At 46.1% G+C, this 46807-nt stretch carries 36 protein-coding genes and 1 pseudogene; 5 read left to right on the top strand and 32 right to left on the bottom strand.

Translation table 11 applies throughout. The annotated features are described in order from the left end of the window. The 11 genes from yabQ to HMPREF0240_RS16815 all read right to left on the bottom strand — a co-directional run. Positions 1-286: spore cortex biosynthesis protein YabQ (yabQ, locus tag HMPREF0240_RS24060; protein WP_085959571.1), on the bottom strand; the 286-nt coding region annotated here is incomplete at its 3' end. 8 nt (positions 287-294) lie between these two features. Next, complete coding sequence (gene yabP, locus HMPREF0240_RS16860) at positions 295-579, bottom strand: sporulation protein YabP (protein WP_009004623.1); 285 nt, start codon at positions 577-579, stop codon at positions 295-297. Positions 580-735: 156 nt separating this feature from the next. Next, positions 736-975, bottom strand: coding sequence for an RNA-binding S4 domain-containing protein (locus HMPREF0240_RS16855; RefSeq protein ID WP_009004622.1), 240 nt, complete (start codon positions 973-975; stop codon positions 736-738). Positions 976-1132: 157 nt separating this feature from the next. Continuing rightward, complete coding sequence (locus HMPREF0240_RS16850; protein WP_009004621.1) at positions 1133-1408, bottom strand: HU family DNA-binding protein; 276 nt, start codon at positions 1406-1408, stop codon at positions 1133-1135. A gap of 229 nt (positions 1409-1637) precedes the next feature. Beyond that, entirely contained in the window at positions 1638-3368 is a 1731-nt protein-coding gene (locus tag HMPREF0240_RS16845; protein ID WP_009004620.1) for a phospho-sugar mutase, read from the bottom strand. Positions 3369-3416: 48 nt separating this feature from the next. After that, entirely contained in the window at positions 3417-4427 is a 1011-nt protein-coding gene (locus HMPREF0240_RS16840) for a CotS family spore coat protein (protein ID WP_009004619.1), read from the bottom strand. A gap of 63 nt (positions 4428-4490) precedes the next feature. Beyond that, positions 4491-5825 carry an HD domain-containing protein gene (locus HMPREF0240_RS16835; protein WP_009004618.1) on the bottom strand — a complete coding sequence of 445 codons (1335 nt, stop codon included), beginning with the start codon at positions 5823-5825 and terminating at the stop codon, positions 4491-4493. A gap of 45 nt (positions 5826-5870) precedes the next feature. Beyond that, positions 5871-7544, bottom strand: a complete 1674-nt coding sequence (locus tag HMPREF0240_RS16830) for an ATP-binding protein (RefSeq protein ID WP_009004617.1) — start codon at positions 7542-7544, stop codon at positions 5871-5873. Positions 7545-7574: 30 nt separating this feature from the next. Beyond that, positions 7575-8627: a metallophosphoesterase gene (locus tag HMPREF0240_RS16825; protein ID WP_009004616.1), complete on the bottom strand. Its 1053-nt coding sequence runs from the start codon at positions 8625-8627 to the stop codon at positions 7575-7577. A gap of 234 nt (positions 8628-8861) precedes the next feature. After that, complete coding sequence (asnS, locus tag HMPREF0240_RS16820) at positions 8862-10253, bottom strand: asparagine--tRNA ligase (protein ID WP_009004615.1); 1392 nt, start codon at positions 10251-10253, stop codon at positions 8862-8864. Positions 10254-10306: 53 nt separating this feature from the next. Then, positions 10307-11284, bottom strand: coding sequence for a Gfo/Idh/MocA family oxidoreductase (locus HMPREF0240_RS16815; RefSeq protein WP_009004614.1), 978 nt, complete (start codon positions 11282-11284; stop codon positions 10307-10309). A gap of 441 nt (positions 11285-11725) precedes the next feature. Between HMPREF0240_RS16815 and HMPREF0240_RS16810 the strand changes: the two genes are divergently transcribed. Continuing rightward, a complete protein-coding gene (locus tag HMPREF0240_RS16810) occupies positions 11726-12223 on the top strand; it encodes a QueT transporter family protein (RefSeq protein ID WP_009004613.1) in 498 nt (165 codons plus the stop codon). A 162-nt stretch (positions 12224-12385) separates the two neighbouring features. Here the strand turns inward: HMPREF0240_RS16810 and HMPREF0240_RS16805 are convergent, their stop codons facing one another. The 5 genes from HMPREF0240_RS16805 to HMPREF0240_RS16785 form a co-directional block, all read right to left on the bottom strand. Further along, positions 12386-14821 (bottom strand): C39 family peptidase, encoded by a 2436-nt coding sequence (locus tag HMPREF0240_RS16805; protein ID WP_009004612.1) that lies wholly within the window; start codon positions 14819-14821, stop codon positions 12386-12388. A gap of 45 nt (positions 14822-14866) precedes the next feature. Then, entirely contained in the window at positions 14867-16018 is a 1152-nt protein-coding gene (locus HMPREF0240_RS16800) for an SAM-dependent methyltransferase (protein WP_009004611.1), read from the bottom strand. Positions 16019-16236: 218 nt separating this feature from the next. Beyond that, positions 16237-18825, bottom strand: coding sequence for a HAMP domain-containing sensor histidine kinase (locus HMPREF0240_RS16795; protein ID WP_009004610.1), 2589 nt, complete (start codon positions 18823-18825; stop codon positions 16237-16239). Between the two features lie 11 nt (positions 18826-18836). Next, positions 18837-19532 carry a response regulator transcription factor gene (locus HMPREF0240_RS16790; RefSeq protein ID WP_009004609.1) on the bottom strand — a complete coding sequence of 232 codons (696 nt, stop codon included), beginning with the start codon at positions 19530-19532 and terminating at the stop codon, positions 18837-18839. 166 nt (positions 19533-19698) lie between these two features. Next, positions 19699-20565 carry a sigma-70 family RNA polymerase sigma factor gene (locus tag HMPREF0240_RS16785; protein WP_009004608.1) on the bottom strand — a complete coding sequence of 289 codons (867 nt, stop codon included), beginning with the start codon at positions 20563-20565 and terminating at the stop codon, positions 19699-19701. Between the two features lie 403 nt (positions 20566-20968). On the opposite strand from HMPREF0240_RS16785, the gene HMPREF0240_RS16780 reads away from it, so the two are divergent. After that, on the top strand, positions 20969-21388 hold the full coding sequence (locus HMPREF0240_RS16780) for a helix-turn-helix transcriptional regulator (protein ID WP_009004607.1): 420 nt from the start codon (positions 20969-20971) through the stop codon (positions 21386-21388). Positions 21389-21475: 87 nt separating this feature from the next. After that, positions 21476-22447: a LysM peptidoglycan-binding domain-containing protein gene (locus HMPREF0240_RS16775; RefSeq protein WP_009004606.1), complete on the top strand. Its 972-nt coding sequence runs from the start codon at positions 21476-21478 to the stop codon at positions 22445-22447. Positions 22448-22726: 279 nt separating this feature from the next. Here HMPREF0240_RS16775 and HMPREF0240_RS16770 read toward each other — a convergent pair whose 3' ends face one another. The 5 genes from HMPREF0240_RS16770 to HMPREF0240_RS16750 all read right to left on the bottom strand — a co-directional run bounded on the left by HMPREF0240_RS16770 (position 22727) and on the right by HMPREF0240_RS16750 (position 28801). After that, positions 22727-23365, bottom strand: a complete 639-nt coding sequence (locus HMPREF0240_RS16770) for an SGNH/GDSL hydrolase family protein (RefSeq protein WP_009004605.1) — start codon at positions 23363-23365, stop codon at positions 22727-22729. Positions 23366-23442: 77 nt separating this feature from the next. Next, positions 23443-25557: an alpha-amylase family protein gene (locus HMPREF0240_RS16765; protein WP_009004604.1), complete on the bottom strand. Its 2115-nt coding sequence runs from the start codon at positions 25555-25557 to the stop codon at positions 23443-23445. Between the two features lie 85 nt (positions 25558-25642). Continuing rightward, positions 25643-26461 carry a carbohydrate ABC transporter permease gene (locus tag HMPREF0240_RS16760; RefSeq protein WP_050794564.1) on the bottom strand — a complete coding sequence of 273 codons (819 nt, stop codon included), beginning with the start codon at positions 26459-26461 and terminating at the stop codon, positions 25643-25645. An 18-nt stretch (positions 26462-26479) separates the two neighbouring features. Next, the gene (locus HMPREF0240_RS16755) at positions 26480-27370 is read right to left on the bottom strand and encodes a sugar ABC transporter permease (protein ID WP_009004602.1); all 891 of its coding nucleotides are present in this window, start codon (positions 27368-27370) and stop codon (positions 26480-26482) included. 84 nt (positions 27371-27454) lie between these two features. Further along, positions 27455-28801: an extracellular solute-binding protein gene (locus tag HMPREF0240_RS16750; RefSeq protein WP_009004601.1), complete on the bottom strand. Its 1347-nt coding sequence runs from the start codon at positions 28799-28801 to the stop codon at positions 27455-27457. Between the two features lie 229 nt (positions 28802-29030). Between HMPREF0240_RS16750 and HMPREF0240_RS16745 the strand changes: the two genes are divergently transcribed. Both HMPREF0240_RS16745 and HMPREF0240_RS16740 read left to right on the top strand, forming a co-directional pair. Continuing rightward, entirely contained in the window at positions 29031-30749 is a 1719-nt protein-coding gene (locus HMPREF0240_RS16745; RefSeq protein ID WP_050794563.1) for a sensor histidine kinase, read from the top strand. Further along, entirely contained in the window at positions 30746-32266 is a 1521-nt protein-coding gene (locus HMPREF0240_RS16740; RefSeq protein ID WP_009004599.1) for a response regulator, read from the top strand. Before HMPREF0240_RS16745 ends, HMPREF0240_RS16740 begins: the two co-directional genes overlap by 4 nt. Before the next feature lie 446 nt (positions 32267-32712). Here HMPREF0240_RS16740 and HMPREF0240_RS16735 read toward each other — a convergent pair whose 3' ends face one another. From HMPREF0240_RS16735 to HMPREF0240_RS24860, 11 genes and pseudogenes are all read right to left on the bottom strand, one after another. Further along, positions 32713-34122, bottom strand: a complete 1410-nt coding sequence (locus HMPREF0240_RS16735; protein WP_035313911.1) for a glutamate decarboxylase — start codon at positions 34120-34122, stop codon at positions 32713-32715. Positions 34123-35254: 1132 nt separating this feature from the next. Beyond that, on the bottom strand, positions 35255-35401 hold the full coding sequence (locus HMPREF0240_RS16730) for a hypothetical protein (RefSeq protein WP_207636768.1): 147 nt from the start codon (positions 35399-35401) through the stop codon (positions 35255-35257). A gap of 242 nt (positions 35402-35643) precedes the next feature. Beyond that, positions 35644-36570 carry an alpha/beta hydrolase gene (locus HMPREF0240_RS16725; protein WP_009004596.1) on the bottom strand — a complete coding sequence of 309 codons (927 nt, stop codon included), beginning with the start codon at positions 36568-36570 and terminating at the stop codon, positions 35644-35646. Positions 36571-36578: 8 nt separating this feature from the next. Further along, entirely contained in the window at positions 36579-37958 is a 1380-nt protein-coding gene (locus tag HMPREF0240_RS16720) for a citrate/2-methylcitrate synthase (RefSeq protein WP_009004595.1), read from the bottom strand. A gap of 183 nt (positions 37959-38141) precedes the next feature. Further along, on the bottom strand, positions 38142-39026 hold the full coding sequence (rsmA, locus tag HMPREF0240_RS16715) for a 16S rRNA (adenine(1518)-N(6)/adenine(1519)-N(6))-dimethyltransferase RsmA (protein WP_035313910.1): 885 nt from the start codon (positions 39024-39026) through the stop codon (positions 38142-38144). A gap of 143 nt (positions 39027-39169) precedes the next feature. Beyond that, on the bottom strand, positions 39170-39979 hold the full coding sequence (locus tag HMPREF0240_RS16710; RefSeq protein WP_009004593.1) for an alpha/beta hydrolase: 810 nt from the start codon (positions 39977-39979) through the stop codon (positions 39170-39172). Between the two features lie 69 nt (positions 39980-40048). After that, a complete protein-coding gene (locus HMPREF0240_RS16705) occupies positions 40049-40813 on the bottom strand; it encodes a TatD family hydrolase (protein WP_009004592.1) in 765 nt (254 codons plus the stop codon). An 87-nt stretch (positions 40814-40900) separates the two neighbouring features. Then, positions 40901-43012 (bottom strand): beta-propeller domain-containing protein, encoded by a 2112-nt coding sequence (locus tag HMPREF0240_RS16700; RefSeq protein ID WP_242833351.1) that lies wholly within the window; start codon positions 43010-43012, stop codon positions 40901-40903. 14 nt (positions 43013-43026) lie between these two features. After that, complete coding sequence (locus HMPREF0240_RS16695; protein WP_035313909.1) at positions 43027-43539, bottom strand: RNA polymerase sigma factor; 513 nt, start codon at positions 43537-43539, stop codon at positions 43027-43029. Positions 43540-44035: 496 nt separating this feature from the next. Continuing rightward, entirely contained in the window at positions 44036-46303 is a 2268-nt protein-coding gene (locus HMPREF0240_RS16690) for a hydratase (protein ID WP_035313908.1), read from the bottom strand. A 309-nt stretch (positions 46304-46612) separates the two neighbouring features. After that, positions 46613-46807: pseudogene (locus tag HMPREF0240_RS24860) on the bottom strand (group II intron reverse transcriptase/maturase); the annotation flags it as partial.

Raw genomic sequence — 46807 nt, 5'->3', positions numbered from 1 at the left:
ANATTTTTTTCGAAATTGAGAGTATGAAATTCGCCAGTAAAATCCCACATACCACACCTAGTATGAAGAACCATCTGATACTACCATATGTTGTTTTATACATCTGCCGGAACAAATACGCGCTCACTCCGAGCCAATAAAGTAAATCTTCCAGATTTACAATCACAATATGGTGCGGTATCAGGCGCCTCAGCAGCCTGAGTATCTGGTAACTGAAGAGTATCACAATCCCGGACAGCCCCGCGTATAGAAATATAATCGCTTCTTTTCCAATTCCCAGCATCATAGGCGTGCCTACTTAAACAGCTTTGCAAAGAAATTTTCATTCTGCCGGCCGGCCTGATTCGCACTGGAGTATGCGATACTGTCAATATTGCCTGACAGATCTACTTCTCCCTTTTCTACACTGAGCCGGTTCACATGCAGATCGGTTCCCTTAACCATCAGCATGCCCTGTTCCGTCTCCAGCAGGATTTCATTTAAATCAAAAGAAAGAACATCCAGGACTCCGGTGACCATACTTGTCTTTCTGTTATTTACAACGAGTTTATGCGCCTTGGGCATTTGCCGCTCTTCCATACACTTTCCCCCTTCAACTTTGCTTTTCTATATATATGAAGGGTTGTATCAAAATATGTATCCCCGCCGGATATCACTGTATATTGATTATTGTTATTATCATATAACTTTTACGCATATCTACGGCGGCGGTCCTGTTCGGCATCGGTTTCCTGATTACAGATACCGGAAAAGTTCTTTCGCCTCTTCCTTTTTGGTCGTATCCTGCAGGTCCAGAACTTCTGCCTTTACGGTTTTGGTGCCGAACTGTATCTCTATAATGTCCCCCGGTTTTACATGCAGCGATGCTTTTGCCACAGTCCCGTTTACAAGCACCCGTCCTGCATCACAGGCTTCGTTTGCCACAGTCCGGCGTTTGATCAGCCTGGACACTTTTAAAAACTTATCTAAACGCATTTTCTTTTCCTTTCTCACTTATGAATATCTTTTAAACAACTCCGATTAATTTCCATTCTGTTTTGTACAGTTTATTATTCAAAGAGAAAAGAAAGCACTTACAATGCGGACATCATAAGTGCTCTCTGTATCTTTATCTCTTATTGATTCATTCCAATTAAGCGTTAACTTCGTCCTTTAAAGCTTTGCCAGCTTTGAACTTAGGAGCTTTGCAAGCTGCAATTTTCATTGTCTTGCCTGTCTGAGGATTTCTTCCTTCTCTTGCTGCTCTTTCACTTACTTCAAATGTACCAAATCCAACTAACTGTACTTTATCGCCTTTTTTCAACTGATCAGATACCACATCGATAAATGCTTTCAATGCTTTTTCAGAGTCTTTCTTGGAAATTTCTGCCTTTTCTGCAATAGCTGCTACTAATTCTGTTTTGTTCATGGATAAATTCCTCCTCTTTATTGTACTAGAATATAATATTCTAACAGTTTAACAAAGGCGCTCATGTACTGGCGTTCACATGATTAGCCCTTATGTACTGTTATAACTGTTTCCCATATTTTTGTCAAGGATTTTTCCGGCATTCCCGCGTTTTTTGGCACTTTTTTAGGGTTTTTTAAGATTTCTGAGGCGGGGTTTCTTACTGGAAATTCCTGCCTGACACGATATGTTACATTATCTCGTCAATCATTGCAAGAACTTCTTTACCCATTTTTTCTGATGCAGCATCTGCATCCTCGAGAGACGTCCCTTTTATGCCATAATAGAACTTCACTTTCGGTTCTGTTCCGGACGGCCTTACGCACAGCCATGCATCATCTGTCAGATCATAATAGAGCACATTGGAACTCGGTAATGCGGTTCCTGTGATTTCGCCTGTCTCCATGTCCTTAATGGTGTCTGCCTTGTAATCTCTTGCTTTGAGCACTTTGTAACCCGCGATCTCTGTGGGAGGATTCTTGCGCAGTGTCTCCAGGATCTCCTGTATCTTCGCCAGGCCTTCGATCCCTTTGAGTGTGATGGACTGGATATCGTCTTTATAATATCCGTAACGGTCGTACATCTCAATCATGGCATCCCACAGGTTCATGCCCTTGGTTTTGTAATACGCCGCTGCTTCACAGAGAGCCATTGTAGCCACGATCGCGTCCTTGTCCCTTGCATAGGTGCCGATCAGACAGCCATAGCTTTCTTCGAATCCGAATAAATACTCTCCCTTACCGCTTGTCTCAAATCCGAGGATCTGCTGTCCGATAAATTTGAAACCGGTCAGGACTTCGATCAGGCCTGCGTTGTAATACTTTGCAATTGCGTCTGCCATGTTGGAGGTAACAATCGTCTTGATCAGATACCCGTCGTCCGGCAGGCCTTTTAACTCTTTGCGCTGTCCGATCTCATAATCGGCAAGCAGGCAACCTGACATGTTTCCCGTCAGTGTGTGATACTCTCCGTTCTTGTCCTTTACACGCACACCAAGCCTGTCCGCATCCGGATCAGTAGCCAGCACGATATCTGCATCAATCTCTTTGGCCAGCTTCAGTCCCAGGTCAAATGCTTCTGCAGCCTCCGGGTTCGGATAGGATACGGTTGGGAATTCGCCGTCCGGCAGTTCCTGTTCTTTTACAACATATACATTCTCAAATCCAAGCTCTTTTAAAATACGGCGTGCCGGAATGTTTCCGGTTCCGTGCAGCGGGCTGTATACAATCTTAATATCCTTGCCGGCCGCATCGATGGCATCCTGGTGCAGTACCTGTTTTTTCAGTTCTGCAATATATGCATCATCAATCTCTGCGCCAATGACTTCGTAAAGCCCTGCAGCTTTCGCCTCTTCCAGGGTCATCGTCTTCATTGTGGTATAGTCTTCAACAGCCTTTACCTCGTCCATGATTCCTTTATCATGAGGCGGTGTAATCTGTGCGCCATCTTCCCAGTATACCTTGTATCCGTTGTATTCCGGCGGGTTATGGCTTGCTGTAATATTAATTCCTGCAGCGCATCCCAGCTCCCTCACTGCAAAAGACAGCTCAGGGGTCGGGCGCAGGGATTCAAATACATAGGACTTGATTCCGTTGGCTGCAAGGCAAAGCGCTGCTTCATCTGCAAACTCCGGTGACATGCGGCGGGAATCATAAGCTACCGCCACGCCCTTTGCACCGTTTCCACTCTTATTAATATAATTTGCCAGTCCCTGTGTTGCTTTTCTGACTGTATAAATATTCATACGGTTGATGCCTGCGCCGATGATCCCGCGCAGACCAGCCGTACCAAATTCAAGGTCTGTGTAAAAACGTTCCTTTATCTCGTTCTCATCTTCCCTGATGCTCTCCAGCTCTGCCTTTGTATCTGCATCAAAATATGGGTTTGACAACCACTCTTCGTATCTCTGTTTGTAATCCATACTGGTACCTCCTGCCTTAATAGTATGTCCCTATTATACAACAGGCCCCTATAAAATGAAAGCAAATATATTTTCTAAAAATCGCAGTTTTTCTTCCGTCTGCGTGATTGCCGTCTGTAGTTTTTCCACATTTTTTTCAGGAATCCATGCCTTATTCGAGTGATAATAGGTATTTGCAGTCTTCCAGAATTTTTCCGGGTATGCAAGGCACAGTGCAATATACTCCAGTTCCCTCGGATCCAGCTCCCGGACGCTTTGATAGGCATCCAGCATAGACTGGCCCAGGCTTTCATGCCACCGGTGCTTTTCCATTACTTTCCGCAGAAAATAATACAGATCCTGTGCCTGCACGTCGATCCTGAAATGCTCAAAATTTGTCGTTGCTAGCGCGTTTGAAGTAAGCAGAACATTATGGTAATTGTAATCTCCGTGCACAAGCCGGTGGTTTTCTATACTTTCTTTGTACAGACTGTCATACCTGGATTTTTCCAGACGGCCGGCAACCTGCTCTGCCAGACTATACATTCTGTCAAAATACTCCAGAAACAGAAACTCAAATGCACCTTTTGAAACTTTATTGCGTATAAATGCGCGTACTTTTTTTAATTCCCGGTTATGGCGCATAAATTCTTCCTGCAGATGCCTTCCCGTAGGAGGCCGTATGACGGCCTCCTCTTCTGCAGCACACACGTCCTGCCACTGCATTCGGCAGTGCAGATCTGCCAGGTTCCTGGATGCCTGCAGGATCTCAAATTCTTTTTTTACATCGCATTCCCTTCCGGAAAACCATTTTTTCAGCATATACCTGGTGCCGTCCCGGGATACGCTGATCAGCTGGCCTTCTTTATTATAAACCGGGATATCTACATTCGGATATCCGGCCTTCTCCAGGCTGCACAAAACGGTGTACAGCAAAGGGGCACGCCTGTCTGAAACATCCGCTTCCTTCAACAGCATCGTGCCCTCTTTCGTGTCGCAAAAAAACGCACCCCTTATTTTGCGGGTGCCTCTTACTTCTATATCATATTGTTCCAAGACTTCTAATTCATACTCTCTCATGGCTGCCCCCTGATTCTACGATTCTGACTCTTTCTAATGTATGAAAGGGACAGCCCGAGTATGCTATATGCCTGATTTTTCTTTCACATAATTACATAATTTTTCTTTCTCATTCATCTCTGGTTCGTCCAGAACCAGCTCCAGCAGCTCATTCAGCATATCCCCCATCTGTCTTCCGGGCTGCATGCCCAGCTTCATCAGATCTCTTCCGCTGACCGCCAGCTGTCTGAGAGTCACACAGTGGTCATTGATGAGGGTCTCCTGATAGAGCTCCCGCATTGCCACGATATTTTCAATCTTTGCCCGCCGCCTGTAGGGGCTCTGTGCCTTCACGTCCGCCATGCGCACTGCCAGATAATAAGGAAACAGCTCCACCCCGATCCGGTTCATCGCCCGCCGTACATTCTGCGGGGTTGCCTCAATCCGGTAATCATGATAACAAACAAGCCTTGTCACCTTTTTCACCGTATCATTGTCGAACTTGAGCCTTCTCAGCACACTGCGCGCGATTTCTTCGCTGACCAGCGCATGCCCTTTAAAGTGATCCACGCCCTTTTCATCGGTGGTCTTCATCGATGGTTTTCCCATATCATGGAACAGCATTGTCAGACGGAGAATTTTATCCTTCTTCACATTTTTCAGAGCATGAAGCGTGTGACCCGCCACGTCATACTTATGATGGCGCGTATTCTGCTCCACGCCTACCATGGCATCCCATTCCGGCAGAATGATTTTTGTGATTCCCAGCTCATATGCGTCCTGGATCAGATCCGGATGATCGGACATCAGCAGCTTAACCAGTTCCACCTGTATCCGCTCCGCACTGATATTCTTAAGGGTAGGTGCGAGTTCGCGCACCGCCTGCGCCGTATTCTTCTCAATCGGAAATGCCAGCTGCGCAGAGAATCTGACCGCCCGCAGAATCCGCAGCGCATCCTCCGAAAACCGCTCCGCGGGGTCGCCCACGCACCGGATCAGATGGTGGTTCAGATCCTTCATCCCCCCGAACACATCCACAAGACGCACCTCATCATTATAAGCCATTGCATTAATCGTAAAGTCCCTGCGCCGCAGATCCTCTTCCAGGCTGGTAGTAAACGTCACATCCTTCGGATGCCGGCTGTCCTCATAAAGCCCGTCGACCCGATAGGTAGTCACTTCGAATCCTTCCCTGCCAATCATAACAGTCAAAGTACCATGTTCAATCCCCGTATCAACCGTCCGCCTAAAAAGCCGCTTAATCTCCTCAGGCCTAGCAGAGGTCGTAATATCCCAATCCTCCGGCTTCCGGCAGAGAATAGAATCACGCACACAGCCGCCCACCGCAAACGCCTCATAGCCATGCAGCTGCAGATTGTTGATAATCATAATCACTTTTCTCGGCAACTCTATCTTCATGTATATCTTCCTTTCAGAGGGGTCAGACCCCTTTGCACTCCATTTTCAGAATAGTTTTACAATTTCCGGTTCACGCTTTTGACAAGTAAATATTATAACTTGTCTTTGCTGTTCACTCAACCATTTTATAGTAGATTTTAATCTTTTTTCGTCATAGCATGCAAATGCATCATCAAAAATCACAGGAAGCGGCTCTTCATAGAGCATATCCACTGCTGCCATGCGAAGTGCAAAGTAAACCTGTTCTATTGTCCCACGCGACACCCGCTCTACGGGTATCCGCCGCCCATCTTCCAACAGGGTCATATTCAGGTTTTCATCTGCCAGAAGTTTTGTATACCGTCCCCCTGTTATACGTTCTAATATCTGTGAGGCTTTCTGATTTAATATACTGCCGAAACCCTGCACCATATTCCGGGAAGCAGCAATCATTTTTTCTTCTGCAAGCAGAAGGGCGGCATTTGCAGCCTGCAGGTTTTTGATTTTTTTATCAGGCATCTCAAGCTCTGCCAGCTGTTCCTGCAGGTTCTGGAACCTTACCTGCTTCTCTTTCCACTCCGCTTTAATCCTATGATTTTCCCACTCCAGTCTCTGCCGGTATGTCTCTGTCTCATTTTTGCGGGCATTCTCCAGTTGTGCCTTTTCCCGCTTTTCTGCATCACGGTCACGGGCTGCATCACCTTTTCCCCCGTTGGCCCCCTGCAATCTGGTCTGCCGCCTGCACTTCCCATACTTTACTGCTCCAACGGCAAGAAGCAGCAGCCCTGCTGCTAAAATAACCCAGGCCAGAACTGAGATCGCACCCCCACCTGCAAATGTCTCACCACCGGGTGCAAACACACTCCAGAGCCGTCCTGCTGCTCCGGCCGCTATTCCCAGGCCGCCCATAGCCATCAGGCTTCTGCCCTGGCCGGCCTCTGCATCGGAACTTTCCGCTCTGTCTTCCCTCTGCTGATTCTTCACTGAATCATCCATCACGGCCTCTTCGTTCAAATCCGCTTCTGCCATCACATAGTCATCGCTTTCCCGCGGTAAACTCTGCAGTTTCTTTTGATTGTCTTCAAGTTCTCTCTGCAGTTTCTCAGCATCTGCCGAAACATACTGGCATTCCTGCCGGACCGCATCTTTTTTTATTCCCTGCTTTTCCCGCAGAGATTTCATCTCCTGTTCCACAGCTCTTCTACGCAAGCGCAAAGTTTCCAGAGCCTTTCCAAGATCAACTGTACTGCGCCCAGTCTCATAATAATTTGCGGCATAGTTTTTCAGTTCCTCGGCCAGCCCCTGCCCTAGCTTTGCTGTGAGTTGTCCTATTGCAGCGGTATTTTCAAATGACTCTGCTGTCATTTGGCCCAGAAGCATATTCAGATCTCCGTCTTCCACGGACAGCTCTTCCCCGTCATCCTCACAGATCAGGTACGCGCTTTTAGAATATCTGTCAAATTTCCGTTCCAGGAAAAAGTTTTTTCCCGCGATAGAAAACCGCATCGAACCGGCATAATAATTGGGATTAACCCAGGGTTCATATCTGCTGAACTCATCATTTAGTGCCGCCCGGCCTCTGCCTCTTTCCAGGCCAAAAAGCATTGCCCTGATAAATGCATAGACCGTAGATTTGCCATATTCATTTTCTCCATAAAAAACATGGATCCCGTCCTTTATATAAAAACGTTTGTCTGAGAACTTTCCAAAATTCTCTAAGTACAACTCTTTGATTTCCATACTCTTCAACTTTCTCCGGCAGCTTCCGGTTTATGACAGGCCATTCTCCAGAAGAGCCTGCACTCCCGCCTGGAGTGCCTGATACTCCATACTGCCTTCCTCACATCCCAGAAATTCTTCTATATATTTTCCCAGCAGATTATCCTGGTTCTCCTCATACAGTGCCTGATAATCAAATGCGGGGCAAGTCTCATCCTCAATCTCAATAATATTCCCGTAATCATCCATATATTCTGTTTCAAATTCTACATCCGGATCCCGCTGCCCCCGCAGTATAAATTTATAAATATTCTGGGTACCTCTCTTCTCCACGGTTTCACGGATATAGTCCTTCACGCTCCCATTCGTCATATGCTCATTCACCCGGAGCGCCAGATGAATATATTCTCTGGATGCACAGGGAATAAATTCCACATGGACTCCCTGCTCTGTAATCTCTCCGCGGACAAATCCATGCTGTCCTGTATCGTTCTTATCCACCGGCTCCAATGCGCCGGCAAATAAGGCGAAATCTTTTATCATTGCCTGGGGTTTGTGGATATGTCCCAGCGCAATATAGTCAAATCCCAGGGCTTCCAGGATCTCCCTTCTGAGAGGAACATGCTTCTCATCGCCGCCGTGTGCAAGGAGAATTTCATGATCCGCCAGCCCCTGTGCCCTCACATTACAGCGTTCTTCCCGAATCTCTCTCGCATGATAACTGAATCCATACACCGCCAGGTCGAGCTCCGGCATCCGTACATAGCCCATCTTATCTCCCAACAGAGGATAGACATTATCACTCCACTGAAAAGTCCGGTAATAAGAGCCTTTTCTGATATAGTCATGATTTCCGGCAATAAATACCACCTTGGTGTGGGATAGTGTAGAAAACAGGTAGTTTACTTCCTTTAGTTCCCGCAGAAGCGGCTGCCTGTGGAACAGATCCCCTGCAATAAGCAGTATATCCGTCTTTTCTTCCTCACACAGTGTTACCACCCGTGAAAATGCATCCCACAATTCACGGGGACGCCCTCCACTGTACGCAGTCCCTGCATCAGGCTGCGCCCCCAGATGTATGTCAGCAATATGGATAAACTTCATGGGCACCTCCGTTTTTAAAATTCCTTCTACGGCCAAATAATTACAGTTAAAAAGGCAATTGAGGACGTAACAATGACCAGTCTGTTACGTCCTCAAGCCAAATACCCCGTAGCCGACTGCCTGGTACGTCATAATTGCAGCACAGCGGGATACGGGGTATGGGTCCCCTCCGGCGGTTCCCGGATATACATGCAGGCATGTACACCCGGATGGCTGCCATCGCGGGAATATCATCTACAGTTCGCAGTTATTTACAGTTCTCGGGAACGGAACAACATCGCGGATATTGGACATTCCTGTAAGATACATGACACATCTCTCGAAACCAAGCCCGAATCCTGCATGTCTGGTAGAACCATATCTTCTCAGATCCAGATAGAATTTGTAATCTTCTTCCCCCAGATTCATCTCCTTCATCCTCTGCACCAGCTTGTCATAGTCATCTTCCCTCTGGCTGCCTCCGATGATTTCACCGATTCCCGGCACCAGACAGTCAACTGCTGCCACGGTTTTTCCATCCTCATTGAGCTTCATATAGAATGCCTTGATCTCTTTTGGATAATCTGTAACAAAAACCGGACGCTTGTACACCTCTTCGGTCAGATAGCGTTCGTGTTCTGTCTGCAGGTCCGTACCCCATGTCACTTTATACTCAAACTTGTCATTATTCTTCTCAAGCAGCTCTACAGCCTCTGTATATGTTACCCTCGCAAAATCTGAATTCTCCACATTCTTCAGTCTGTCCATCAGGCCCTTGTCCACAAAGGAATTGAAGAAGTTCATTTCCTCCGGTGCATTTTCCAGAACATAAGAAATCACATATTTCAGCATAGCCTCGGCCAGATCCATATTATCATCAAGGTCTGCAAATGCAATCTCCGGCTCGATCATCCAGAATTCAGCTGCATGCCTTGTGGTGTTGGAATTCTCTGCGCGGAAGGTAGGCCCGAATGTGTAAATGCTTCTGAAAGCCTGCGCAAATGTCTCGCCATTCAGCTGTCCACTTACAGTCAGGTTTGTCTCTTTTCCAAAGAAATCCTGGCTGTAGTCTATCGTTCCGTCCGGATTCTTCGGCACATTATCCATATCCAGAGTAGTCACTCTGAACATCTCGCCGGCTCCCTCGCAGTCACTTCCCGTGATCAGCGGTGTATGCACATAAACAAATCCTCTGTCCTGGAAGAACTGGTGAATTGCAAATGCAATCATAGAGCGCACTCTGAACACCGCCTGAAATGTATTCGTCCGTGGACGAAGATGAGAAATCGTTCTGAGATATTCGAAACTATGACGTTTCTTCTGCAGTGGATAGTCCGGTGCTGATGTCCCCTCGATAGTCACTTCATCTGCCTGAATCTCAAATGGCTGCTTTGCCTGTGGTGTGGCAACCAAAGTACCTGTAACTATAATTGCCGCTCCTACATTCTGTTTGGAGACCTCTTCGAAATTCTCCATGCTGTCATGGTACACGATCTGCAGCGGCTCAAAATAGGAGCCGTCATTCACCACGATAAAACCAAAAGTTTTTGAATCACGAATACTGCGGATCCATCCACCCACAGTCACTTTCTTGTCCAGATATTCCTCTTTGTTCTTAAATAATTCCCGAATTGTAACTAGATCCATACCAAATACTCCTTATTCCATCAAATTTTTCCTTTTATTGCACATTAGCACTATTATAACACTGAATCCGCCTGAAATACAATCCCGTTCTGTCTTCTGGCCTCATCCACTACACGCAGTGTATCCATTGAGTACTTTTGATAAGAATGCTGACTGCATTTTTCTCCTGCAAGCCGCACAAATTCCCTGACCTCAAATACCATATTATTAGATACAGGTGTGTACGGAATCGGCTCCCGTCTTCCGTCTCTGTACACGATTTCCATCGACTGCGGCATGGAGATACCGTATATTAGAAGACTTCCCTCTTCTCCCTGGAATATTCCGGGATTCACAGAATCCGTTATCTTTGAATAAACAGCTTCCGCCATCATATCATCATACTGCATCAGGACAATACCGCTCCCCTCAAAACTATTTTCTAATTTCGTGGAAAACGCTTTTATTTCTTGTGGCATTCCAAGCATTCTGACAAGTGTGTGAATGCAGTATACCCCGATATCCATAATGGCCGCATTGGACAGGTCCGGATTAAATGCATTCAGAACCTCCCCCTGCCTGAACTTATCATAGCGGGAAGAATACTGGCAGTATTCCACCGTCACCCTACGCAGCTTTCCTATTTTCGGAAGCTGTTCTTTTATCAGATCAAATGCCGGATCAAAGTCCGGACGCATGGCTTCCAGAAGAACAACCCCATTTTCCTCTGCACAGTCAAACATTGCAGCTGCTTCTCTCTCATTTACAGCCATAATCTTTTCGCAAAGAACATGCTTCTTGTGCTTCAGCGCCTCAAGAGACTGCCCGCAGTGTGCATAAGTTGGTGTTGCAATATACACTGCATCGATCTCAGATTCCAGAAACTCTGCATAATCTGTATAAACATTGGGGATGCCGTGCTTCCCGGCAAATGCCTCTCCTGTCTCCTGCTTCCTGGAATATACTGCAGAGATCTCCACCTCCGGGACCCCGTGCGCCGCTTCGATCAGCCTGTCACTGATAAAATTGCTTCCTACAATTCCTAATTTCATACTGCTGCCTCCTAATTTTTCTGACTCCGGCCGCACTTCTGCGCTGTGCCGGAGCTATATGTTTAAGCACAATATTATTTATTTTTGCTTTTACATGTATTTCCAATGAGATTGTAGCAAATATGCGTGATATTATCAATCATTGCTGTATTAAATTATAATCAAAAGATCAAAGTTAAAAGGTATTCCGCCGGATCTCCGGATGAAGATGTACGGGAAATTAACGGAAGCCCCCATAATAGTTCACCCAAAAACGCTGCATTTCTATACCGCTGCATATTCCAATCCTGGACAAATATTGGACATTCCTTGATTTTTCCCTCCCCCCATGTTATACTACTAATCGTTCCAAAGCCCTGAAAAATAAGGTCTTATGGGCTGATTCAAACCGAGTGTTCGAGACCTTCCACTCGTAAAACAAAACTAAAGGAGAATTTAATAATGAAAGATTCACAGAGCAAAAAAGTGCTGTTCATAGCACAGGCAGCGATGATCGCTGCGATCTATGTGGTGCTGACCATTGTGTTTGCGCCGTTCAGTTACGGTGAGGTGCAGGTACGTATTTCCGAGGCCCTGACAATTCTTCCGGTATTCACCCCGGCCGCGATTCCGGGTTTATTTATCGGATGCCTGATCAGCAATATATTTGGAGGATGTATTCTGCCCGACATTATTTTTGGCAGTCTTGCCACTTTAATCGGCGCTGTTTTTACATGGCAGCTTCGAGGTAAAAGCAGATTCCTCGCTCCCCTGCCTCCGATTATTGCGAATGTGCTGATCGTGCCTTTTGTCCTGCGTTACGGATACCAGGTGCCGCTCCCGATTCCTTTTATGATGCTGACCGTAGGCATCGGTGAAGTGATATCCTGCGGAGTCCTTGGAATGATCGTGTATACTGCATTGAATAAGTATCGGAACACAATTTTCAGAACAGCGTAATATAAAATCTGATATTTTTCAAGATCAACGAAGAACCATCTTCACGGAAACTATTTCCAGAAGATGGTTCTTTTTATTTCCGATGTTAAATTGCGCCCGGAGCATCCTGTAATACATGTCCTTGCAGACAGTTCTGCGGTCAGGCCGCATATGATAGTATCCTTACTTCACATAGCCGATAAAAGTATTTCCACTTCCCGCCGTCATTGCCTCCATATCATTTACACTGACGGTATACTCCTCACCGCTGTCCGGATCAATATACGTGACATCCGTCGTACTGTATCCGGTTAAAAGTATGGCATGGCTGGAATCTGTCATTGCTATGACGGGCAGGCCTTTGTTAATGACATAGAGCACCTGGCTCAAAGTACAGCCCGTAAGATTCACCCGTTTTGCGTTATACTGCTTCATCTGTTCCTCACACGCCTCAAAAGAGGACTGGTCATCTGCCCGTTTAAATGCCTGTGCATCTGTGTAATATACCAGATCCCGGTTGCCCTTCTCCCAGATATAGGACTGCTCCGAAGAAATCACCACGCCCGATACCTGTTCTGCCTTTTGAATCGCATAAGCCGCTTTGTCATAGATTTCAATCAGATCACCCATTCCGTAGACATAATATTTGTCCGATTTTACTTTTCCGTCAAATGCGATTGTGACTGCCTTTTCCAGCATAACCTGCTTCGGCCTCAGAATCTTTGGAGACTGGTCCTCAATTCCATCCGCATATGTCAGCCTCATCTGCTTTTGTTTCAGGTCTGTTGAATAGGACTCCAGTGTAATATTGCTTTCTTTTCTTACCTCGTTGTTGCTGATATAATCCTGATTGGTTCCCGTATAAGTATCCCCCGATTTTGTGACGCGGTTCAATGTCACCAGATTTTCTTCAATAAATATATCGGATATATACGTTTCCTCCACGGAATATGTTTTCACAACTTTATTTTTACTGTCCCGGATCTCCAGTTCGTACATCGGGAGCAGCTCTTCACCGGCAACTGTCCTGCCTTTATCCGCGGGACGCTGACGCCCGTATACGAAGTCGCTGGCCACAAACCCGAGCGGGCGGATTGTTTCACCGTCCTTTGCTTCAACAGTCGTTTCTTTCCCGCTTTTCAGATTGAGTACTCTGATCTCGGTTGCTTTTTCCAGTGAACCATTTGTCTGATATGCCAGCAGATGTCCGTCATCGGAAGCCGTATACTGCCCTTCCTGCAGATTTTCGGCAAGAACCTCCTGCTTGTTTTTCTCCAGATCTACCTGATACAGTTTACCTCCGGCAAGCACGAAGAGCATCTGTCTCTCATGGCTGTAGTACACCATTTTCCCAAGCTCGTCCTCCGCTATGGCAAATGATTTGTTGCTCGGAATAAATGCCTTTTCCTCTACTGCATTTTTGTCAATGTCGAAGTAATATACATCAACACCGACTTCCCCCTCATGCTCTCCGCGGTTCATATATCCATAGACAGCAAATGCCGTACTTCCATTGTCCTCCACACTGATGATCCGCACTTCATGCTGATCATACCGGCTTCGCACGTCATGCCCTTCTTTATTTGCAAAGCTGAATACAAGTGAGAGTTCATCTGCTGCCTGATTGTAAGTCCACAAATCCCGTTCCTGTACAAACGAAACGATTGTACCGTTTTTGTTCGTCTCATACGGCACATTAGAGGAGGTAATACCAAGCAGGATTCCATTTTCGTTTAACACTTTTTTATTCCCATTAAATACCTGGTTCATGCTCCTGTTGTAGTCCAGAAGATATAATTCATCTCCGCTGTATCTTACACGGAAAAACTCTTTAATATTGTAGGTCTCAACTTCCTCGTCATCTCCCACGCATGTCACCTGATACTTCGCCAGAAGAGAGGTATAGACGCTGTTGCTCTCCTTGATGCTCCATTCCACATCGCTTGAAATCTCAGGAGCCAGGTTTCCCCATGTCATCTGTGAACTGCTGGAATGAATCGTAACTGTCTGAAAGGTTGTATTATCCCCTTCTTCGTTGGGCTCCAGATATTCCCCCAGCTCGGATGCATTTTTCTTATCAAATGTCTTCGTATGAATGTCTTCTGCAAAGTTCAGACACTCACCGACTGCAAGGTCATCGGGGCGCTCAATTCTCGTATAGAAATAAACATCTTTCTTATCAACCTTTAATATTACTTTCAGAACCGCCTCAGATACATCTTCTGCCAGAGCACCATTCAGATCCAGCTGGATTGTGGTATCAGACAGATCCTTAACCTCGCCCTTCTTATAAATATCCGCTCCATCCAGAGAGTATACCTCATAGTGGATCTCCTGTATTTCGTTTCCATCCGCATCCACAGTCATCTGAAGTGTACCGTTTTCCTCCATCGGGGTGATCGTATCCCGCATGGCAGTGATGTCCATCTCATCTACATGCCCGGCCAGCGCATTTACATTTTTCCCCTGCACCGTAAATGAAATTCTCGGCAGAGTGGGCTGGCTCAGGTCAACCGTCAAATCAGCCGTTCCTCTGTTTGTCAGCAGACTGCTCACAATAATTGCGATAAGAAACACGCCTGCCAGAATGCCTGCTTTTATCAACCTCTTTTTTTTCATTTGTCTGTCCCCTTTATTTGAAAAACATTATCCCAACTCCCATGATCATTCCTCATCCGGATGCAATAGCTTTCCAAGCATCGGATTCACCTGAAGAAACGCCTTGCAGTCTTCAATTTCCTGTCTTGCATCCGAACTGCGTTTCTCTGTTTTTACTGCACGCAGCAGAATATTTTTTGGCGTGTGCTCCATGTCAATAAACTCTAAAACCTGAGTATCATACCCCGAAGCTTCCAGATACTTTGCCCTCATCCCATCGGTCACCAGCGCTGCAAACCGTTCCTTTAAAAGTCCGTATTCCATAATCGGCGCCAGTGTCTTATTTACCATCTGTCCATTCAGCTCATGCTGACAGCACGGAACCGAAAGTATCACTTTTGCATTCCACCCGATTGCTTTGGCCAGTGCATAATCCGTAGCCGTATCACAGGCGTGAAGCGTTACCACCATGTCTACAGACTGAACGCCTTCATAATCTGCAATATCCCCCTCCAGAAACTGCAGTTTATCATAGCCATACTTCACAGCCAGCTGATTACAGTGCTCAATCACATCCTTCTTCAGGTCAAGGCCAATAATCCGAATATCATACTGCTGTATTTCATGCAGATAATGATACATCGCAAATGTCAGATAAGACTTTCCGCAGCCAAAATCCAGAATGGTAAGCTCGCGCTCCTTATCAAGCTGAGGAAGAATATCCTCAATAAATTCCAGAAAACGGTTAATCTGCCGGAACTTATCAAAGCGCGCCCTGACCACCTTACCGTCTCCGGTCATAACGCCCAGATCCTGAAGATAAGGTACCACAGTCCCCTCCTTCAGGATATACTTTTTACTGCGGTTATGCGACAGTTCTGCCGCCATCACTTCCCCGGGCTGCCGCTTCTTCTGAATCGTCATCTTTCCCTTTTTACTCACAAGAACCGTATAATTCATTGTTCTCGTCGTCATCTGCAGCTGTCTGAAGGTTAACAGATATTCCCCGATCCGCCTGACCGCATCCTCCGCATCCAGATTCTCATGAAATGCCTGTGTCGCAGTAAAAGCTTCAAACTGAAAACAAAGGCCGCCCTTCTTTTCAACCGGCCTCACCTTAATCTTCAGCACCCCGTCCTTCGTACGGGGATTACTGATAATCCCCTGAATAAAATCTATATTTAAAACATCATCCAGTAATTCCTGTAAAGATTCCATAAATCACCTCTTGAATCATCCATCACGTTTTCATTCCTAATTGTAAAGCAAAACACCGGATGGTGCAAGAAACACTTCCTGATTGGGTACACTTTATAATATCAGTATCTTCAAAATACCAAAACATATGAGAAAAAATGAGAATATTCTGAAAAAGGAACGCAAAGGGGTCAGACCCCTTTGCAGAAGGGTCTGACCCCTTTGAACACTTCCCCATTTTACTTCACACGAGGAAACTCTATCGTTACTTTAAACAAATCCCCATCCAGATATAGTCTGAAATCACCTTCCTGCATAGCTGTCAGGCTCTTTGCTATTGACAGGCCCAGTCCGCTGCCTTCTGTACTTCTGGATATATCTCCTCTGATGAATCGTTCCGTCAGTTCGTCCGCCGAAATATTCAATGGCTGTTCGGAAATGTTCTTCAGTGAAAAGCTTACATTCTCCTCCGTCACCCACAGGTCCGCATATACCCGCGTTCCCGGCATGGCGTATTTGGCGGCATTGTTGTATATATTCTCCAGTACCCGCCACATCCGTCTTCCGTCAACGTGGATCATTGCCGGACCGTCCGGCAGGTTCTGGACCATTTCCAGATTCTTAGCACCAAACTTTTCTGCAAATTCTCCGGCGGTCTGGTTAATCATCTCTACCAGGTTCACGTCCATAAACTCCAGAACGATATTTCCGCTGCTGACTTTGGAAGCCTCAACAACATCTTCGGTCAGAGTTTTCAGGCGCTGCGCCTTAGCCTCCAAAATGTCCAGATATCCCTGGATCTTCGGGTCATTAAAATTCTCACGCTTTAACAGATCTACGTAATTGATAATAGATGTCAGCGGTGTCTTAATATCATGTGAAACATTTGTTATCAGGTCTGTTTTCAGGCGTTCGCTCTTCATGCCCTCTTCCACCGCCCGCTGCAGTCCGTTGCCGATATTATTAACCATCTCGGCCATCTTCAGGTCTCCACCGCGCAAATGTTCCAGCGGGATCTGATAGTCTACATTACCTGAGGCAATCTCTTTAATTCCTCTTTTTATCCGGCTCTTGGAAATTGCGCCTCTAACTACCAGATAGACCGCCGCTGCTTCCACCAGAAGCATGAGTATAAAGACTCCGGAACTGCCCCTGACTCCAAGTGCCAGCCAGTGAACCACTACGAATATACCCAGCGAAAATACGGCCCTGAATGTTACATTGCGGTTCATCCAGAATTCTTTCAAAAACAGGCAAACACTCCGCAGCAGACTGTTCTTCCAGACCGTACCCGCTTTAATCCTTCGCACCAGGCTCAGGTAACCAAACAGGAAGCAGGCCGTGGTGAATGCAGCAATGATTCCCATTATTATTAAATCAGCTACTCCTAAATAGCTGCCATAACCGCTGTAAGCGATATCCGAATACATTCCTCCAGAGTATAATTCTTTCGTATATGTCGGCACATTGGAGATACTGCCGATTCCTCCCCAGGCACTGGTGAAGAAAATAAAAGGTATCAGCCACAGCAGAATGACAAATGCTCCGCCCAGTTCTGTCTTCCACCTGTCAAATGAATTCAGGTGCACTGTTTCGTCATTCCCGCTGCGCCCCGCTATCAAGGTCATCCAGATCAGAATTGCCAAAAACAATATGGAACAGATTGTACTTCCAATTGCCGCCATCCTCATATAAGGGGCATACGTATTATAGTCTTGTTCGTCCGCATAAAACAAATCCTGTATCGGAAAGTTCGTATCAACGGCCGCCGCAAATATGCAGTCGGCCTTCTGGCTGTAGTTGTAAGACTTGACCATAGAACGCCATTCACTGGCTGAGATATCCATATTCGTCTCAAATTCTGCAAGCTTGGGCCTTACAATAAGATACTTATTACTACTGCCGGCTTTCATCTGTTCCAGGTTTTCTTTTACAGAATTATAGTCCTTAAGATGACTGTTATTTGTATATACTTTTTTCGTGCTTTCATCTACAAACATATACGTAAAATTGGTATTTCCCTCTTCCCACGTATCTCCTGAATAAAGATAACGATCCACCTGAGAAGAAAGAGATCCCAGAATATTCTGCAGGTAACCGTATACTCTGGAGAGTTTTCCGTTGAGTTCCGGCGATTTGTTTACCACTTCCAGGATATTGGCGGCCCCGGCGGGCGTATACTTTTCCCGTAATGCCTCACTGAATGTCCAGCAGTCCGTATACTCTGTATCTCCATCTGCACTCTTGATGGCCATGCTGTTATAATAACCGGATGTAAAATATCCGTTTTCCAGCTGCTGCATAAAATCTTCCGAAGTCATTCCCTCGACTTCCATCCGTAATTTGTTGTCCTCAACTAAAGACTTAAACTCGGACATATAATAGTAATGATACGTTCCGTCGGGCTTCTCACAGACTACCACCTCATTGTCCCCGTAGTTCGCTCCTTCCTCCACGTACTCACTGCTCCAGTTGATAAGGTCTTCCAGCGTATAAGCCAGACCGCTTTCATTTTCCCCGTCAATCACCCCGTTCTTGGCCAGATTCATAACGTCAACCAGCTTTTCGGGATTATATTTACCATCCGTCTCAAAGTTATTCTTCATAGCAATGCCTTCCATGACATCCCATGTGGCACTGGATACTAAATTCTTAAAGCTCGTGGATTCTGCATATGGCCTGCTTGCAGACTTCAGGAAATTTCCACTCCCCCGGCTGCCTGTGAAAGCCAACATGATCACCATGCCAAGAACAGCTGCAACTACCGTAAGATGGGCAAGCAGCAGCAGAATCCCCTTCGTCACCGGCTTTTTATACCAGTTCTTCATAGCGCTCCTTCCTAGAGTTTTTCTATCTTATACCCCACTCCCCAGACCACTTTCAGGTATCTGGGTTCCTTCGGGTTGATCTCAATCTTCTCCCGAATATGCCGGATATGCACCGCAACCGTGTTGTCCGCACCGATTGCGTCCTCATTCCAGATTGATTCATAAATCTGGTCTATAGAAAAAACTCTCCCCTGATTTTTCATTAATAATAATAAAATGTTATACTCGATAGGTGTCAGCTTCACAACCTCTCCGTCCACGGTAACTTCTTTCAGATCATCATTAATAGCAAGGCCGCCAACCTCATACACCCGCTCGGATTTTTCCTTAACACTGCCTCCAAGCTGGGTATATCTGCGCAGTTGAGATTTGACCCTCGCTACAAGTTCCAATGGATTAAATGGTTTCGTTACATAATCGTCGGCGCCGACGTTCAGCCCCAGAATCTTATCCGCGTCCTCAGATTTTGCGGACAGGATAATAATCGGGATGCTGTTATTCTCTCGAATTTTAAGGGTGGCTCTGATTCCGTCCAGCCGGGGCATCATGACATCCAGTACAAGCAGATGCACGTCTTCCGACTCAAGCATTTTCAATGCCTCTGCCCCATCATAGGCTTTCAGTACATGATAGCCTTCCTGGGATAAATATATCTCGATTGCTTCTACGATTTCCTTATCATCATCACAAACTAAAATATTATACATTTTTCATCACCTCCCTTACAGTATACATGATATCTGTGATTTTTTAAGACCCATTGGGGAAAATCTTATAAATTTCTTAAATTCCGCTAATCCCATACCCCGTCCGGCAGTATCAATGACTTTCACCCCCGGTAAACATCCAGTTCCCGTCAGCGCCTCACTGAACTCACCTCATAGCTTCCCTCTCCACCTCACTCGTCCATGTCCTGCTGAAAGCCTCGAGCCCCACATGATGGTAACAGGATGCCGCCAGATACTCTTCATAATATCCCCGGTACTTCCGACATCTGCCGGGCTGTCCGAGCAGCCGCAGCGCGTTATTCTGCTGATGCACCACAGCATCCTTTGTGATACCGATTAGCTCCCCGGTTTCCCTGAGGGTTTTATGATCCAAAAATCTGCAGCGGATCACTTCTGCCTGCTTTTCCTCCAGTCCTTCCACAGCCTCCCAGAGCATTTCCTTCATGTTTTGATAGTCCAGCCGCCGTACGGTTTCCCCCTCCAGATCTTCTTCTGATGCAATAAACTCCTCCATATTCAGATCCCCATCCTCCTGTCCCAGAGGTTCATTCAGACTGCATATCTTCCCCATATGCTCACTCTTCCTGACGGCCTGAAGCTTTTCCCGGCTGATATTCAGCAGTGCACATAATACGTCATCCTCCGGATCTGAACCGTAATATTTACAGTATTCTGCCACAATCTTCCCGTACCTGCGCACCCAGTCCCGGGCATGCGTGGGAATACGAACGGTCCCGCAGCAATTCTCAATGTAACGTTTCATCCCCTGCTTGATCCAGAAGGCAGCATAGTTAATAAACGGCACCGCCTGTTCGCTGTCAAAGTGCCTGACAGCTTCACACAGGGCAATATATCCTTCCTGCATCAGATCGTCTAATTCCGCCTTGCCCTGCCCCGCAAAGCGCCGGCCCATCATTCTGATAAACGGTTCATTCTGCTGCCAGAGCTGAAGCATATTCTCAGCTTCGTCAATTCCCGCCTGTATCCGTGCTGCTAACTGCTCATTTAACATAATCCATACGCCTCCTGTTATTTTTTTACGCTTCTCACACCGCCTTTTTCAAATACCCCGGACAATCATAAAAATTGAAAGCCCGGGATACTCTGACGTATAATATTATATCTGCGTTTTTGTCTGATTTAGTTTATAGATTCATTTCGAATCTATAAATACCATATCATATTCATTTCGAATCGTCAATAGATATTTTATATTCATTCTGAATCTATTCAATCAATCTTTTTTATGTTATAGTTTTGAAATAGAAAGCCCTGCCTTAATTTAAAAAGATTAATCATAGAAAGCTCTGCCTTTCCGTATTAACCTTTCGATATTAAAACAGGGCAGAGTCAAATGAACCCTTAATCAAGTTCTATGAACAGGTTCAGATATTTACAGTAAAGGTGGGATTAAAATGTCTGTAGGAGACAACATTAAAAAGGCCAGAAAGAACGCAGGACTTACACAGAAAGAACTTGCAGAAAAATGCGGGGCAGCCGAGATTACAATACGCCAGTATGAATCCAGCAAGCGGGAGCCCCGCAATGAACAGCTCATGAAAATAGCCCGGCTGCTGAATGTAGAACTCTATGATTTGCTGGGCTATACTGTTCCGGAACAAAATGAACATGTACAGAAAGCCCGGGCCCAGGTTCTGCAGGATATTATGAATGAACGAGAACAGAAAACAGTTTCTTTAGAAACTCAGATCACCAAAAGCCAGGAAACTGTACTGCAATACATGGAATTGCTCAACGGGAACGGACAGGCGGAAGCTGTACGGATGCTCAAACTGCTGGCAAAGATACCGGATTATCAAAAGGAGAAAGAATAACCGTCCTGCTCCAAGAACAATTTTTTTCCTTAGACATATAATAAAATGATAAGTATAGCCACTTTTTATATGGCAAAGGAGTTTTTTATGAGCACACGAGGACTGGATGTCAGTGAATTTCAAGGTACTGTAGACTGGGAGCAGGTAAAAGCTGCCGGGTATCAGTTTGCCATGCTCCGTGCCGGATATGGCTTCGGCACATTAGACCAGCAGTTTCAGAGAAACGCCGCAGAATGCAACCGGATCGGGCTCCCTATCGGCGTATACTGGTTCTGCTATGCCATCAGCCCTGAGACGGCCCGCCAGGAGGCTGACGGCTGTATAAATGCAATTTCTTCCTATCGTCTGGACTATCCGATATGCTATGATATCGAACAGGCAACGGTCAACTACGCCGTGCAGAATGGAGTGACACTTACTCCCGCCCTGGCAACACAGATCGTACAGAGTTTTTGCAACAGAATCGAAGAACGCGGCTATTATACCATGTTCTACAGCAACCGTAATTTCATAAACACTTATTTTCCGACTAATCTGGCAGACCGATACGCATTGTGGTACGCCTATTATAACAGCCAACTGGATAATGACAACTGCGGCATGTGGCAGTTTACCAGTCAGGGCAGTGTCCCCGGTATCAACGGCGATGTGGATCTGGATACGGGCTTTATTGATTACCCTTCCGTTATCCGCAAAGCGGGCCTGAACCACCTCAAAGGCGGAAGCACCCCGACGCCCAAACCGCCGGCACAGGATTACATTACCTATGTAGTGCAGCCGGGCGATACGCTAAGTGGTATTGCTGCCCGTTACGGCACCACCTACCAGACACTTGCCGCACTGAACGGTATCACTAATCCAAATCTGATTTATGCAGGCCAGACAATACGCATTCCGGAGGACGGGACCTCCACTGCACGCTATTACACTATACAGTCGGGAGATACACTGAGCGGCATCGCACAGAAATTCGGCACAACAGTCAGTGAATTACAGCGTCTCAACGGGATCAGCAACCCAAATCTGATCTACGCAGGCAACACTATTAGAATCTCATAATAATCTTTTTAGAATTTGGTAATAATTTTCCCACTTCTTTTATAGAAATGACATACTTTATGCACATTTGCCTCTTATACTAGTATATAGATAGTTGATAAACAACTATCTCCCCCCTCATAAAGTAAAGGCATTCTGAAATGCACAGGATGCCGCACTTTACTCTCATTCCTTTAGATAACTATAAAAACAACGAACCCCCTGTAGCCGATACTGCAGGGGTTTTCGCTGTCTGTAAATCAATCTTGTATTTTATCTCTGCCAAAACGAGTTTTGCGTTCAAACTCCAAAACTTCTCACCACAGCCCCGCTGATCACATCCCCGATCAGTTCGTATCCCTGATTCGAGCAATGGACCATATCATCCCCCGGAACCGCACCATAGACAGACCATGTTCTCCTGTTAATCCCGGATGTTTTCCACAGGTTACAGACCGGGATGCTGTTATCTGCGGCCACCTCCTCCATAATGTCCGCCATTTTCTTCAGGGACCGTCCTGACCCCGGCGGATATTCCTCATAGCCGTCCGCATCAATATACGAATACCGTCCTACGCAGTGGGGTGTAACAATTAATATTCTGCATGTCAGATTTCCCGCTTCCTCCAGCCGGTCGTAAATGGTATCAATACAATACTGCAGCGCAGATGCCGCATCCGTATCCTCCCGGTCATTATATCCGGCAAAAAATATGACCAGATCCATCCCCTCTAAAACCGTGGCGGACAACGGGGGGAGCACGCCCTCCGCACCGACTCCGCCGTCCACGATCTCCCTCATTTTAAGGCCGCCCTTACAATGACTGTATACCCTGCATCCCAGATTCTGGCTCAGCCTCTGCGTCCAAACGCCCGCCTGCGTCAGACTGTCTCCCATACAGCATACCCTTTTATCTCTCCACTTTTCTGTCAACAGCATTTCTGTAACCTCCCGCTCGTTTTCTAATACTTCAGAATATCTCCATTATCCGCTCAGTTAATACCGGCGCTGCCACTTTACACCAACCTGATCTCGACCATCTGATGCCCCTCAATTTTTTGAATTTCAAACCTCACATATCCGTCACTTTGCTCCCAGGAAATGGGTCTGCCCTCCGGAACAAGCTGCATTCCCAACACGTGATGCCCGCCTACATATACGCTGAATTCCGTATGATACAGAGGAATCACATCCTCAATTGTATAGATCTCCTCCGACCTCTTTTCCGGAATGTAATGGAGCAGATGCAGTAATTTGATTCTTTCCCCAGCCTCATTCACCGCCGGCATACCCAGCACATCTTTTACTGCGCCCTGCTTCCCCGGTATCTTTTGATTCAATATACACAGCAGGCCTGAAGGCCCGTTATGGGAAACCAGTTTATTTGGGCATAAACGCTGAATCGCATCCCCCACCATCTTTTTACACCATATGGGCGCATTTTTTCTGTAAATCTCAAACACAGGATGTGCACAGTAAATAACGTTTCCCTTCTGGAACATCTCTCCTTTCCTCTCAGAATCCGGAGTTGGAGCGTGCTGGTGGCTGCAGAAACGCTGTCCCTTATGCACAGTCCCGCATTCCTTTGAACCATGCCCTTCCCTCTCGGGCCACATGCCGCTGCTGCCCCGCTCGAACCACGGCCGGGTCTTCTCCATAATCACATCCGCCAGTACAGCCTCCGCGTCCATTCCTCTCTCATACATTACAAAAGGCTCTTTTGGAAGTTCCTTTCCTATCTCCTGATTCGGCAAAATAAATTCCCTGCTGTACTTTGATTTTCCTATTCCGCGGATCCCATACAGTTCACTCTCGTCCCCATTGACGCACGCATGAAAAGATCCAAAAACTGCTCCGCCATTTTCCACGTACATTTTCAATTTCTTTTCCAGTTCCTCCGAATAAGGGAGCTCATCTGGCAGCACCAGAAGCGGATACGCTTCAAAGCATTCTTCCGAATCAATCATCGTAAACTGATACGACATTTCCTGCAGCATGTGCACCGCGCCTATCAATGATTTGGGCAGTTCCCGCCCATCCAGGATCGGGTTCAGAAATACATGAGGAGTAAGCACTGCAATCTCCGCCTCCGGGCGGGTACCGCGGCAGTATGGTTCTTTCTGCTCCACACTTTCATACACACTGCCAATCAAATCATAGGTCGCATCAGAAAGCTTCCCCCACGGATGAAGCTGATCTCCGACAGAACACCCCGCCCCCATAGCAAGCATTTGAAAACACTCGAACTCCAGCGCCGCTTTATTTTTCAGCGAATGGAAATCCCCCCAGGAGGTGTGAAACTTCCCCGTCATACCAATCATATCTTTTCCAAAATGCCCCACATACCTTGCCATAACCGGAAAATGGTCATATCCCCAGTCACCGCTCGGAAGAGATTCCAGTTCCAGATGACTGTAGGTTTCTACGGAACGTTTCATCACCAAATCCACGCCCGGATCATTATAAAAAATCGTGGCATCCGGCGCATATTCCCGAATCAAAGCCGATATCTCGCTTCGGAAACAATTCAGTGTGAGCGCTGCAAAATGAACCCTGTCAGAGCGCAGCTCCGGATTCATACCCTCCTCCAGCATTAACCTCCTGCAATCTTCACAGCAGCATTCTGTCTGGGACACGATATCCATAAAAATCCCATCCAGATTCTCTTTACCCACCACATGGATTATATCCCTCAGATGTTCTTTAAAAAATTCCCGATACCCGCTGTTCAGACATACATCATAATAAAAATGCGGCTCAGGAACATTCCCTTTATCCACCGGATTGCCATACTCATCACGGCACAGCCACTCAGGTTTCTCCCGGATAATCCGCTCATCCCATCTCACCGTTGTATAAACCGGTACGCGGATCCCCCGTCTGTGGCACGCCTCAATCTGCTCCAGTAAAAGGTTCTTCCTCTCCAGATTCGGATGCATCAGCTCCGGATGGTTCCGGGATGGATAATACAGCCACCCATGATGGCATCTGGCAAAACATGTCACCGAGTCCACGTGCGCCTGTTCCAGCCTTTCTGCAAATCTCTCCGCATCAAAATCCTTTCCTGTCTCTGTTATATACTGACTTGTATGAAAATCCATATGTACCTGTCTGTACCTGATCTCTTCCATTTTTCTGCTTCCTCCTGCTCTGTATAATATCTGCTTCTATCCTGTTTCTGCTGCTATCTTATTCCTGCTTCTTTTTTCTTCAGAATCACTCTTTAACTGCTCCGGCGGCAAGTCCGCCCTCAACCTTTTCCTGAAACAGCATATAAATTAACATCGGCAGCGTAACTGTAATGACAATCGCCGCCATCATCAGCCCGTACTCTGTCCCCCTTTCCCCATTAAAATTAAGGATTCCAAGGGCCACCGGTTTCAAGTCATTATCCTTAATAAAAATGAGCGGAAAAATGACATTGTTCCATGCGTTCAGAAAATTAAAAATAGACACCGTTGCAATAGCCGGCTTTGTCATCGGCAGCATCACTTTCCAGTATATCTGCACATAACTTGCCCCGTCGACCAGCGCCGCCTCTTCCAGTGAACGGTTAACGCCCCGCATAAAATTGGTCAGAACCAGTATGCTAAACGGCAGTCCAAAGGCAACATACACCAAAATCAATGCCGGAATATTGTCTGAAAGGCTCAGTTTTCCAATCATATAAGAAATCGGAACCAGCACCGTATGCATCGGGACCATCATCCCAATCAGGAAAAACAGCATAACCGATTTGCTGATACGCAGCCGGAATCTGGACAGCACAAAGGCCGCCATGGAAGAAAGGATTCCCAATGCAATCACGGTGATTCCCGACTGCATGATACTGTTCAGAAAGTACCGGCTCATCCTCGCCCCATGCCACGCTTCCAGGTAGTTTGACCACATGGGCGTCCTGGGCAGGGCAAAGGGTGCAGAAAAGATCTCCACCTTTGTCTTCAGCGAAGACATCAGCGTAAAAAGCATTGGCGCCGCAAACATAACAGCCATAACCGTCAGAAATATATATACTCCTATCCGTTTTTTCTTCATCTCTATCTCCTCCATCCCCTAATCATTTTTCTTCATTCTGCTCTGTATCAGATTGGTGATCAGCGTTCCTGCAAGACAAATGATAAGAATCACAATCCCTATAGCGCTGCCCTGTCCATAGTGCTTATATTTAAATGCTTCATTATACAAAAGTGTAGTCGGCAGATTCGTCAGGCCATTGGGACCACCGCCTGTCATCGCATACACCAGATCAAACACCTTTACCGACCCCATAATATCGATTAAAATACAGACGAAAATCACATCTTTGAGCATCGGCACAGTCACGCAGAAAAACTTTTTTACAGGGCCTGCGCCATCGATCGCTGCGGCTTCGTACACATCCTCCGGAATTGAGGTCAGGCCTGCCAGTAAAATCACCATATAATAACCGATCCCGGCCCAGACATTTACAAAGATTATGGAATTCATTGCCGTGCCTTCATTGACCAGCCACGGAGTCACCAGATTCTGAAGTCCCACTGCATCTAAAAACGCGTTGACCGCCCCTGTAGGCATGAATATGAAATACCACATCAGACCAACTGCCGACAGGGGGAATACCGTCGGTACAAAATACATTGCCTTAAAAAATCGGAACCCTCTGCACCTTGTGTTCAGCGCAACGGCCAGCAGCAGTGCAATCGGAGTGTGGAATAAAACGCTGAATACCACCATCTTGAACATATTTCTCAGTGCCAGTAAAAAATCCGGGCTGCGAAAAATGGTTTTAAAGTTTTCCAGACCAACAAACTCTATTGCAGATCCAGCAATTCCATTCCAGTTCGTTACTGAAAAATAACCCGACTGCACCAACGGAATAATCTGAAACACGGTATAAATAATCACTGCCGGGAGCAGAAAAACTAAAACCGTCAGTATATCCCTTTTCTTTTTAATTTTTAGCATAGTCTTCACCTTCCTATAAGATAAAAGAAGCCATCTTCCGGGGGACGCAGCCAAAGCCGCATCTCCCGGGCAGATGGCCCTCATTTACTGTGCTGCATCCACTTCTGCCTGAATTTCATTTGCCGCATCTTCTGCGGAAGCACTGATAAACATACTCACAATCGAATTCCTCGTTCTGTCCATCATGGAAGGAATCGGGTCAAAATCAAACACATCCACACCGATACCGGTATTATTCTCACAGAGTTTAATATTGTCCGCCAGGAGTCTTGGCACCTTTGTTTCATCCAGATCAATATCATTTCTCGGGATCAAAACACCTGCCTCCTCGGCGAATCTCTTGGATGCATCTTTATCTGTCAGCATCCGGATCAATTCCATCGTAAGATCCAGTTCTTTTCCTTCCAGCTTGCCGCTTACCATGTAAGATCCGATTGTCTGCATATTTTCATTTTTAAACTCAGGCTTTTCCTCAAAATACGGAAAGTTTGCGGTCTCAATCTGCTCGGAAACCGGAGTAAGCGTCTCATCTAAAAAGCTGTCGCTGTTCCAGAGCCCGGTCAGAACCATGGCAGCCTGCCCTTCCCGGAACTGGGTCAGAGCCATCTCATCGGTGAGCCCCGCCGCATTTGAATCGAACGCGCCTGCTTCGATCAGGTCTTTTACAAACTGCAGCGTCTCTACCACACCCTCATCTGTCCAGTTCATCTCTCTGCTGCCAAGCTCTTTTGCAGCATCCGTTCCCAGCCATTTGTAAAAAATAGAATCGTGCAGATGCCCTGCCATATAAGTTGACTGTGCGCCCATAGCAATCGGGATCACACCGGTATCTTTGAGTTTTCCGACTGCATCTAAAAGCTCGTTCCAGGTCTCCGGAAATTTATTGATCCCGGCCTTGCTCAGCAGCTCCTTGTTATAGTAAAAGCTGATTGTGCCGGATTCCATTGGAATTGCATATACCCCATCGTGTCCCGGAACCTTAAAGTAATTCAGTGCTCCCTCTGTAAAACCGCTGCCCCACTCTTCATCTTTCTCCAGGTAATCCGATACATCCTTAATCAAACCGTTGTCAATATAGTCCGATAGATTCGCAACACCCTGGATCCTGAAGATATTTGCCATATCACCTGAAGCGATATCGGAAGCTATCAGGTTATTGAATGCACTCTCCTCACTTTGGGAATTATCCACAATCTCGACCTCCGGATGCGCAGCCTTAAACTCGTCCAGAATCTCATTGTAAATCTGTGTCTGTTTAGAGGTTCCTGCAATTCTTGTTAAGATACGGATTGTCACCTTATCATCCGTTCCCTTCCCCTCACCAGCAGCATCTGTCTTACTGTTCCCGCATCCCGCCAGAAGCGTTGCTCCAAGCGCTGCCGCCATCAGCACGGATACGACTTTCTTTTTTACATTCCTTCGTCCTGCCATCTTGATTCTCCTCTTCTCTCCTATATTTTTCTATCTTTTTCTGCCGCCCGGAAATAACCCCGGCTGCTTTATGCTGCTATTCTATACGCAAACCGGGCATAATAAAATGGATAAATTCTCGGAAGCATGGACATTTCCCCGGTAAAAAAATAAACCTCTAGCGATATTCTTGACATATGAAAATGGTACAATTATAGTAATTTTAACATTACAAAAGGCGGGGGTATATATGCAGATTAAAAAACGGGAGGCTCCCTTAAAAACAAAGTTCTTTCTCTCCATGAGCAGTCTGACCACATCCGTAACCGTCCTGCTTTTAATTATTATGTCCATTATTTTCTACGGTCATTTTTTCTCTGTGCAGGCAGAATCCTCTGCCTTACAGCTGAGCGCCGTGAACAAACAGCTGAACTTTTATCTGACCTCTATGGATAACTATTCCAGGATGATGATCAGCGACACAACGATCCAGAAAAATGTGATGATGTATGAAAATTCAGACCAGCCCTATACAGAAGCGGACCGGGTTCTTCTGCGCACCGAGATGCGCAAATTTCTGCAGACAATCCCCTATATTCATTCTGCAACCATCTATGCCGATGATTATACCTGTATTGTCTCAACCGCCGTTGCCTTATATCCCGCACCGATCGAATCCCTCGGCGTGACAGATCAGAACGTCTATGCCATTACACAAAAATACTCTAATATTAACATGAAATCTGAGATCCAGACATTATCCCTGCTGCGCCCGTTTTATGAGATCGCAACCGGAAAAAAACTCGGGTATATTGAGATCAGCATTGCGGAACAGGACATTGCTGCCCTCTATGCCTCCAACACCTCCGACACCAGTAAGCTGTTTCTGACAGACCGTGCCGGAAAGGTTGTAAGCACAGACGGCACATATTCACTGAACGATATATTTCAACCAGTTCAGAACCAGAAGGGCAGGATACCAACCCAGTTTTACTCCAAAAACGGCTCTATCTGTTTTGCTTCATACATCAGTGAACTGGACTGGTTCATCATAAACGAGGTGAAGCTCTCTGCCTTTTTCCAGCCGTTGTTCCGCATACTGCAGGTTACCGTGATGATTTATCTGCTGTTCCTGGTTTTTTCTATGGTGATATCCAGAAAGATCAGCGAAACCATTACAAAGCCGCTCTACCTCCTGATTGCACATATACAAAAAGTAAAAAAAGGGAACTGGAGTCCTCTGAACAACGCTCCGGAAGATGTGGACTTTCATCTTTTATTTCAGGAATTTGACAGTATGCTTTTGTCTCAGGAAAAAATGACACAGGATCTGATTGTAGCCCAGAAAACAAAAGACAAATTATCGCTGGACCTTCTGCAGCAGCAGGTAAATCCGCATTTCCTGTATAACACACTGGACAATATCAGTTCCCTTGCGGAACTGGATGAGACGGCGCTTCTGATCAGGCTCGTCAATAACCTGTCCGAGTTCTATCGCCACAGCTTAAGCGCCGGCAATCTGATCATCTCCATCGCAGATGAACTGGAGCTGACACAGGCATATGTCAATATCATGCAGATCCGTTATGTGGACAAATTCGCCTTTACCATCGACTGCCCGGACGATATCAGGACATACCGCTGTCTAAAGCTGCTTTTACAGCCGGTCATTGAAAACAGCATTTATCACGGTGTAAAGGAAATGGATGGCTTCGGCCATATCTCGGTGCTGGTGCGGATGTGCGGTTTTCACATCAAGTTTGTGATTGAAGATAACGGCCCCGGAGTTGCAGAAGAAATATTGGCGCAGCAAAACTTTTCGGCGGACGGCCACTTTGGCATCCAGAGCATCCAAAAACGAATTCAGATGTATTACGGTGATGAATACGGACTAACCGTGGAGAACCGGGTACACGGCGGATTGAGGACTATTATTATAATTCCCGCAGAGAAATGGAGCAGAACATGAGCTATAAAATGATTGTTGCAGACGACGAATATTTTATCCGAAAAAAACTGATTAAAATTATTGATTATGACCGTCTTCACCTGGAACTGACAGGTAATTTTGAGAATGGGCAGGAGGTGCTGGACTATCTTGCCGGGCATCATGCCGACATCGTTCTTCTGGACATCCGTATGCCCAAGGTCTCCGGTCTGGAGGTTGCCCGGTTTCTTTATGAAAATCACCCGGAAACCAGGGTTATCATCCTTTCCGGCTTCAGCGATTTTGAATATGCCCAGACCACGCTCCGCTATCAGGTGTTCGATTACCTTTTAAAACCGGTAGAAGCGGAAACCTTAAACGATACTCTCGAACACTGTATCAGCAGGATCGAAATGCGCAGGCAGGAACAGAACCGTCTGGACAGCCTGTCCCACTATGAAATAAGCATACAGCTCAATGCTGTCCTCCGCGGAAAGGAAACGTTTCATTCCATACAGTCCCTGTATACCGAATTTGCAGGGATTCGTTACTCTGCGTTCTACTCTTTTTTCGTGGATACGGACTGCAATCTGACAGCCTGCGGGCTGATATCAGTCCTGCGGGCCCAGGAAATAGCGTGCGAATATTTTATCGAGAGCGACCACATTTTCTATATCCAGCTTTTCCTGGAAGATGATATACCGGAACCGCTCTGCCGTTACCATTGCAAAAAGTTCTTGCGGGCATTCCCTGAACCCCATTTTTATTATTTCGGAGAACTATTTGCGGCAGATGCAGACTGGCAGCCTTATAGAAAACAGGCATTGAACCGGCTGGACGACCGCTTTTTTTCTACGGCGGGCGAGCTATCTGCTTCTTTGCCAGCAATGCCGGCTTCAGATGAAAAGGCTTCTTCTGCGGACAACACTGTCGGCATTGATTCCATCCGGCAATCCCTGACGCGCTTTCTTAATGCCTCGGACGCTGCTGGATTCCAGGAGTATATGAAATCCCTGTACCACTCTATAGCGCATGTAAAATCCGCAGAGTATCTCCACCTGGCTGTGATGGAAATCTGCAGTGCTTTTTCCATTCAATACTCTTCCCGGAAAAACTGCCGTCCAATACCTCGGAATTATGCGCAATCGATTATGGCAGAAGAATACCAGTTAACAGAAATCCTGTCGATTCTCAGCACCTATGGTTTGGATTATATGCGCAGTACCGACATGGTTCCTTCGGACATCCGCCTCAGCCAGAACATTATCCACTACCTGATGGAGCACTATCAGGAACCGGCTTTAAGCGTCGCCAGCCTGGCAGAGCATTTTAATCTCACCGTTTCTTACATGGGCAGTGTATTCAAAAAGGTCAATCATACATCTATTCTGCAGTTTCTTACAACCCTGCGCATGACAGAGGCAAAGAACCTGCTCAAAACCAGACAGTACAAAGTTGCGGAGGTGGCAGATATGGTTGGCTATACGGATGTCTTTTATTTTAGCAAGCGGTTTAAAGCATTCTGCGGATATTCTCCGAAAGAATATATGCAGTTATAAAAAACTACATCCTAGAAAAAGGACGGGGAAAGACTGCCATTCAAAACGCTTCCTGCGAATACTTCCTGCACTTACCCGCTTAATTCAGGTCTGCTTTTTATGCCCTAACGTGCAATTTTTATAATTCTATAATATTTTTTCCACTTCTTTTATAGAAACGACACACTTTATGCACATTTATCTCTTATACTTATACTTAGATAGTTGATAAACAACTATCTCCCCCCTCATAAAGTAAGGACATCCTGTATAATACAGGGTGCCGCACTTTACTCTCATTCCTTTAGATAACTATAAAAACAACGAAACCCCTGTAGCCGATACTGCAGGGGTTTTCGCTGTCATTAAATACTCATTTAAGCATAAAAATCACATTTGTAATACCTCATGAAGACGTATTACAAATGTGATTAGTACAAAGCCCTGGCCATCTCTCAGTCAGGCACTCAATGTGTAAACCCATACACCTTCGGCGGCGTTTGTCTGCCATGTACCAGCACGGTTGCCTTATCCAGCTCTTTGATCGCTTCAATAAAATCCCTGACCAGCAGTTCCGCCATGTCATAGTCCAGGTCGCAGCGGCAGACAATTCTTTGAATGACCACCTGTTCCAGATCGGCCGGAAGCGGGTAAGTCGGAATCTGCCACCCTCTCATCAGAAGCCGGTCAGAGAGGTCATAAAGGGTCCATTCCCTGTCGTTGTCCTCCCGAAGGCCATAGCACACTACGGGAAGGTCCGTTCCTTCGTGGTAGAGTTCAAAGACCCCCGTCTCCTTAATCTTCCGCGCAAGGAAAGCCGCAACATCCTGCGTCTTTTGCTGGATTCTTCGGTACCCCTCCCTGCCAAGCCGAAGAAAGTTATAATACTGTCCAATCATTTGGCTGGCCGACCGTGAGAAGTTGAGCGCCATGGTTGGCATGCTTCCCCCTAAGTAGTCCACATCAAAGATAAGCTCTTCCGGAAGGTACCGGCGTTCTTTCCAAAGAACCCATCCAATCCCCGGATAGACCAGGCCATACTTATGCCCGGAGCAGTTGATGGAAACCACGTTTTCCAGACGAAAATCCCACTTTAATTCCGTACGGAGGAACGGAACAAATAAGCCTCCGGAAGCGGCGTCCACATGAATCGGAATCTGATAGGTGCACGCATGGTTGTATTCCGAAAGAACCCGGTCCATCTCCTGAATATCGTCAAAGGCACCGGTGTAGGTAATGCCGAGAATACCAACCACGCCGATTGTATACTCATCCAGGGCCTGCTTCATTTTTTGAGGATCCATTTTCATGCAGTCCCTTGTGATCGGAACGGTACGCAGTTCAATATCCCAGTAGACACAGAATTTTTTCCAGCACACCTGATACCCGGATGAAATAACTAAATTGGGTTTTCGACTCAGGTCAAGCCCGGCTTCTTCTGCATGTTTTCGCCAGCGGAATTTCATTGCCATCCCGGCGAGCATACAGGCCTCTGAAGAACCAACGGTAGAAGTCCCCACACATTCCCCATTTTCCGGAGCATTCCACAGATGAGAGATCATGCTGATGCAGCGGCGTTCAATCTCCGTGGTCTGCGGATACTCTGTCTTATCGATCGCATTCTTTTCCAGGGTTTCCACCATCAATTTGACTGCTTCGTCCTCCATATAGGTCTGGCAGAAAGTCGCCAGATTCAATCTGGCGTTCCCCTCGTTCATCAGCTCATCCTTAATCAACTGGTACGCAAGCGCCGGCTCCAGCGGATTTTCCCCGATCCGGTCTTTGGGAATGGATGAATCCGCTTCCAAGGTGCCAAATAAAGGCGTATCATAGGAATCTTTAAACATAGTTTCCTTATCTGTTTGATTGTGCAGCATATTTTCACTCCTTTGCGTATTCAAACTTCCACTTTATCAAAATTTTGTACTTTAATTATAACATTTTTGAAACAAAAAACCAGAGAGGCATGGGTTCTTTTTGCATATTCTTCGTGTGTAAGAAACTAAACGCCCGACTTTAGGACGGAACACAAGTATCATTGTGTTCCCTGCCTGTCATCTTTTTGGTAATATAGATTTTAGAATTCTATAATATTTTTTCCACTTCTTTTATAGAACTGACACACTTTATGCACATTTATATCTTATACTTGTACTTAGGTAGTTGATAAACAACTATCTCCCCCCTCATAAAGTATAAACGTTCCGGGAACCCCGGACGTTACACTTTACTCTCATTCCTTTAGATAACTATAAAAACAAAACCCCTGTAGCCGATACTGCAGGGGTTTTTGCTGTTCTGAATTTTTACCTATTTCATAATTAAATATTCCATCGTGAACTTAATTTCCAGTCTGTTAACGCACTTATTTACAGCACAAGTTTTGCTCCAATCAGCGTATATCCGCTTTTTATTTTTCATTTGTTACATAAACTATATTCCCCTGACAGCAAAACATATGACTTGAAGCTCTACTGTAAATATAGTATAGTAATAATATAAGAAGGGGAACCGAAAGCGGCTTATCCCATTAATGAATTAAGCTAATGTTACAACAGCCGTCGCTATTGGTAGTAGTGGCGGCTATTTCCTTTTGTCCCTGAATATCTGATAACACAGACCTGCAAGGCAGCTATGAGTATACTAAACTGAATAAGATCAGAGTATGTAACCACATAGGCACCCTCCTTACTTTCGTCTGGAGGGTATAATCCCCTCCCAAAAGAAGGGTAAACCGGTTCCGGTTCCACTTTTCCATTTTAAGAATTTCATAATATTTTTTCGATTTCTTTAATATTTATAACATACTTTGGACACATTTTCCTTTTATACTAAAGTCAGATAGTTGATAAACAACTATCTCCCCCCTCATAAAGTAAAGACATCTTGGGGTAACCCAGGATGTCGCACTTTACTCTCATTCCTTTAGATAACTATAAAAATAACCAGAGGCCCGGACAGCCGATACTGTCCGGGCCTTCTGCTTTTCCCATTTTTTTCCGATCCTGCTTATACCTGCCTCATCTTCACGTCGTAGGCCTCTTTCCGGGCATTGTGAGTCTGGTTCTGATTCTCAGGCTTCTTCTTTTCCGTAATGCTGTTGAATTCATTTCTGTTTTTCTGCCCGTTGATCTCTTCCTGCTTCTTCTTATCCATATTCGTCACCTCATTGATAGTATGTTCACAAGATGCCGCCATATACATCCTAATCTTTTTTATGGTGTATTTCCTCCTGCTTTTATCAATTTATAAGAAATCAGTATATCCTGCCAGGACTTTTTTGTAACAACTAGGATTTAAAAGGATTTTTTAAGATTAAAAAAAGAACCGGTATCACTTCCGGCTCTTCTCAAAATACTCCATTCATTATTTACAATAAGATATGAAAAATGAAAAAATTATATTTTACTTTCCAGCCACTCATACAAATCTTTATACACCTGATCCCGGTCAGTCTCGTTGAGCAGTTCATGTCTGTCGCCGGCATACAGCCGCAGCGTAACATCCTTGATCCCTGCTGCTTTGTACTTCTCATAGATCTTCCTGACACCCTTACCAAAATCTCCGGCCGGATCCTCAGCTCCTGCCGCAATCATCATCGGAAGCGTCTTTGGAATCATGTAGATGCTCTCTTTTTTCTGCATCTTCAGCATACCGCAGAACATGTGATAATAAGCATTCACAGTAAACACAAAGGAGCAGAGCGGATCCGCCACGTATGCATCCACCATCTTAGTATCGCTGGTCACCCAGTCTGCCCTGGTCCTGGACGGCTTATAGCCCTTGTTATAGCCTCCGATCGCCAGATTGTCGATCAGCTTGCTGCGGTAGTGCCAACCCTTAAATGCCGCTATAATCCGGCAGAGACGCTTCGCGAACTTCAGCGTCGCCCGGCTCTTGTCGGCAACCACACCTATGATAAGCACACCGCTCAGGCCATTGCCGTACATCTGGATATACTGACGCACCAGTGCCGATCCCATGCTGTGCCCAAGCAGAAAATACGGGACATCGGGGTACTTTGCGGCCGTCCTCTGTCTGAGAGTATGCATGTCTCCCAGCACACAGGCGTTGCCGTACTTCTCATTAAAATAACCGTATTCCGTCTTGCCCTGAATGGACTTGCCATGTCCAAGATGGTCATTACCGACCACATAATAGCCCTGGCTGCATAGAAAATCTGCAAATTCATCATACCGGTTGATATACTCGACCATTCCATGGCTAAGCTGCAAAACTGCTTTTACTTCGCCTTCCGGCTTCCATTCAATTGTATGGATTTCAGTATTACCATCTTTTGATGGGAAGTAAAATTCATCTTTCATTTTATCAACTACCTATCCTCTAATTTTATGTAATCACGGTAAGGCGCGAGTGGTTTGTACGCCGGACGGATAATCTTATCAACATTCTTGAGCTCTTCCAGTCTGTGTGCACTCCAGCCTACGATACGTGCCGCCGCAAAAATCGGAGTATACAGCGCTGACGGAAGATCCAGCATACTGTAAACAAGGCCGCTGTAAAAGTCGACATTCGCATTAACACCCTTGTACATCTTGCGCTTTTCGCCGATAATCTCAGGCGCCATATGTTCTACCTTCTCATAAAGAGCATATTCTGCATCGTATCCCTTCTCGGTAGCCAGCTGCTTAACAAACTTTTTAAAAATGTCAGCTCTTGGATCAGAGATAGAATAAATCGCATGTCCCATTCCATAAATAAGCCCCTTCTTATCGAACGCTTTCTTGTCCAGAAGGTTGGTCAGGTACTGACGGATCTGATCATCATCATCCCAGTCAGTAAGATTCTGCTTCATATCATCAAACATCTGCGTAACTTTTACATTCGCACCGCCGTGCTTCGGACCCTTCAGAGATGCCATAGCGGCAGCGATCGTGGAATAAGTATCTGTTCCGGAAGAAGTAACAACGTGTGTTGTAAATGTAGAGTTATTACCACCGCCGTGATCCATATGAAGCACAAGAGCCATATCCAGGATCTTTGCCTCCAGTTCTGTATATTTTCTGTCCTCACGCAGCATCATCAGAATATTCTCAGCAGTAGAAAGTTCCGGATACGGCGCATAAATATATAGATCCTCACCTCTTCTATAATTATATGCATGATAGCCGTAAACCATTAACATCGGGAACTGGCTGATCAGATTCATGCACTGGCGGAGAACATTCGGTATGGATGTATCGTCCGCTTTCTCATCATAAGTATACAGATTCAAAATGCACCGGGAAATCATATTCATCATATCTTTGCTCGGCGCCTTCATAATAACGTCCCTTACAAAATTCGGAGGAAGCATCCGCCTTTCCGCAATCATACCCTGGAAATCATTCAGCTGAGCTTCTGTCGGAAGACTTCCGAAAAGCAGCAGATATGCAGTTTCCTCAAATCCAGGATGTTTTGCTTCCAGAAATCCTTTTACAAGTTCTTTGATATTGTAACCACGGTAATAGAGGTTTCCTGCACAAGGGACTTCTTTCCCATCTACAATCTTCGTAGCGCAAACATCAGATATGTTCGTTAAGCCCGCCAATACACCTTTACCATTTACGTCACGGAGGCCTCTTTTCACCTCATATTTCGTGTAAAGCTCTTTTTCAATTGCATTGTTTTCCTCGCAAATCCGGGCCAGCTCTTCAATCTTCGGGGTGTTTTCAAAAAAGATGTTATCAATGTCTTTAGGTATTCTTGCCATAAAACCTCTCCCTTCCTCTTCTTTATTCACTTGTTTGATCTTTCTATTATACTAAAAAAGTGGGTTTTATACAATGAAATGTCTATAAAATCTTTATGAAATGAAAATGCCGGATTTAACTCACGATTTTAGCCTTGGGGAGCAAATAAGGGACGCCTGCGGCTTACTGTCCGACTGACATCCTCAGCTGTCGGAATTACATTTCCTGCTCAGTGCATTGGTAAGTGCCGCGAATTCTTCCAGTGTTAGTGCCTCTCCCCGCACGCCTGCCCCTCTTCCAAGGCTTTCGATCGCGGCTTCTATCTGCTCTTTTGTATAATCCAGTTCCGGAGAATTCTTCATGCCATTAGCAAGTGTCTTTCTCCTCTGGTTAAATGATGCCCGTATAATCCGAAACATCAGCCGTTCATCATCTACCTGCACCGGCGGCTTCTCATACCGCTCGAGGCAGATCACTGCCGAGCCTACCTTAGGCCTCGGCATAAAGCAGTTCGGCGGCACATTTGCCACGATATAAGGCTTTGCATAATACTGGACTGCCAATGACAGGGCACCGTAGTCCTTTGTGCCCGGCCCGACCTGCATACGCTCGGCCACTTCTTTCTGTACCATGACCGTAATACTTTTTACGGGCACATGCTTCTCGAACAATCCCATGATGATGGGTGTGGTAATGTAATAAGGCAGGTTTGCAACCACCTTAATCGGCCTGCCCCCGTTCTCGCGCTCTGCCAGCTCTGCGATATCCACCTTCAGTATATCTTCGTTAAGCACGGTCACATTGTCAAAGCCATCGAGAGTATCCTCCAGGATGGGAATCAGCGCCCTGTCAATCTCTACTGCGATCACCTTCCCCGCCGCACAGGCAAGATACTGGGTCATAGTCCCAATCCCCGGCCCGATCTCAAGCACCATATCATCCCGGGAGATCTCTGCCGAACGTATAATCTTATCCAGCACGTGGGTATCTATCAGAAAATTCTGTCCGAATTTCTTTTGAAAAGCAAAATTATATCTATGCAGAACTGCGATTGTATTCTGCGGGTTGCCTAATGTGGGCTCCTTCATAAGCTCCTCCTCGTTCTTTTGAAACATTTTTCTCTAATTCAGTATAATATACTTTCCGATTCCCGACAACGTTAATCAGAAAGTTTCCCTTCCGATACTGTACAGTTAGTGCACCGCACGGTTCGGACAGCAGCATTTAGTCCTCAGCACTCCACCGCCTGCAGGAAAATATCATTAAACTTTTCCAATTCATCATACATAATTCCATGTCCGCTGTCCTCCAACGTATACAGCCTGCTGCCGCTAATGCACTCATGCTGGATTTCTACAAGATCAGATGACACCACCTCGTCTTTTGCACCATGGATAAGCACCGTGGGGACATTTACATAACAGAGATCATCTCTCCCGTCCTCATCGCGCAGAGACAGTGCGCACTCAATTGTGCCAATAGCCGAAGCCGACATCGCAATCTGCCGGAACCAGTCGATAATGTATGCACTGTGCGGGCTTGCAAACAACTGTTTACTAAACTCCGCTGCATACTGTGCACGGTCTGTCTCGATCTGGCAGATGATCTCGTCCACAGCTTCTCTGGTCAGCCCATAGGGATAGCCCGGCCGCTGTGTCCAGCTCGGAGCTGCAGCCGCGAGCAATATCAGCTTTTTCACTCCGTGTCCGCCAAACAGACGCATATATCTCAGGCTGATCGCTCCGCCCATGGAAAATCCAACCATAGTAAAAGACCACAGCCGCAGCCGCCTTACTACCTGAAAAATATCCGCGGCCATCTGGTCATAACTGTAACCGCAGCCCGGAGCATCGGACTTTCCAAAGCCTCTCAGATCCAGTGCCACAACCCGGTATCCCATTCGTACCAGAATCGGAATCTGATACTCATAAATTTTATGGGACAGAGGCCAGCCATGAATGAAAAGCACCGTCTCTGCCCCACCACAGTTATAATCATATACTGCGATCTTTACTCCGTCTGTAGAATTGACATAAAACATAATATCACACATTCCCAGTTTATTTCTGTTTAGTATATGCAGATATATAAAAAGCTGCTACCGCTTCGTTTACAGTATATTGTAAAGCCTCCTGGCATTCTTCTCCGTCTGCTCCACTACCTCTTCATAAGACACCTGCTTCAATTCTGCAATCTGTTTGGCAACATAGACAAGATTCAAAGATGAATTTCTTTTCCCCCTGTTTGGAACCGGTGCCAGGTACGGACAGTCAGTCTCAAGCAAAAGGGACTCCAGCGGAATCTCCTCCACTACTTCCTTCAGCTTTCTGGAATTTTTAAAAGTAACAACACCGCCCACACCGATATAGTATCCCATCTTCACATATTCTCTCGCCATCTCCACCGAGTAGGAAAAGCAGTGTATCACCCCCTGCAGTCCCCTTGCATATTCTTTCATAATCTCAAGCGTATCTGCTGCCGCATCCCGGCTGTGAATAATAACCGGCATTCCCAGCTCCCGGGCCAGTTCCAGCTGCCGGATGAACCACAGCTTCTGAAGCTCGTGGCTTTCATTATCCCAGTAATAATCCAGCCCGATCTCCCCTACCGCAACGATTTTCTCTTCCCGAAGGATTTCCTTAAGCCTGGCAAAATTTTCTTCATTCAGTTCACCCACATCATCAGGGTGCACCCCCGCCGCGCCATATACAAAAGCATACTTTGCCGTCAAAGTCCTGACATCCTCCCAGGATGCCACGTCGGAGCCGGCATTGACAATGGTTCCCACGCCGCCCTCCTGCATGGAACACAGAAGCGCATCCCGGTCCTCATTAAACTGTTCATCATCATAATGTGCATGTGTATCAAAAATCATAGGTTACCTCCCTGGTCTGCCGTACAATGCTTTAAATATATAAAAACCGGACCCTGCATAGAGGGTCCGGCCTCATCGCTTCCACGATTATAGCACAATATCATCGATCTTTTCAAATGTATCCATCCGGAAAGATTCTACCGTATTACCGGCCACGAGATAGAATGTATCCTTGCTGTACAGTCCGCGTCCTTCTGAATATCCATTCATCTCCCTTTCAAATACACACTCAAATCCTTTTTTCTTATCGTAGGAGAATACATAATACTTCTGGCTCTGTCCATATGCCGCAAATCCGATCAGGTTCTGTTCTGTACTGATCAGTGCCGCTTTGTAGTTATAAGAAACATTTGTGGAGTAACAATCCTCCAGCACATATTTCTGAATCTCCTTCACATCGGAAGGATCTGAGATATCAAACATGGACAGCTTCACGCCTTCTGTAGTGGTCCCTGTCTCATCCACCTCCATCCCGATACCGAGCAGCAGTCCGTCTCCATAAGGATGAAGATAATCTGAGAATCCCGGAATCTTCAAAGCACCGATCACCTCCGGCTTCTCAGGATTGGACAGATCTACGGAAAACAACGGATCTACCTGCCTGAATGTCACAAAATATGCGGTATCTCCCATAAATCTTGCCGAATAAACCTGCTCATCTTCTGCAAGCCCTTCTATTTTCCCCAGTTCATTTAATTTTTCATCCAGGACATAGAGTGAATTACTGTCCTTCTTTGTGGATGTATCGGAAAATACAGACTCTCCGAATCTAACGATGGGGAATGGACTTGATCCGCCCGTCGGGCTGACCGTTGTTACCAGTCTCAGACTGCCCTTATACTCGTCAATACTAAACGAATCGTTTAATGTACCATCGATCCGGGTCTGCCCTACTGCCTCCAGAGTCCCATCCTTATAAGCCACCTTTCGGATACAGGTCTGTGTCACATCTGATTCATCCGAATTGTAGTAAGACTCACAAACATAAATATTATTGCCGCTCACATATACCAGCCCCGAACTGCCAAACACTGCTTTGCTGTCCAGTTTTTTGTCAGGGTCTTTCAGAGAAAATGCTGAGATAACTGTATACTGATTTCCCCGTACATACTGGGGAAGCAGAATACTGCTGCTGTCAATAGACTTTCCCTGCACCTGGGGAATGTATGAATCAATATCATTCCTTGCAGCCGATACCTGCGCATAAAAATTACTGAACAGATATACATAATCGCCTGTTACACGCAGCGTATAAAAACTTCCGCTCTGCGTAATCTTTCCGACAGATTTTGGTTTCCTGGGATTGCTGACATCATAAGTCTCTGCAACGGTATACTGCTTATAGGTGCCGTCATATCCCTCGTTGCCGTCGTTATATTCAGTCCTTGTGTACACAATGATCAGTTTTTCGTCCTTAATATAGATCTCAGAGATATACTGGTCATCCTCCAGCCGGATTGATCCCATCTCCTCCATCTCTTTCTTCTCAATGTTGACAATCTGGACCTTCTGCCCATTCAGAATATACAGGTTCTTACCGTCCGTCTTGACGATATCCCCTTCTTCAACGCCTTCCTCCCTGATGTTCGTATCCGAATAGGACGCACCGCCGTCCGCAGACTCCTTAGCCGCAGATGAATCGGCCTTAGCATTATTCCCTGCGAATCCCGTACTTCCAAACTCAGAAGCTGACGCATTATCCTCAGTGGCACTGTCCACACTATATTGCTGCTGGAGTTCATCCTGGCTATCCTTCTCCGCCTCGATGTATTTATAGATCTCGTCATAGTCTTTGGCAGAAGCTATCACCGTATCCTCTAAGCCGGAGGCCGCCTTGTCAGCTTTCGCTTCATTGGACCCTCCTGCATCAGCGGCAGAAGTACTGGAAGTTTCTGAATTCTCTTTATGTCCCCCAAGACCTCCGCCGAAAGCGGCGATCCCTACCACAATCACGCAGCATGCCGCTGCTGCCACCGCACTGTATGCAGCTTTCCATCTGAAAGGTTTCTTTCCGCCTTTTTCTGTTAATATCTTCTCTATATTCCCGGGCTTCAGAGATTCCGGAATCTCTACATCGTCTGCCATCTCCCGGATCCGTTCCTCCACAGCCTGTTCTTCCGCCTTCTGTGCATCTGTAAGCTGTTCTTCTGGTTTCTGTCCCTCATTCTTCCCTTTTAAATCTTTCCCATCCATCTTCATATCTACACCCCTTTCTACTGCAGCACGCGGCGCATCTTCTCCAGCGCCCGTGTCTTCTTCGAGCGGACTGTGGCCGGGTTCAGCTCCATCATGCCGCCGATCTCATCGCTCTGATACCCGCCGAACACGGAAAATGCCACAATCATCCTCTCGTCTTCATTCAATATCCGGAATGCTTCACGCACATCATGAGCACCTGCATAATCCCTCTCTGCAGCCGGTATCTCTGTCTCCAGCTCTTCTGTGTGCCCTGTATCCCTTAACTTCTTCTTACACTGATTACTCAAAATCTTAAAAATCCAACTCCGGAAAGACTCCTCTTTCCTAAGGCTGCCAATATTCTCATAGGCAGATATCACAGCTTCACTGACAGCGTCCTCCGCATTCTGCGGATGCTTCATCATATAAAGTGAAAATTTATACAGGTCCACATAAATTCTCGCGTACAGTTCTGAGAATGCCTTCACATCGCCCTTACAGGCCTTCCTGATCAATATCAGTTCAGAACAGCTCTCATAATCATGCATTTGCACCCCTCCTCTCCTGCTCCATTGCCGGAGCAGTATATAAACATTCATGAATGAGAACGAAACAGATTGTAAATTTCGTTCTTGCATATAAGAGTAACATAAATTCCTTTTTGTTGCATTTAAAAAAAATATTTTTAGGCGGCTGGTGTGGATGAACAAGGGGACGCTCCCGGAAAGCGAATCTTTCCTACCGCCCGGACGCACCAGCTGTCTGGAATCGTGGAAGGGCTCTTCCGGATGCGTCTTTAGGGGATAACTGCCGCTTTATCAAAATGGAAGCCAACATATGAACTTCTAACAGGACTTCCAGTCCTGTTAGAAAGACGACTTAGCGAGAATGCATCCTGCATTCTCGTGTTTGTCGTCGGTGTTCATCATGTTGGCTTCCATTTTGATATAGCGGCAGTTATCCCCTAAAACCGTATCCGGAAGAGCCCTTCCACGATTCCAGGCAGCGTCCCCCCCCCCATCCGTTCGTTCACAAGTTCACTCTCTACCCTCTATAGTAGTTTATGAGGCATCCTTTGAGGATGATTTCGCGTTCTGCATCTGTGAGTTCTCCCAGGTGGAACTCTGTTTCTTTGAGGCTGTCGCCTACTACATATGCTTTTATTGTGTCAAGTTTTTCTTCAACGGCTTTTCTGACGTCCGGAATAAAGATGTAGTCTCCATTCTGGAATGGCAGGGCTTCGTGGTTCTCGTCTGTCAGAAGCGGGAGCATTCCCCAGTTGATCAGGTTAGAACGGTAGCGCTTTGTGGCATACTCGTTGGCGATGTTTGCCCAGCCGCCCAGTACTTTCTGACAGGATGCTGCCTGCTCACGGGCAGAACCATCTCCTGGTTTTACTGCAAATATGGTGCTTCCTACTCCGAGGTTTCCTTCGCCCACTGACGGATAAGATTCGCGGATCTTTGCCATCACGGGTTTTAATTCCTCAAGGACATCCAGCGGACATGTGCCTGCTTCGATTGCTTTCTGCGCTGCCTGAACTTCTTTTGCGCGGCCTACGTATGAAGGGTCTTTTCTGGACAGTGTAAACTCGGCAAGCCCAAGCGGGTTGGAGCGGTAGGAAGATGTCTCACCTGACGGAATCAGCTCATCTGTAGTGGTTACCGGGTCATGAATCTCGGAAACGATCTTCACGACCAGATTCTCCGGTAAAGCAGACATGGCCGGCCAGTCTTTGATGTTCGGACCGAACTTGATCTCTACATCCGGATCTGCTGTGCCTTTGCTGTCAAATACTCTATTCTCGTAAATGCTCTTGTCAAAATGATATTTCTGTCCTGTATATTCTACATCCAGTGCGGTTGCCGGGGTAAGGAATCCCTTATTGGCAGCTGTTGCTGCAATAGAACGTGCATCCATAAGCGCCACGGAAGCAATCTGTCCATTCTGGAGCTTGGAGCCCTCACGGTTCGGGAAGTTCCTTGTAGAGTGACGGATTGAAAATGCATTGTTGGCAGGTGTATCTCCCGCGCCGAAGCATGGGCCGCAGAAAGCAGTCTTCACAATCGTTCCCGCTGCCATTAGGTCTGCAACTGCACCGTTTTTAACAAGTTCCATATAAATTGGGGTACTTGCAGGATACACACTGAATGTAAACTCATCGTGGCCAATATTCCTGTCTTTGATAATGTCTGCAGCTGCACAGATATTTTCAAATCCACCGCCCGCACATCCTGCGATAATTCCCTGTTCTACGTATAATTTGCCGTCAATTACCTTATCCTGCAGAGAATAATCCACTGCACCATCCAGGCTTACAAGAGCCTTTTTCTCAACATCATGCAGGATATCCTTCAGATTGGCATTCAGTTCATCGATTGTATACACATTGCTCGGATGGAACGGCATTGCAATCATCGGTTTGATCTCACTTAAATTTACGTAAACCATGCCGTCATAATATGCCGCTGCGCCAGGATTCAGTTCTTTGTAGTCTTCGCTTCTGCCGTGAATGTCATAGAATTCCTGAATCTTCTCATCTGTTTTCCAGATAGAAGACAGACAGGTTGTCTCGGTTGTCATAACGTCAATACCAATTCTGAAGTCAGCACTCAGCTTGTCAACGCCCGGTCCAACGAATTCCATCACTTTATTGTTCACATAGCCATTTCCAAATGTCGCACCGATAATTGCCAGCGCCACATCCTGAGGTCCGACACCTTTCATCGGCTCTCCGTCCAGATAGATAGCGATTACGCCAGGCATCTTAACGTCATAGGTCTTATTCAGAAGCTGTTTTACAAGCTCGGGCCCGCCCTCTCCCATGGCCATCGTTCCGAGTGCTCCGTAGCGGGTATGGCTGTCAGATCCAAGGATCATCTTTCCTCCTCCAGCAAGCATCTCGCGCGCATACTGGTGTATAACTGCCTGATGAGGCGGTACATAGACGCCGCCGTATTTCTTTGCGCAGGTCAGCCCAAACATGTGGTCATCCTCATTGATCGTTCCGCCTACTGCACATAAACTGTTGTGGCAATTGGTCAGCACATAAGGAATCGGGAACTTCTCAAGTCCTGAAGCCCTCGCCGTCTGGATGATCCCGACAAATGTAATATCATGGGATGTCAGTTTATCAAACTTAATCTGAAGATGTTCCATGTCAGATGATGTATTATGCTCTTTCAAAATTCCATAGGCCATGGTATTCTGTGCTGCTTCTTCCTTTGAAACAGGGACAGAAACACTGCCTGTATCTTCAACTATTTCAGTGCCGTTAAGCAGATAGACACCATTATCATATAGTTTTATCATGTTCGCTCCTCCTAAACACATTTAAATTTAATCGTTACTGTTTATCATTTTAGCATGTTAAAGAATGGATGTAAATAACAGGGACTTTAAAATAGAGTTTCGCTTGCGAAACTCGCGCCTGCGGCGGTCGCATCGCGACACCTGCCTTGTACATCACAGTGCGCATCCCGCCCGGAAGGCTTTTTATGTTACAGGCAAGTTCGAAAAACTTTCCTGTAATAGAGTAGGGAAATAATGGCTAGCATTATTTCCCTCTCATTGAACCGTACGTACGGGTCTCGTATACGGCTCTACAACTTATATTCCAACTTATCTTAGATAATAATTTAAAGGATTGAGCAAACCAGCTCCGTCCTTTATTTTTGTTTCAAGCACCATTGGGCTAATGATAAAATTAACTACGTTCATTCCACTCTGTCTGTACCATCCAAGTCTTGAGTTTGCAACTTTATAGATTGATTCATGGTCGAATCCACATTCATATTTTCTATTCATATAGCATAG

Source organism: Clostridium sp. D5, from assembly GCF_000190355.1.
In the GTDB taxonomy this organism is placed as follows: domain Bacteria; phylum Bacillota; class Clostridia; order Lachnospirales; family Lachnospiraceae; genus Faecalicatena; species Faecalicatena fissicatena_A.
The sequence above is the reverse complement of the archived record's forward strand: the minus strand, read 5'-3'. Positions and strand labels throughout refer to the sequence as shown.

Bases quoted from the DNA above. Each gene is read 5' to 3' on its own strand.
- HMPREF0240_RS16775 (WP_009004606.1), top strand. From the start codon at position 21,476: ATGAGCACACGAGGACTGGATGTCAGTGAATTTCAAGGTACTGTAGAC.
- HMPREF0240_RS16850 (WP_009004621.1), bottom strand. From the start codon at position 1,408: ATGAACAAAACAGAATTAGTAGCAGCTATTGCAGAAAAGGCAGAAATT.
- HMPREF0240_RS16810 (WP_009004613.1), top strand. From the start codon at position 11,726: ATGAAAGATTCACAGAGCAAAAAAGTGCTGTTCATAGCACAGGCAGCG.
- yabP (WP_009004623.1), bottom strand. From the start codon at position 579: ATGGAAGAGCGGCAAATGCCCAAGGCGCATAAACTCGTTGTAAATAAC.
- HMPREF0240_RS16695 (WP_035313909.1), bottom strand. From the start codon at position 43,539: ATGCATGATTATGAGAGCTGTTCTGAACTGATATTGATCAGGAAGGCC.
- HMPREF0240_RS16705 (WP_009004592.1), bottom strand. From the start codon at position 40,813: ATGATTTTTGATACACATGCACATTATGATGATGAACAGTTTAATGAG.
- HMPREF0240_RS16855 (WP_009004622.1), bottom strand. From the start codon at position 975: ATGCGTTTAGATAAGTTTTTAAAAGTGTCCAGGCTGATCAAACGCCGG.
- HMPREF0240_RS16790 (WP_009004609.1), bottom strand. From the start codon at position 19,532: ATGTATAATATTTTAGTTTGTGATGATGATAAGGAAATCGTAGAAGCA.
- HMPREF0240_RS16765 (WP_009004604.1), bottom strand. From the start codon at position 25,557: ATGGAAGAGATCAGGTACAGACAGGTACATATGGATTTTCATACAAGT.
- HMPREF0240_RS16760 (WP_050794564.1), bottom strand. From the start codon at position 26,461: ATGAAGAAAAAACGGATAGGAGTATATATATTTCTGACGGTTATGGCT.
- HMPREF0240_RS16840 (WP_009004619.1), bottom strand. From the start codon at position 4,427: ATGAGAGAGTATGAATTAGAAGTCTTGGAACAATATGATATAGAAGTA.
- HMPREF0240_RS16800 (WP_009004611.1), bottom strand. From the start codon at position 16,018: ATGGAATCTTTACAGGAATTACTGGATGATGTTTTAAATATAGATTTT.
- HMPREF0240_RS16835 (WP_009004618.1), bottom strand. From the start codon at position 5,825: ATGAAGATAGAGTTGCCGAGAAAAGTGATTATGATTATCAACAATCTG.
- HMPREF0240_RS16770 (WP_009004605.1), bottom strand. From the start codon at position 23,365: ATGCTGTTGACAGAAAAGTGGAGAGATAAAAGGGTATGCTGTATGGGA.
- HMPREF0240_RS16785 (WP_009004608.1), bottom strand. From the start codon at position 20,565: ATGTTAAATGAGCAGTTAGCAGCACGGATACAGGCGGGAATTGACGAA.
- HMPREF0240_RS16845 (WP_009004620.1), bottom strand. From the start codon at position 3,368: ATGGATTACAAACAGAGATACGAAGAGTGGTTGTCAAACCCATATTTT.
- HMPREF0240_RS16780 (WP_009004607.1), top strand. From the start codon at position 20,969: ATGTCTGTAGGAGACAACATTAAAAAGGCCAGAAAGAACGCAGGACTT.
- HMPREF0240_RS16825 (WP_009004616.1), bottom strand. From the start codon at position 8,627: ATGAAGTTTATCCATATTGCTGACATACATCTGGGGGCGCAGCCTGAT.
- asnS (WP_009004615.1), bottom strand. From the start codon at position 10,253: ATGGATCTAGTTACAATTCGGGAATTATTTAAGAACAAAGAGGAATAT.
- HMPREF0240_RS16815 (WP_009004614.1), bottom strand. From the start codon at position 11,284: ATGAAATTAGGAATTGTAGGAAGCAATTTTATCAGTGACAGGCTGATC.
- HMPREF0240_RS16750 (WP_009004601.1), bottom strand. From the start codon at position 28,801: ATGGCAGGACGAAGGAATGTAAAAAAGAAAGTCGTATCCGTGCTGATG.
- HMPREF0240_RS16745 (WP_050794563.1), top strand. From the start codon at position 29,031: ATGCAGATTAAAAAACGGGAGGCTCCCTTAAAAACAAAGTTCTTTCTC.
- HMPREF0240_RS16735 (WP_035313911.1), bottom strand. From the start codon at position 34,122: ATGCTGCACAATCAAACAGATAAGGAAACTATGTTTAAAGATTCCTAT.
- HMPREF0240_RS16725 (WP_009004596.1), bottom strand. From the start codon at position 36,570: ATGAAAGATGAATTTTACTTCCCATCAAAAGATGGTAATACTGAAATC.
- HMPREF0240_RS16805 (WP_009004612.1), bottom strand. From the start codon at position 14,821: ATGAAAAAAAAGAGGTTGATAAAAGCAGGCATTCTGGCAGGCGTGTTT.
- HMPREF0240_RS16690 (WP_035313908.1), bottom strand. From the start codon at position 46,303: ATGATAAAACTATATGATAATGGTGTCTATCTGCTTAACGGCACTGAA.
- HMPREF0240_RS16720 (WP_009004595.1), bottom strand. From the start codon at position 37,958: ATGGCAAGAATACCTAAAGACATTGATAACATCTTTTTTGAAAACACC.
- HMPREF0240_RS16730 (WP_207636768.1), bottom strand. From the start codon at position 35,401: ATGGATAAGAAGAAGCAGGAAGAGATCAACGGGCAGAAAAACAGAAAT.
- HMPREF0240_RS16710 (WP_009004593.1), bottom strand. From the start codon at position 39,979: ATGTTTTATGTCAATTCTACAGACGGAGTAAAGATCGCAGTATATGAT.
- HMPREF0240_RS16740 (WP_009004599.1), top strand. From the start codon at position 30,746: ATGAGCTATAAAATGATTGTTGCAGACGACGAATATTTTATCCGAAAA.
- HMPREF0240_RS16795 (WP_009004610.1), bottom strand. From the start codon at position 18,825: ATGAAGAACTGGTATAAAAAGCCGGTGACGAAGGGGATTCTGCTGCTG.
- HMPREF0240_RS16700 (WP_242833351.1), bottom strand. From the start codon at position 43,012: ATGAAGATGGATGGGAAAGATTTAAAAGGGAAGAATGAGGGACAGAAA.
- rsmA (WP_035313910.1), bottom strand. From the start codon at position 39,026: ATGAAGGAGCCCACATTAGGCAACCCGCAGAATACAATCGCAGTTCTG.
- HMPREF0240_RS16755 (WP_009004602.1), bottom strand. From the start codon at position 27,370: ATGCTAAAAATTAAAAAGAAAAGGGATATACTGACGGTTTTAGTTTTT.
- HMPREF0240_RS16830 (WP_009004617.1), bottom strand. From the start codon at position 7,544: ATGGAAATCAAAGAGTTGTACTTAGAGAATTTTGGAAAGTTCTCAGAC.